A 56361-nucleotide genomic window follows, 5' to 3' on the forward strand; every position below is an offset into this window, starting at 1 on the left:
TATCCCCCTCCATCGGGCAGTTTCCCAGACATTACTCACCCGTCCGCCACTCGTCAGCGAATCAGCAAGCTGATCCCTGTTACCGTTCGACTTGCATGTGTTAGGCCTGCCGCCAGCGTTCAATCTGAGCCATGATCAAACTCTTCAATTTAAAAGTTTGATGCTCAAAGAATTAAACTTCGTAATGAATTACGTGTTCACTCTTGAGACTTGGTATTCATTTATCGTCCGAGGACGTTAAGAATCCGTATCTTCGAGTGCCCACACAGATTGTCTGATAAATTGTTAAAGAGCAGTTGCGACGCGGCTTTCAGCTCACTGTCGCGAGGTGGCGTATATTACGCTTTCCTCTTTCAGAGTCAAGCATTTATTTTTGCTTTTCTCTGCCAGGATTCTCAGGAGAATCCCGCTGACCCGGCGGCTTGTCTGCCGTTGTTCCGTGTCAGTGGTGGCGCATTATAGGGAGTTATTCCGGCCTGACAAGCGAAAAATATAAAAACTTTATCGTTCGCTCATTTTTCAGGCAAAACATCTTAAATATAGTCTTTTCCGTCTAACTTATAGACAAAAACGAGCCCCGAAGAGCTCGTTTTATCATTACTGGACGGCGACAATCCGGTCTTCATTAACTTCCAGGCGGATCACTTTACCCGGAACCAATTCACCAGACAGTATTTGCTGTGCCAGCGGGTTTTCGATTTGCTGCTGGATAGCACGTTTCAGAGGACGTGCACCATAGACCGGATCGTAACCGTTCTCGCTCAGCAGTTTCAGCGCCTCGTCAGAAATGTGGATTTCATAACCACGTTCTTCCAGACGTTTGTACAGACGTTTCAACTGAATCTGCGCAATCGACGCAATGTGCTGTTCACCCAGCGGATGGAAGACCACCACTTCATCGATACGGTTAATAAACTCCGGACGGAAGTTATGGCTTACCACACCGAGCACCAGCTCTTTCATGTGTGCATAATCCAGTTCACCAAAGCGTTCCTGAATCAGATCGGAACCGAGGTTAGAGGTCATAATGACCACCGTATTGCGGAAGTCGACCGTTCTTCCCTGCCCGTCAGTCAGACGCCCATCATCCAGTACCTGCAACAGAATGTTGAAGACATCCGGATGCGCTTTTTCCACTTCATCCAGCAGGATGACGGAATACGGACGACGACGCACCGCTTCGGTCAGGTAGCCACCTTCTTCATAACCGACATATCCCGGAGGCGCACCAACCAGACGAGACACCGAATGTTTCTCCATAAACTCGGACATATCGATACGAACCATCGCCTCGTCGCTATCGAACATAAAGTTCGCCAGCGCCTTACAAAGTTCAGTTTTACCCACACCAGTTGGGCCGAGGAACAGGAATGAACCAATCGGGCGATTTGGATCGGCAAGCCCCGCACGACTACGACGAATCGCGTTAGATACCGCATCAACCGCTTCATTCTGACCAATAACGCGATGGTGCAGTTCTTGCTCCATACGTAGCAGTTTTTCGCGCTCACTTTCCATCATGCGAGAAACCGGAATCCCCGTCCAACGCGCCAGCACTTCAGCAATTTCGGCATCGGTCACTTTATTACGCAACAGACGCATAGTTTTGCCTTCGAGCTGCGTTGCGGCTTCCAGTTGCTTTTCCAGTTCCGGGATTTTGCCGTATTGCAGTTCAGACATCCGCGCCAGGTCACCCACACGGCGAGCCTGTTCAATGGCGATTTTCGCCTGCTCCAGTTCCGCTTTAATAGTCTGCGTACCAGAGAGCGATGCTTTCTCTGCTTTCCACTCTTCTTCTAACTCGGAGTACTGACGTTCTTTGTCGCTCAGTTCTTCGTTGAGCATATCCAGGCGTTTTTTACTGGCTTCATCAGACTCTTTCATTAACGCCTGTTGTTCCAGTTTGAGCTGGATGATACGACGATCGAGTCGGTCTAGTTCTTCTGGTTTTGAGTCAATCTGCATACGAATGCTGGATGCCGCTTCATCGATCAGGTCGATGGCTTTATCCGGCAACTGACGATCAGCAATGTAGCGATGAGACAACGTCGCCGCAGCAACAATTGCCGGGTCAGTAATTTGTACATGGTGGTGCAGTTCGTAACGTTCTTTCAGGCCACGCAGAATAGCAATGGTGTCTTCCACCGTTGGCTCGGCGACAAATACTTTCTGGAAGCGACGTTCCAGCGCAGCATCTTTTTCGATGTACTGGCGATATTCGTCCAGCGTCGTGGCACCCACGCAGTGCAGTTCACCACGAGCCAACGCCGGTTTCAGCATGTTCCCGGCGTCCATTGCGCCATCGGCTTTACCCGCGCCGACCATAGTATGTAATTCGTCGATAAACAGGATGACGTTGCCTTCCTGTTTAGCGAGATCGTTCAGTACGCCTTTTAATCGTTCTTCAAACTCACCGCGATATTTCGCCCCGGCCACCAGCGCGCCCATATCCAGCGCCAGTACACGGCGGCCTTTCAGCCCTTCCGGCACTTCGCCATTGATAATACGCTGCGCCAGACCTTCAACGATGGCAGTCTTACCAACGCCAGGTTCACCAATCAGCACCGGGTTATTTTTAGTACGACGTTGCAGTACCTGAATGGTACGGCGAATTTCTTCATCACGACCAATCACCGGATCGAGTTTGCCCTGTTCGGCACGTTCGGTAAGGTCGATGGTGTATTTTTTCAAAGCCTGACGTTGGTCTTCGGCTCCTTGATCGTTCACGCTTTCACCTCCACGCATTTGTTCAATCGCTTGAGTAATGTTGGCGGTGGTCGCCCCTGCTGCTTTCAGGATGTCGGCCAGCGTGCCGCGAGACTCAAGTGCCGCCAGAACGAACAGTTCTGACGAAATAAAATTATCACCACGTTTTTGCGCCAGCTTGTCGCAAAGATTAAGAACGCGCACCAGATCCTGTGAAGGCTGGACATCGCCACCCGTACCTTCAACCTGCGGTAAACGATTTAATGCCTGATTGATATCTGTGCGCAACTGGCCAGCATTAATGCCAGCGGATGTTAATAAAGGGCTAACCGAACCCCCTTCCTGATTCAGCAGGGCGCTCATTAAATGAAGTGGTTCGATGAATTGGTTGTCGTGCCCGAGTGCAAGTGATTGGGCATCGGCAAGAGCAAGCTGGAATTTATTAGTAAGACGATCCAGACGCATAACTCCTCCCATAACGGATCAAAGTTGCTACTGGAGATTAAATGAGGTCATCCCTCAATTATTCAAGGTTATTGACCAGATTAATGTGAAAAGAAAATCACGCGTACCGGATCGTCTTGATTCTTTAGGTTATATCAGCCAAATGAAACTTGCCATACGACCCGTGGTCTTGTCGCGACGATAAGAGAAGAAAGTCTCATTTTCCGTGAATGTACAGCGGTCGCCGCCGAAAATTTGCTCAACACCAACGCTCGCCAGACGCTGGCGGGCAAGCTGATAAATATCCGCCAGATACTTATCACCATGCTGAATAAAAGCTGCACTCGCTTTGGCGTCTACTGCCATAAATGCCTCGCGAACTTCCGCCCCCACTTCAAACGCGCGAGGACCGATTGCTGGCCCTAACCAGGCGAGAATATTTTCTGGATTATCAGCAAAACAGGAAACCGTCTCTTCCAGCACCCCAGCACACAGCCCACGCCAACCAGCATGGGCTGCAGCCACTTCCGTTCCCGCACGATTACAAAACAGCACGGGCAGGCAGTCGGCAGTCATCACAGCACAAACCGTGCCGGGCGTATTGCTATAAGAGGCATCTGCTCGTTTTGAAGCATAGGGTTCGCCAGTAAGCTTAAGCACATCTTTGCCGTGTACCTGTTCAAGCCAGACCGGTTTTGAAGGCAAATTGCCCGCAGCAAAAAGCCGCTTGCGATTCTCCTCAACGTGATCCGGGTTATCGCCACAATGGGCGCCGAGGTTGAGCGAGTCGTAAGGCGGCAAGCTCACACCGCCGATACGGGTAGAGCTACAGGCCGCAACACCTTTTGGCAGCGGCCACTGCGGGACAATCAGATTACTCATAACCAGTCAACTTCATCCTTATGCTCTTCGAAATCGGCGCGCATCACCTCAATCAGCTCCACCATATCTTGTGGAATAGGCGCATGCCATTCCATTTCGATGCCGGAGATTGGGTGATAAAGACGCAGCATGGTTGCATGAAGCGCCTGGCGGTCAAACTTACGCAGCGTGGAGATAAATGCTTCCGAAGCCCCTTTTGGCGGACGCGGACGACCACCATAAACCGGATCGCCCACCAGCGGATGAGTGATATGGGCCATATGCACGCGGATCTGGTGCGTACGTCCAGTTTCCAGACGCAACCGCAGACGCGTGTGCACACGGAAGTGTTCCATGATGCGATAGTGAGTCACCGCCGGTTTGCCCATCGGATGCACCGCCATGTGAGTACGTTTGGTCGGGTGGCGGCTGATTGGTTCATCTACTGTCCCGCCAGCGGTCATATGACCAATTGCCACCGCTTCATACTCACGAGTAATTTCACGCCTTTGCAAAGATTCGACTAAACGCGTCTGAGCCGGAACGGTTTTTGCGACAACCATCAGACCAGTGGTGTCTTTATCCAGACGATGGACAATGCCCGCACGTGGAACATCAGCAATGGGCGGATAGTAATGAAGCAACGCATTCAGTACCGTGCCATCCGGGTTACCCGCGCCAGGATGTACCACCAGGTCGCGCGGTTTATTAATGACGATGATATCTTCATCTTCATAGACGATATCCAGCGGGATATCCTGCGGTTCAAAACGCGCTTCTTCTTCAATCTCAGCGTTGATGGCAACCTGCTCGCCACCCAATACTTTTTCTTTCGGCTTATCACAAACTTTGCCGTTTACCAGCACGCGCTGGTCGAGGATCCATTCTTTTATTCGCGAACGTGAATAATCCGGGAACATTTCGGCCAAAGCCTGATCTAAGCGTTGACCGAGTTGGTTTTCGGACACCGTTGCAGTGAGCTGTACTCGTTGTGCCATATATACTGCTTCTTCGTTTATCGTTGGGGTTTTACGGCTTTGCCGTTTAATATAGTGTGCTATTGTAGCTGGTCTTAACCGGGAGCAGGAACAGAGAATCTCCCGTATTACATTTTGAGGAAAGTCAAAACGTCATGACGCGCATGAAATATCTGGTGGCAGCCGCCACACTAAGCCTGTTTTTGGCGGGTTGCTCGGGGTCAAAGGAAGAAGTACCTGATAATCCGCCAAATGAAATTTACGCGACTGCGCAACAAAAGCTGCAGGACGGTAACTGGAGACAGGCAATAACGCAACTGGAAGCGTTAGATAATCGCTATCCGTTTGGTCCGTATTCGCAGCAGGTGCAGCTGGATCTCATCTACGCCTACTATAAAAACGCCGATTTGCCGTTAGCGCAGGCTGCCATCGATCGTTTTATTCGCCTTAACCCGACCCATCCGAATATCGATTATGTCATGTACATGCGTGGCCTGACCAATATGGCGCTGGATGACAGTGCGCTGCAAGGGTTCTTTGGCGTTGACCGTAGCGATCGCGATCCTCAACATGCACGAGCTGCGTTTAGTGACTTTTCCAAATTGGTGCGCGGCTATCCGAACAGTCAGTACACCACCGATGCCACCAAACGTCTGGTATTCCTGAAAGATCGCCTGGCGAAATATGAATACTCCGTTGCCGAGTACTATACAGAACGTGGCGCATGGGTTGCCGTCGTTAACCGCGTAGAAGGCATGTTGCGCGACTACCCGGATACCCAGGCTACGCGTGATGCGCTGCCGCTGATGGAAAATGCATACCGTCAGATGCAGATGAATGCACAAGCTGAAAAAGTAGCAAAAATCATCGCCGCAAATAGCAGCAATACATAACAGAATTCTGAGACGCAAAACGGCAGCCCTTAAGCTGCCGTTTTTTTATTCTATAACAACCGTGACTGAAGCTATTTAGTCGCGACCCATCTCATCAAATATGGCTCGGTTTGAGACATTCCTCAAGTAAAAAAACACCTCTTCCTGCGATTTCTCACAAAAAAGCTTCGTTGACAAAAAGTGACAAAATTATGAGATTTCCATCACATATTTTGACATCAGGAACGGTATGCTGAATTCACCAAGACGGGAAGACAAGAGGTAAAATTTATGACAATGAACATTACCAGCAAACAAATGGAAATTACTCCGGCCATCCGCCAACATGTCGCAGACCGTCTCGCCAAACTGGAAAAATGGCAAACACATCTGATTAATCCACATATCATTCTGTCCAAAGAGCCACAAGGGTTCGTTGCTGACGCCACAATCAATACACCTAACGGCGTTCTGGTTGCCAGTGGTAAACATGAAGATATGTACACCGCAATTAACGAATTGATCAACAAGCTGGAACGGCAGCTCAATAAACTGCAGCACAAAGGCGAAGCACGTCGTGCCGCAACGTCGGTGAAAGACGCCAACTTCGTCGAAGAAGTTGAAGAAGAGTAGTCCTTTATATTGAGTGTATCGCCAACGCGCCTTCGGGCGCGTTTTTTGTTGACAGCGTGAAAACAGTACAGGTACTGTACTGAAGTCGCTTAAGGAAACAAACATGAAACACACGCCGTTCTTCTTCGCATTCTTTTTTACCTTCCCCTGAATGGGAGGCGTTTCGTCGTGTGAAACAGAATGCGAAGACGAACAATAAGGCCTCCCAAACCGGGGGGCCTTTTTTATTGATAACAAAAAAGGCAACACTATGACATCGGAAAACCCATTACTGGCGCTGCGCGAGAAAATCAGCGCGCTGGATGAAAAATTACTGGCGTTACTGGCAGAGCGGCGCGAACTGGCCGTCGAGGTGGGAAAAGCCAAACTGCTCTCGCATCGCCCGGTACGTGATATTGATCGTGAACGCGATTTACTGGAAAGATTAATTACGCTCGGTAAAGCGCACCATCTGGACGCCCATTACATTACTCGCCTGTTCCAGCTCATCATTGAAGATTCCGTATTAACTCAGCAGGCACTGCTCCAGCAGCATCTCAATAAAATTAATCCACATTCAGCTCGTATTGCTTTTCTCGGCCCTAAAGGTTCCTATTCACACCTTGCCGCACGTCAGTACGCCGCCCGCCATTTCGAACAATTTATTGAAAGCGGTTGCGCAAAATTTGCCGATATTTTTAATCAGGTGGAAACGGGTCAGGCCGACTATGCCGTTGTACCTATTGAAAATACCAGCTCAGGTGCCATAAACGACGTTTACGATCTACTGCAACATACCAGCTTATCGATTGTCGGCGAGATGACGCTGACCATCGACCACTGCCTGCTGGTTTCTGGTACTACAGATTTATCAACCATCACTACAGTCTACAGCCATCCACAGCCGTTCCAGCAATGCAGTAAATTCCTTAATCGTTACCCGCACTGGAAAATTGAATATACCGAAAGTACATCTGCGGCGATGGAAAAGGTTGCACAGGCAAAATCACCGCATATTGCTGCACTGGGGAGCGAGGCCGGCGGCACCTTGTACGGTTTACAGGTACTGGAGCGTATTGAGGCAAACCAGCGGCAAAACTTCACCCGATTTGTGGTGCTGGCACGTAAAGCCATTAATGTGTCTGACCAGGTTCCGGCAAAAACCACGCTGTTAATAGCGACCGGACAACAAGCTGGTGCACTGGTTGAAGCATTGCTGGTACTGCGCAACCATAATCTGATTATGACCCGTCTGGAATCACGCCCGATTCACGGTAATCCGTGGGAAGAGATGTTTTATCTGGATATTCAGGCCAATCTTGAATCAGCGGAAATGCAAAAAGCATTGAAAGAATTAGGTGAAATCACCCGTTCGATGAAGGTATTGGGCTGTTACCCAAGTGAGAACGTAGTGCCTGTTGATCCGGCGTGATGAAATCGTGCCGGGTGATGTCTCCCCCGGCACAAGATGACTACTGGCGACTGTCGTTCGCCTGACGCAATAACACGCGGCTTTCACTCTGAAAACGTTGCGCATAATCGCCAAACCAGTTTTCCACCTTGCGGAAACTGTCGATAAACGCCTGCTTGTCCCCTTTCTCCAGCAGCTCAATTGCCTCGCCAAAACGCTTATAGTAACGCTTGATCAACGCCAGATTACGTTCCGACGACATAATAATATCAGCATATAGTTGCGGATCCTGAGCAAACAGTCGCCCGACCATCGCCAGCTCAAGGCGGTAAATGGGCGAAGAGAGCGCCAGAAGTTGCTCAAGCTGAACATTTTCTTCTGCCAGGTGCAGGCCATAAGCAAAAGTGGCAAAGTGGCGCAGTGCCTGAATAAACGCCATATTCTGATCGTGTTCGACGGCGCTAATCCGATGCAGCCTCGCACCCCAGACCTGAATTTGCTCCAGGAACCATTGATATGCTTCCGGCTGGCGTCCATCGCACCAGACCACCACCTGCTTCGCCAGACTGCCGCTGTCCGGGCCGAACATCGGGTGAAGCCCCAGCACCGGGCCATCATGCGCCGCCAGCATGGCCTGTAACGGTCCATTTTTCACCGATGCCAGATCGACCAGAATACAGTCTTGCGGTAAACGTGGTAATTTGGCGATGACCTGTTCGGTCACATGAATAGGCACACTGACAATCACCATTCCGGCATCGGCAACAATATCAGCCGCTCGTTCCCAGTCATGTTGCTCCAGAATCCGCACCTGATAACCCGAGAGGGTCAGCATCTTCTCGAACAAGCGCCCCATCTGACCGCCACCGCCGACGATAACCACCGGACGCAACGTAGGACAAAGCGTTTTAAACCCTTTGTCGTTCTCACTGGAGTAGGATTCACGCATAACCCGACGCAGGATATCTTCAATCAGATCCGGCGGCACGCCGAGGGCTTCCGCCTCAGCGCGCCGCGAGGCCAGCATTGATGCCTCGCGCTCCGGAACATAAATAGGCAGTCCAAAGCGACTTTTCACCTCGCCCACTTCAGCAACCAGTTCCAGACGCTTCGCTAATAAATTCAGCAGCTCTTTATCGACTTCATCAATTTGATCGCGTAACGCGGTCAACTCAGCAACCATAATAAACCTCTTAAGCCACGCGTGCCGTCAGCTGCCCGTTCAGATCCTGATGAATCTCACGCAGCAAGGCATCGGTCATTTCCCAGCTAATGCAGGCATCGGTTACGGATACACCGTATTTCATTTCGCTGCGCGGTTGCTCGGAAGACTGATTGCCCTCGTGGATGTTACTTTCGATCATCAGACCAATAATTGAACGATTGCCATCTTTAATCTGGGCAACCACGGACTCTGCCACCGCAGGCTGACGGCGATAATCTTTATTGGAATTACCGTGACTGCAATCTACCATCAGAGACGGACGCAGTCCCGCCTGTTCCATCTCTTTTTCACATTGCGCGACATCTGCAGGGCTGTAGTTCGGCGCTTTACCGCCACGCAGGATCACATGTCCGTCCGGATTCCCCTGAGTTTGTAGCAACGCAACCTGCCCTGCCTGGTTAATACCAACAAAACGGTGTGGCTGAGCGGCAGCGCGCATGGCGTTAATTGCCGTTGCCAGACTGCCGTCGGTGCCATTTTTAAAACCAACCGGCATAGACAGCCCGGATGCCATTTCACGGTGCGTTTGCGATTCCGTGGTACGAGCACCAATTGCCGACCAGCTAAACAGATCGCCCAGGTATTGCGGACTGTTTGGATCTAACGCTTCTGTCGCCAGCGGCAGCCCCATGCTCACCAGTTCAAGCAGCAATTTACGCGCGATTTGCAGGCCGGCTTCTACGTCAAAAGAGCCATCCATATGAGGATCGTTAATTAACCCTTTCCAGCCGACGGTAGTACGGGGTTTTTCAAAATAGACACGCATCACCAGATAGAGGCTATCGCTGACCTCTGCGGCAAGAGCTTTAAATCGACGAGCATATTCCAGAGCGGTTTCAGGATCATGAATAGAGCAAGGTCCACAAACTACCAACAGACGAGGATCGCGCCCGGCGATAATATCTGAAATAGTTTTACGCGAATCAGCAATCTGGGCTTCTTGATGCTGGCTTAATGGAAAAGCTGTCTTCAACTGTTCCGGGGTCATCAGAACCTGTTCGTCGGTAATGTGTACATTATTCAGCGCGTCTTTTTGCATGATGGCGATCCTGTTTATGCTCGTTTGCGATAGTCGATCCTCAGCGAGGATGACGTAACGATAACACAACAAGTAAAGATTTCAATCCATATTTCGTAAATATTACTTTACACATGCAACTTTAATAAGCTAAAAGCCTCAAAATTCGTATAAATAAATTTACACCCTCATTAAAAACAATCCGCTATGCTTTGAAAAAGGAGAGAAAATGATGAAAAAATTTATCGGTTCCTTGTTGGCTTTAGTGGTTTGTGGGTGCCAGATTGATCCTTATACTCACGCGCCAAACTTAACCAGCACCGACTGGTATGATGTTGGTATGGAAGATGCAATATCTGGTATTGCCATAAAAGATGGCGATACATTTAGCGATTCACAGGCTGATCGGAGGGTATACCTTAAAGGATATGCCGAAGGACAAAAGAAAACCTGCCAAATCGATTTTACTTATGCCAGAGGGCTTTCCGGTAAAAGTTTCCCTGCCAGCTGCAACAATGTTGAAAATGCCAACCAACTACATGAAGCATGGCAAAAAGGGGCAGAGGAAAATGCCAGCACGATGCGATTAAATTAACTGGAGCGTCATCAACAAATTAGTCATAAGATTTAACTCACTCAAACTTTAATTCTCATCGTGATGACGCCCGCATAAAAGAATGATATTTTAATGAGTATTCTGAAAAAATTATCGATGCATTTCGAGCGACGGTGGTGAGGATCCCTGAATGCGTTTTTCTCACCGGCTGTTTTTACTGCTAATTTCCCTCCTGCCGAGCGCACCATTACTTGCTCAGGAAACCACTGACGCTGCGAAAAATGTGCGCCAGATGGTTTCCGGTATTGTCAGCTACACTCGCTGGCCAGCGTTATCTGGCCCGCCAAAGCTATGTATTTTTTCATCTTCACGTTTTAGTACCACCCTGCAAGATAATGGCGCGACTTCTTTACCTTATCTGCCCGTCATCATTCACAGCAAACAAGAAGCACTGATTTCAGACTGCAATGGTTTTTATTTTGGCAACGAATCACCGACATTCCAGATGGAATTAATCAAACAATATCCGTCTAAGGCGTTATTATTAATTGCCGAACAAAATGCAGAGTGCATTATTGGCAGCGCCTTTTGTCTGATCATCAACAATAATGATGTCAGATTTGCCGTAAACCTGGATGCCTTATCGCGTAGTGGTGTGAAGGTCAACCCGGATGTCTTAATGCTCGCTCGGAAGAAAAAAGATGGATAACGATAATTCTCTTAATAAGCGACCAACGTTTAAAAGAGCATTACGCAACATCAGCATGACCAGCATCTTTATCACCATGACGCTGATCTGGCTGCTGCTTTCCGTGACGTCGGTACTGACACTGAAACAATATACGCAAAAAAATCTGGCGCTCACCGCAGCAACCATGACTTATAGTCTGGAAGCAGCGGTCGTTTTTGCCGATGGTTCGGCAGCGACAGAAACCCTGGCCGCGCTGGGGCAGCAAGGTCAATTTTCAACCGCTGAAGTACGTGATAATCAGCAAAATATCATTGCATCCTGGCACTACACAGCCAGAGAACCGGGAGATAGATTCAGTAATTTCATTAGCCACTGGCTCTTTCCCGCACCGGTAATTCAGCCCATTCGCCACAATGGAAAAATCATCGGCGAAGTCCAGTTAACCGCTCGCGACAGTTCAATCAGCCATTTCATCTGGTTTTCACTCGCTGTGCTTACCGGTTGTATTCTGCTGGCATCAGGCATTGCAATCACCCTCACCCGCCATTTGCATAACGGACTGGTGGAGGCGCTAAAAAACATTACTGATGTAGTTCATGATGTGCGATCTAACCGCAATTTTTCCCGACGAGTTTCGGAAGAGCGTATCGCAGAATTTCACCGCTTTGCCCTCGACTTCAATAGTCTGCTGGATGAAATGGAAGAGTGGCAGCTTCGTTTACAGGCAAAAAATGCGCAACTCTTACGTACAGCCCTGCATGATCCGTTAACCGGCCTGGCTAACCGCGCAGCATTCCGCAACTGCATCAATACGTTAATGAGTGATTCTGCCGTTCGGGAAACCTCAGCCTTACTTTTTCTTGATGGCGATAATTTTAAATATATCAATGACACATGGGGTCACGCGACGGGCGATCAGGTCTTGATCGAGATAGCAACACGGTTAATGGAATTTAGCGGGAAACGGCATCAAGCGTACCGTATAGGAGGCGATGAGTTCGCCATGATTCTGTATGGCGTACAGTCAGAATATGAAGTACAGCGTATCTGTACAGCTCTCACACAAACCTTTCATCGCCCATTCGATCTCCATAACGGTCACCAGACCAGTATGACCTTAAGTATTGGATACGCTCTGACTCGCGAACACGCTTCTGCGGAAAAATTACAAGAGCTTGCCGATCGTAATATGTATCAAGCCAAACATCAGCGCGCCGAAAAGCTGGTGAAATAACAAGGAAATATCTACATGATAAAGCAACTGGTAGCACCTCTGGTTTTCTCCACTCTGATACTGGCTGGTTGCCAGACTCCACAAGGCAAATTCACCCCAGAGCAAGTCGCTGCTATGCAGTCTTATGGTTTTACTGAATCTGCAGGTGACTGGTCGCTTGGCTTATCCGACACTATTTTGTTTGCTAAAAATGACTACAAACTGCTTCCGGAAAGTCAGCAACAAATCCAGACCATGGCGGCAAAACTGACCTCTACCGGGCTAACACACGCCCGTATGGATGGTCACACCGATAACTATGGTGAAGATAGCTACAACGAAGCCTTATCACTGAAGCGAGCGAATGTCGTGGCCGATGCCTGGGCTGAGGGCGGGCAAATTCCGCGTAGCAATCTCACCACTCAAGGTTTAGGGAAAAAATATCCTATAGCCAGCAACAAGACAGCACAGGGCCGGGCTGAAAACCGCCGCGTTGCGGTGGTGATTAGTGCGCCTTAAATACAATTTCAGTAGATAAAAAAAGGGCCAGCCAATTGGCCAGCCCTTCTTAACAGGATGTCGCTTAAGCGAAATCTTAGTTGAGGCGCTCTTTGATACGAGCAGCCTTACCAGTACGCTCACGCAGGTAGTACAGTTTAGCTTTACGAACAGCACCACGACGTTTGACAGAAATGCTGTCAACTACCGGAGAGTGAGTCTGGAAGACACGCTCAACGCCTTCGCCGTTGGAAATTTTACGAACAGTGAATGCAGAGTGCAGACCGCGGTTACGAATAGCGATAACCACGCCCTCGAATGCCTGCAGACGTTTTTTGGAACCTTCAACAACCCATACTTTCACTTCCACGGTATCACCCGGACGGAAGGAAGGTACGTCCTGCTTCATCTGCTCTTGTTCAAGTTGCTTAATAATGTTGCTCATAATTTAATCTCTTATCCTGGGTAAACTGATATTTCGGGGGCTTACGCCATCCCATCATGTTTATGTTGCTGTTGTGCGTGTTCCGTTTTGAACTCCGCCAGCAACCTTGCTTGCTCTTCAGTCAGAGCCAGGTTTTCCAGAAGTTCAGGTCTTCTAAGCCAGGTACGGCCCAGCGACTGTTTCAAACGCCAGCGACGTATCTCGGCATGGTTGCCCGACAGTAACACTGACGGAACTTCCATCCCTTCTAACACCTCAGGCCGCGTATAGTGCGGGCAATCCAGCAATCCTTCAGCAAAGGAATCTTCCGTTGCTGATGCTTCGTGACCCAGTACGCCCGGAATAAACCGGGAAACGGAGTCAATCAGCGTCATTGCTGGTAACTCACCACCGCTGAGAACGTAATCGCCGATTGACCATTCTTCGTCAATTTCGGTTTGAATCACGCGCTCATCTATACCTTCGTAGCGACCGCACACCAGAATCAATTTTTGATTCGTTGCCAGTTCGCTGACGCCCGCTTGATCAAGCTTGCGCCCCTGCGGTGACAGATAGATCACCTTAGCGCCTTCACCCGCCGCGCTTTTTGCTGCATGAATGGCGTCCCGTAAAGGTTGCACCATCATTAACATCCCCGGTCCGCCGCCGTAAGGACGATCGTCCACGGTACGGTGCCGGTCATGCGTGAAGTCACGTGGACTCCAGCTCTGGATGCTCAGCAGGCCATTTTTCACTGCCCGGCCAGTTACCCCGTAATCGGTAATTGCGCGGAACATTTCAGGAAACAGGCTAATTATGCCAATCCACATAGCGCCGTCTTTTACCGTTTATCCGGTGGTTTAAAAACCAGGATCCCAATCTACTTCGATTGAACGAGTAGTGAGATCGACTTTCTTGATAACCTGCCCATCGAGGAACGGTACGAGACGTTCCTTGATGCCAAACGCATCTTTCAGGTTTGCCTTAATGACGAGAACGTCATTAGATCCGGTTTCCATCATGTCGACGACTTTACCGAGATCGTAGCCTTCAGTGGTCACTACCTGGCAGCCCATCAGGTCTTTCCAGTAGTAGTCACCCTCTTCAAGCTGGGGCAGCTGCGATGAATCCACGACAATTTCACAATTCGTCAGCAGGTTCGCCGCATCACGATCGTCAACACCTTTCAGCTTGATGATCATGTCCTGATTGTGGTGCTTCCAGCTTTCCAGCTGGACTTGCTGCCACTGACCCGCCTTCTGGATAAACCAGGGCTGATAGTCAAAAATGCTTTCGGCGTCTTCGGTGGAAGAAAACACTCTGAGCCACCCACGAATACCGTAAGACGAACCCATTTTTCCCAAAACGATGGGATCAACAGGTGCTTGCGCGGTGAGTTGTTTGCTCATCATGACCACCGTGACAGATTAAGCTGCTTTGTTTACTTCTTTGATCAGCGCAGCAACGCGATCAGAAATAGTTGCGCCCTGGCCAACCCAGTGAGCGATGCGATCCAGATCCAGGCGAGTGCCTTCTTCTTTTTCGCTAGCGATTGGGTTGAAGAAACCAACGCGCTCGATGAAGCGACCGTTGCGTGCATTACGGCTGTCAGCGACAACAACCTGGTAGAACGGACGCTTTTTAGCGCCGTGACGTGCTAAACGAATAGTTACCATAACATCCTCTTGTGTGAATAAAACAACCGGACCCCATCGAGGAACGGAGTCCGGTGTCATATTAAAAGCCCGAAAATTTTACTGATTTCTGGAGAAAATGCAATCAGCAGTTAATAACTCTGTCGCATAAGGTCATTTAGCGACCAGGAAATCCCGGCGGCATCATCCCTTTCATGCTTCTCATCATCTTCGCCATTCCGCCCTTCTTCATTTTCTTCATCATGCGCTGCATGTCGTCGAACTGCTTCAGAAGACGGTTAACGTCCTGCACCTGCATACCGCAACCGGCAGCGATACGACGCTTACGCGAACCTTTGATGATTTCTGGCTTAGCGCGCTCTTTCATCGTCATCGAGTTGATGATGGCTTCCATACGCACCAGCACTTTATCGTCCATTTGCGATTTCACGTTATCCGGGATCTGCCCCATACCCGGCAGTTTGCCCATCAGGCTGGCCATGCCGCCCATATTTTTCATCTGGCGCAGCTGCTCAAGGAAATCGTTAAGATCGAAGCCGTCGCCTTTTTTCAGCTTGCTGGCTAATTTCTCTGCCTGCGCGCGGTCAACTTTGCTTTCGATATCTTCGATCAGCGAAAGAACATCGCCCATGCCGAGAATACGCGACGCGATGCGGTCCGGATGGAACGGCTCCAGCGCCTCTGTTTTCTCGCCAACACCGAGGAACTTGATAGGCTTGCCGGTAATATGGCGAATAGAAAGCGCCGCACCGCCACGCGCATCGCCGTCCACTTTGGTCAACACTACGCCGGTAAGCGGTAACGCTTCATTGAATGCTTTCGCCGTATTGGCGGCATCCTGACCGGTCATGGCATCAACCACAAACAGGGTTTCAACCGGGTTAATCGACGCGTGGACTTGTTTGATCTCGTCCATCATCGCTTCGTCAACGTGCAGACGACCGGCGGTATCCACCAGCAGCACGTCGTAGAATTTCAGCTTAGCTTCTTTCAGCGCCGCGTTAACGATATCAACCGGCTTCTGACCAACATCTGAAGGGAAGAAATCGACGCCTACCTGTTCAGCCAGCGTCTCAAGCTGTTTGATTGCCGCCGGGCGATAAACGTCGGCAGAAACCACCAGCACTTTCTTCTTGTGCTTCTCGCGCAGGAACTTACCGAGTTTACCCACGCTGGTTGTTTTACCGGCACCTTGCAGGCCCGCCATCAGCACCACCGCAGGCGGTTGCGCAGCCAGGTTCAGGGTCTGGTTCTCTTCGCCCATCGCCGCAACCAACTCGTTACGGACGATTTTGACGAACTCCTGCCCCGGCGTCAGGCTTTTATTAACTTCATGACCAACCGCTTTCTCTTTTACGCGATTGATAAACTCACGCACTACCGGCAGAGCGACGTCCGCCTCCAGCAGCGCCATGCGCACTTCGCGCAGCGTATCTTTAACGTTGTCTTCAGTAAGGCGTCCACGGCCACTGATATTGCGCAGCGTGCGCGACAAACGATCGGTTAAATTATCAAACATTGTCTCTCGCCTGGGGTGGAAACGGTTGGCCGCAATCGCGACACATCATCTGTATTTTGCCGCAGTATAACATGAAGGCGTCTTTGTTGTTATGCAACGGTTGGAGCAGCGTTCACCTGACGCTATACTGCTTTTCTTTCTCATTGCTCAAACTGTCGACATCACTATGCCCGTTTTTGCTCTGCTCGCGCTCGTCGCCTACTCCGTCAGTCTCGCGCTGATTGTTCCCGGTCTGCTGCAAAAAAACGGCGGCTGGCGGCGAATGGCTATTATTTCTGCGGTCATCGCGCTGGTCTGCCACGCTATCGCTCTTGAAGCCCGCATTTTGCCAGGCGGCGATAGCGGACAAAACCTTAGCCTGTTGAATGTCGGTTCGCTGGTCAGCCTGATGATTTGTACGGTAATGACCATCGTGGCCTCACGTAACCGTGGTTGGCTGCTGTTGCCGATTGTTTATGCCTTTGCGCTCATCAATCTGGCGCTGGCGACCTTCATGCCCAATGAATACATCACCCATCTGGAAGCGACGCCAGGAATGCTGGTGCACATTGGCTTATCGCTCTTTTCCTATGCCACGCTGATTATTGCGGCCCTGTACGCGTTGCAACTGGCATGGATTGATTACCAACTGAAGAACAAGAAGCTGGCGTTTAATCAGGAAATGCCTCCGCTGATGAGTATTGAGCGTAAAATGTTCCACATCACGCAAATTGGCGTGGTGCTGTTAACGCTCACTCTTTGTACTGGCCTGTTCTACATGCACAACTTATTTAGCATGGAAAATATCGACAAGGCCGTGCTCTCTATCGTGGCGTGGTTTGTCTATATTGTGCTGCTGTGGGGGCATTATCATGAAGGATGGCGTGGACGCCGCGTCGTCTGGTTTAACGTCGCGGGTGCGGTCATTCTGACACTGGCCTACTTTGGCAGCCGAATTGTCCAGCAGTTAATCAGCTAAACCAGAAAAGGAGTTTCCCCTGGAACATATCTCTACTACCACGTTGATCATAATTCTGATCATCATGGTGGTCATTTCAGCCTATTTTTCCGGCTCCGAAACCGGAATGATGACACTCAACCGCTATCGTCTGCGGCATATGGCGAAACAGGGTAATCGCTCGGCCAAACGCGTCGAAAAATTACTGCGCAAACCAGACCGCCTGATAAGCCTGGTGTTAATCGGCAATAACCTGGTCAATATTCTCGCTTCCGCACTGGGCACCATTGTCGGGATGCGTTTGTATGGCGATGCAGGTGTAGCAATTGCGACCGGCGTGCTGACCTTCGTGGTGCTGGTTTTTGCCGAAGTATTGCCGAAAACTATCGCCGCGCTGTACCCGGAAAAAGTCGCTTATCCGAGCAGTTTTCTGTTAGCACCGCTGCAAATTTTGATGATGCCGCTGGTATGGTTACTGAACGCTATCACCCGCATGTTAATGCGCATGATGGGCATCAAAACTGATATCGTGGTCAGCGGCTCTTTAAGCAAAGAAGAGTTGCGTACCATTGTGCACGAATCACGTTCACAAATTTCTCGCCGCAATCAGGATATGCTGCTGTCGGTACTCGATCTGGAAAAAATGACCGTCGATGACATCATGGTGCCGCGCAGTGAAATTATCGGCATCGATATCAACGATGACTGGAAATCGATTCTCCGCCAGCTCTCCCACTCTCCTCACGGGCGCATAGTGCTGTACCGCGACTCGCTGGACGACGCCATCAGCATGTTGCGTGTGCGTGAAGCCTGGCGGCTCATGTCGGAGAAAAAAGAGTTCACCAAAGAAACCATGCTACGCGCTGCGGACGAAATCTATTTTGTGCCGGAAGGCACGCCGCTCAGTACGCAATTAGTTAAATTTCAACGCAATAAAAAGAAAGTCGGCCTGGTCGTCAACGAATACGGCGATATTCAGGGACTGGTGACGGTTGAAGATATTCTGGAAGAGATTGTCGGTGATTTCACCACGTCGATGTCGCCAACGCTTGCTGAAGAAGTGACGCCGCAAAACGACGGTTCGGTGATTATTGATGGCACAGCCAACGTGCGAGAAATCAACAAAGCCTTTAACTGGCATCTGCCAGAAGATGATGCTCGCACGGTTAATGGCGTCATTCTTGAGGCACTGGAAGAGATTCCTGTCGCAGGCACTCGCGTGCGTATTGGCGAGTACGATATCGATATTCTCGACGTACAGGACAATATGATTAAGCAGGTAAAAGTTTTTCCTGTGAAACCGCTGCGCGAGAGTGTGGCGGAGTAACGAAAACGGCCCAGCATTCACATGCCGGGCCGTAATTTATTACGAAAACAGTAATTAAGCTTTTGCTTTCGCTACAGTAACCATCGCCGCGCGAATCGTACGACCGTTCAGCGTATAACCTTTCTGCATAATGCCCAGTACGTTACCCGGCGCAACGTCGTCAGATTCCACCATTGCGATAGCCTGATGCACGTTCGGATCCAGCGGTACATTCGTTTCGGCAATCACATCAACGCCAAACTTACGTACTACATCCAGCATCGACTTCAGCGTCAGCTCAATACCTTCAACCATCGCAGACATATCCGGGTTAGCTTTATCAGCCACTTCCAGCGCGCGATCCAGACTATCAATCACCGGCAGCAATTCGTTGATGAATTTTTCCAGCGCGAATTTATGCGCTTTTTCGATATCCAGTTCAGTACGACGACGCAGGTTTTCCATTTCCGCTTTTACGCGCAAAATGCCATCACGTTCACGGGTCTGGGCCTCAGCCAACTGAGCTTCGAGATTCGCAATTTTTTCATCGCGCGGATCCACCTGCTCAGCAGAAGCGTCTGGCTCAACTGCCTCAATCTCTTCGTGCTGATCCATGATAATTTCTTCCGGGGCTTGCCCCTCAGGCGTTTTCTGTTCTTTACTACTCATGAATTTCTCCGCGTTTTTTTCGCATTCATCTCGCTAACTTCGCTTATTATGGGGATCAGTTTCAGGGTTTCAAGGGAAGCACTCACATTGTCATCAATCTTCGCAACAAGGACCTCGGAAAAATGAATAATCATTTCAAGTGTATTGGCATTGTGGGACACCCACGGCACCCTACTGCATTGACAACACATGAAATGCTCTACCGCTGGCTGTGCACAAAAGGTTACGAGGTCATCGTCGAGCAGCAAATCGCTCACGAACTACAACTGAAGAATGTGAAAACTGGCACGCTCGCGGAGATTGGGCAACTGGCTGATCTCGCGGTAGTCGTTGGTGGCGACGGTAATATGCTGGGCGCAGCGCGCACACTCGCGCGCTACGACATTAAAGTCATCGGCATCAACCGTGGTAACCTGGGTTTCCTGACCGACCTTGACCCTGATAACGCCCAACAACAGTTAGCCGATGTGCTGGAAGGTCATTACATCAGCGAGAAACGTTTTTTGCTGGAAGCGCAGGTCTGCCAGCAAGATTGCCAGAAACGCATCAGCACCGCGATTAATGAAGTGGTACTACATCCTGGCAAAGTGGCGCATATGATTGAGTTCGAAGTGTACATCGACGAGATCTTTGCGTTTTCTCAGCGTTCCGATGGACTGATTATTTCGACGCCTACAGGCTCTACCGCCTATTCTCTGTCGGCGGGTGGCCCGATTCTGACCCCCTCTCTGGATGCGATTACCCTGGTGCCCATGTTTCCGCATACGCTGTCAGCGCGACCACTGGTCATAAACAGCAGCAGCACGATCCGCCTGCGTTTTTCGCATCGCCGTAACGACCTGGAAATCAGTTGCGACAGTCAAATAGCACTGCCGATTCAGGAAGGTGAAGATGTCCTGATTCGGCGCTGTGATTACCATCTGAATCTGATTCATCCGAAAGATTACAGCTATTTCAACACATTAAGTACCAAGCTCGGCTGGTCAAAAAAATTATTCTAATTTTACGCCAGCCTCTTTACTGTATATAAAACCAGTTTATACTGTACACAATAACAGTAATGGTTTTTCATACAGGAAAACAACTATGTTGGCACAACTGACCATCAGCAACTTTGCTATCGTTCGTGAGCTTGAGATTGATTTTCACAGCGGCATGACCGTAATAACCGGCGAGACCGGCGCGGGTAAATCTATTGCGATAGATGCTCTCGGTCTGTGTCTCGGTGGTCGTGCTGAAGCCGACATGGTGCGTACCGGCGCTGCCCGCACTGATTTGTGCGCCCGTTTTTCACTGAAAGATACGCCCGCAGCACTGCGCTGGCTGGAAGAAAACCAACTGGAAGATGGCCACGAATGCCTGCTTCGCCGCGTTATCAGTAGCGATGGCCGCTCTCGTGGGTTTATCAACGGTACGGCTGTTCCGCTGTCTCAGCTACGCGAACTGGGTCAGTTGCTGATTCAGATCCATGGTCAACACGCTCATCAGTTACTCACCAAACCTGAGCATCAGAAATTCCTGCTTGATGGCTACGCCAATGAAACGTCTCTGCTCCAGGAAATGACCGCGCGTTATCAGTTGTGGCATCAAAGCTGCCGTGACCTCGCGCATCATCAACAACTAAGTCAGGAACGCGCCGCCCGTGCTGAACTACTGCAATACCAATTAAAAGAACTGAACGAATTTAATCCGCAGCCCGGCGAGTTTGAACAAATCGACGAAGAGTACAAACGTCTGGCTAACAGCGGTCAATTGCTTACGACCAGCCAGAATGCACTGGCATTAATGGCCGACGGTGAAGATGCGAACCTACAAAGTCAGCTTTACACTGCAAAACAACTGGTCAGCGAATTGATTGGTATGGACAGCAAACTGTCCAGCGTACTTGATATGCTGGAAGAGGCCACTATTCAGATTGCCGAAGCCAGTGACGAATTACGCCACTACTGCGATCGTCTGGATCTCGACCCTAACCGCTTGTTTGAACTTGAACAGCGTATCTCAAAGCAGATTTCGCTGGCACGTAAACACCACGTCAGCCCGGAGGCATTGCCGCAATATTATCAGTCACTGCTGGAAGAACAGCAGCAACTTGACGATCAGGCCGACTCGCAAGAAACGCTCGCGTTGGCGGTAACGAAACATCATCAGCAGGCGTTGGAAACTGCGCGCGCATTACACCTGCAACGCCAGCACTATGCAACTGAGCTGGCACACCTGATCACCGACAGTATGCAGGCGCTGTCCATGCCGCATGGACAGTTTACGATTGATGTTAAATTTGACGAACATCACCTGGGCGCTGACGGTGCTGATCGTATTGAGTTTCGGGTAACCACCAACCCAGGTCAGCCGATGCAGCCCATTGCCAAAGTCGCCTCCGGTGGTGAATTGTCCCGTATCGCACTGGCAATTCAGGTCATCACCGCGCGTAAAATGGAAACCCCGGCGCTTATTTTCGATGAAGTGGATGTGGGGATTAGCGGTCCGACAGCGGCAGTTGTCGGCAAACTGCTACGTCAGCTTGGTGAATCAACCCAGGTGATGTGTGTTACCCACCTGCCACAAGTTGCAGGATGCGGTCATCAACACTATTTTGTCAGCAAAGACACCGATGGTGCTATGACCGAAACGCATATGCAATCCCTGGATAAAAAGGCGCGGTTACAAGAGCTGGCACGCCTGCTTGGCGGCAGTGAAGTCACACGCAACACGCTGGCAAACGCGAAAGAACTACTGGCAGCGTAAACTTTTTTACCGCTTCACGGTCAGAGTAGACAGCAAAACGCCGTAAGACCGGAAAGCAAAAGGTTTTAAAGTGATGAAAGGTCTATTATCATCGGCATATTACAGATGAGCCACGTACTGCTCGGGCCCGAAAAGGAATCAAATCATTATGCGCTGTAAAACGCTGACTGCTGCCGCAGCAGTACTATTGATGTTGACCGCAGGCTGTTCCACTCTGGAGCGAGTGGTTTACCGTCCTGACATCAACCAGGGGAACTATCTGACCGCTAACGACGTGTCCAAAATACGCGTTGGCATGACGCAACAACAAGTTGCGTACGCATTGGGTACACCGCTGATGTCCGATCCATTTGGTACAAATACCTGGTTTTATGTCTTCCGCCAGCAACCAGGCCATGAAGGTGTAACGCAGCAAACTCTGACGCTGACCTTTAACAGCAGCGGTGTGTTGACCAATATTGATAACAAACCTGCGCTGAGTGGCAACGAATAAAACTTGCTGTTTATAGCGATTAAAAAAGGTGCTCAGTGAGCACCTTTTTTCTGCCTGCTATTTATTCGCCGATTTCTCTGCGCGCTGTCTACGAAGCTCTTTCGGATCGGCAATCAGAGGTCGATAAATCTCTACACGATCGCCATCGCGCACGATATCGCTCAGTTTTGCCGGACGACTGTAAATGCCGACTTTATTTTTAGTTAAATCGATATCTGTACGCAATTCCAGCAAACCACTTGCGCGAATTGCCTCTTCAACCGTCGCGCCCTCCTGCAATGTTACACGCTGCAAATACTGCTTCTCTGGTAACGCGTAAGCTACCTCTACAGCAATTTTACCTGGCACTATAAACCTCTTTTGCTCGCACGGTGAAAGCCTGCACCATATTAGCCGCCAGCTCTTTAAACACGCGACCGAAGGCGAGTTCAATCAACTTATTAGTAAACTCAAAGTCGAGATGAAACTCGATACGGCACGCTTCCGGACTCAATGGTGTAAACTTCCAGCCACCGATCAATTTCTTGAACGGCCCATCAACCAGATTCATCAGAATACTTTGGTTACTGGTCAACTGATTGCGGGTAGTAAACGTTTTGCTGATCCCAGCCTTAGAGACATCTACCGCAGCGGTCATCTGTCCAGGAGTGGACTCCAGAATCCGACTTCCAGTACAACCTGGCAAAAACTGAGGATAAGACTGAACGTCATTCACTAACTGATACATTTGCTCCGCGCTGTAGGGAACGAGTGCGGTCCGGCTAATTTGAGGCATAACAAATTCCATCAACAAAAATCCAACAAATAATATCATTTATCCTGCTGTAAAAAAAACGCTATCCCGGCGCTGGGTAACATCGTGTTCATGCTAAGATAGAGCCTTGTCCCCCGCAGGATTGATATGGGGTATTTTCGATTTCAGATTACCGATGATTCACGACGCTTATGACGAAGAAAAAAGCACATAAACCTGGTTCAGCGACCATCGCGCTTAACAAGCGCGCCCGTCACGAATACTTTATTGAAGAAGAGTTCGAAGCGGGACTTGCCCTGCAAGGCTGGGAAGTTAAATCCCTGCGCGCAGGAAAAGCCAATATTAGTGACAGCTATGTCCTTCTGCGCGACGGTGAAGCGTTCCTGTTTGGCGCAAATATCACGCCGATGGCAGTGGCTTCCACACATGTGGTGTGCGATCCTACTCGTACCCGCAAGTTACTTCTCAACCAGCGCGAACTGGACTCATTATATGGTCGCGTCAATCGTGAAGGCTATACCGTAGTGGCGCTCTCTCTGTACTGGAAAAATGCCTGGTGCAAAGTGAAAATCGGCGTCGCGAAAGGTAAGAAACAGCACGATAAACGTTCCGACATCAAAGAACGTGAATGGCAGGTTGATAAAGCGCGTATCATGAAAAACGCTCACCGTTAAACCTGCATCACATATTCTGACCAGATCCTCCCCGCGCCTCCCCTCTCCGGTGGCGCGAATGCACATCTTATCGGCTATCATATTTGATACAGATGTCGTCATCCCTTTGCTTAATCGAATAAAAATCATGCCAGGCGGGCGCTAAATCCTGAACGATAACGCCATTGGGGCTGGTCATGACGCTCACAAATCTGGTATACTCGCTGTTACACATTGGGGCTGATTCTGGATTCGACGGGATTTGCGAAACCCAAGGTGCATGCCGAGGGGCGGTTGGCCTCGTAAAAAGCCGCAAAAAATAGTCGCAAACGACGAAAACTACGCTTTAGCAGCTTAATAACCTGCTTAGAGCCCTCTCTCCCTAGCCTCCGCTCTTAGGACGGGGATCAAGAGAGGTCAAACCCAAAAGAGATCGCGTGGAAGCCCTGCCTGGGGTTGAAGCGTTAAAACTTAATCAGGCTAGTTTGTTAGTGGCGTGTCCGTCCGCAGCTGGCAAGCGAATGTAAAGACAGACTAAGCATGTAGTGCCGAGGATGTAGGAATTTCGGACGCGGGTTCAACTCCCGCCAGCTCCACCACTTGCTCTTCCGGATACGTCCGGAGAAATCCTGAAAGCCCGCATGGCACAAGCTCTGCGGGCTTTTTTGTGTCTACCGTTGTCCGAGGATATCCAGCTAAATCCAGTGATTATTGGTATACGTTTAGGTATACGGTAGGATGTTTACCTAAACGCGTATACCAATTAATGAAGGAGCGGCCACAGTGGCAAGAACGACACGCCCCCTGACCAGCACAGAAGTTCTGCGCGCTAGAGCGTTAGAAAAGGATCTAACGTTACATGATGGCGATGGTCTTTTTCTGCTCGTTAAAACGAACGGTAAGAAGTTGTGGCGTTTCCGTTATCAACGTCCAGCAACAAAACAGCGGACAATGATGGGGCTTGGTGCTTTCCCCGCCCTTTCACTTGCTGATGCTCGACGGTTAAGAGCGGATTACCTTGCTTTGTTAGCCAACGGAATTGACCCGCAAATTCAGGCCGAAGTTGCAGAGGAACAGCAGCAAATCGCTCTGGACAGTATTTTTTCAACGGTCGCCGCTAACTGGTTCCAGCTCAAAAGCAAAAGCGTTACACCTGATTACGCTAAAGATATATGGCGGTCACTGGAAAAAGACGTATTCCCTGTCATCGGGGAGATCCCTGTCCAGCAAATCAAAGCCCGAACACTAGTTGAAACCCTTGAGCCAATCAAAGCACGTGGGGCGCTAGAGACTGTACGTCGACTGGTGCAGCGTATTAACGAAATCATGATCTACGCCGTCAACACTGGCCTGATTGATGCAAACCCGGCATCTGGTATTGGTATGGCATTTGAGAAACCCAAAAAGCAACACATGCCAACGCTACGACCTGAAGAATTACCAAAACTCATGCGCTCTTTGGTGATGTCGAACCTCTCTGTTTCGACTCGCTGTCTAATTGAGTGGCAGCTTCTGACCCTTGTGCGCCCTTCTGAAGCTTCCGGTGCTCGTTGGGCAGAGATCGATCTTGACGCAAAGCTCTGGACTATTCCAGCCGAACGGATGAAAGCTAAGCGGGAACACATTGTTCCTTTATCACCTCAGGCAATAGAGATTCTGGAGGTAATGAAACCAATCAGTGCTCATCGTGAACATGTTTTTCCCAGTAGAAATGACCCAAAACAGCCAATGAATAGCCAAACTGCTAATGCTGCTTTAAAACGTATTGGTTATGGCGGGAAGCTGGTTGCTCATGGTCTACGTTCAATAGCAAGTACAGCCATGAATGAAAGAGGTTTTAACCCAGATGTCATTGAAGCTGCTTTAGCGCACTCTGACAAAAACGAAGTTAGAAGAGCATATAACCGCTCAACATATTTACATGCCAGAATCGATTTAATGAACTGGTGGGGACTTAAGGTCAAAAATTTAAACGTAGAAAATAAGGTATAATTCATGCAACCAGTATCTCTTGATGTATTAGTCTCTGCATCTCTTCCATGGGCAAAGGAGGTTATTAAGAATAAAATATTACCTATCATAGAAAGTAGTGTTCGTAATTATTTAATAGATGTACATGCAGCACGCTTCTTGAATAAAAATCTTGAACGTTTCCTATCAAATGTGAAAGGGCAATGCTCCCTTGTGAATACCTTAGCTTTTCAAAATACTCCAGTAGAGCTTCTAGATATTTATGAGCCAATGAGCATTTATTACGATAATGAAAAAAAACCATACACATGCCTAATAAAAGACAATGCAGATTTATTAGATAATTTCAATCATATATTAATCACTGACTCAGCAGGAATGGGTAAGTCCACCCTAATGAAAAGAATTGCTTTAGATTGCATCGCTAATAAGGAATACATTCCAATATACATTGAATTACGACGTGCTAAAGATTATGATTTTGCGCTACAGGTGAAACATCAACTTGGTTTAGGAGAAGACATTTCAGACAACTGCCTCAAAAAAATCCCTTTTATTTATCTTTTCGATGGCATAGATGAAATCCCACAACAACTCAAATCCAAGATCGTAAATTTACTAAGTACCTTTGCTAATAATTTCTCAGAAAGCAAAATAATTATAACTTCTCGTCATGATAATTTCTTATCAGAACTACATGGTTTCTCAAGATTTAAAATCAACCCATTAGAAACGAATCAAGCGTATGATCTATTACGTCGATATGATGGACGTGGCCCTATTTCATCTCAATTAATTAAAGGATTACGACTGGAGAATGGTCATAATCTAAATGAATTTTTATCCACACCTCTTTATGTTTCATTATTATTTTGTGCATATAAATTCAAACCGATAATACCAAGAAAAAGAGAGTTATTTTATAGCCAAGTATTTGACGCTTTGTATGAGTCTCATGATTTAACTAAAGAACTTGGTTATGTTAGAGAAAAATTTTCTAAGCTAGACTCCACTGACTTCCATCAGGTCTTAAGGAGATTAGGTTTTTGGTGTTTGAAAGACGGAGGTAAAATTGAGTTTACGAAAGACGATCTGCAAATAACATTGCAAAATATCATTTCAAAAATTCCCGGAATATCAACTTCACCATCTCTTTTTATTCAGGACTTAATTGAAACCGTTCCATTATTTGTCAAAGAAGGCGCTATTATTCGTTGGTCACACAAATCATTAATGGAATATTTTGCAGCTATGTTTATCTGTCGTGACACAAAAGAACGCCAAAAAGAAATATTAACAAAGCTATATTACAGCCCTGAATCCATTCGTCACAGAAATTTATTTTCACTTTGTGCTGATATTGATTACTCATCTTTCAGATCAAGTATAATAAAATGCTTGCTTTTAGACTTAAAATCATCTTACGAAGAATTAAAAAATGAGACCGCGCAATTTAATTGCGATACTATAAAAACTAAGGCTGAAATATCATTAGCCGGCAATTCAATAATTTACCTTTTTGATAAAGATAAAGAAAATGAGTTGCTAAATGATTTTTTCAAGGGTGACTTAAGAGCCTTTAATGAACTAAGTGAAAATGGCTCCCACATCATTACCACCATCACAGGGGTTGCCAACCATTGGCTTGTGATAGCACGGGAAAGCACTATCAAGTCGGATATACTAAGTATTTTAAAATCAAGAAAACCTAGTTATTTCCATAAGACACATCGATTCTTCAATACTGATCCAGAGTTGGAGTCAAATATCATGATGGAAGTAGGAAAACAACCCGAAGTTAAATTCAATTTAACTTTAGACTCACTTAAAGACATAAATAAAGATAAAGAAATAAGACTAATCGAATCTTTATTGTCATTTGAAAACACTCCCCAAATAAAGTACGACAGTGCTTTATTTGAGTTAGAGCAAATAAATTGTGATGAGAGCAATGGTATCAATCAGCTACTTGATGGATTTTAAAATCCATACCTATTTAATTCTTATACTGCGCGCAGTGCTTTCCCCGCCTCGCCCGCCCGCTTTGCAGGGCGGTTTTAATGCAGTTGCACTGACACGCTCAGGCCGCGCCGGGAATGGCGTGTTTTGTTGATAATGGGGCGGGAAAACGCATGCAAAGTCATGCACCTTATCGATGCATGGCTTTTTTCAGTAAAAACAAGCGGGTTTTCGGGGAATTTTACACAGACTGACGTGATGCCAGTTGCGCACTTTTACGCGAAAAAATCATGTTCTGCGCAGGGGTGAATTTTTCACGGCTGTCATCCACCGAAGCCGCGTCAGGCCTGAATCCGATGGTCGTTAAAATGTCGCTATCCTGTGCGGAATAATTAATTTTTTCCCCCTTCGCAAGCCAGGACAGAAGGGCTTCACGCAGGGCATCTGTGGCACGCTGTATGGCACAGTTTCGGGCAATGGCCGTCAGTTCACTGTAGCCCATCAGCTCCGGTGCCAGTGCGGCCGCCAGTACTGTGCCGTGCTGCTGCATAAAATCATTCAGCCGGTCGCGGATGCTGATGTGCTGAACGGCTTCATGCGAACGAATATAACGACCGGCGGCCTGATTCACCTGCCATTTTCTGACTTCGATAATATTGCGTAATTCGTCCAGGCGACTGACGTTTCTGCCTTCTCCTGACAGAAGCCGCAGGTATTCCTGTTCGGCCGCTGCCAGCTCATTTTTGCGTTGCAGCCATGCTGCTTTGTTATTCTGACAGGTGTCAAAGGCCTGCTGTAAGGCTGTGCTTTCCATCGTTATCTCTTTCTCATCATGCTGAAGAATAAAAATACGGTGTGCGGCGACGGCCGGTGTTAACCGGCAGCCCTCATTCCAGACGCAGCGAATATGATTGTGTTTTTAACCGTACTGGCGGCAGTTCCTGTTTTTCATGCAGGCGTTCTGCCAGTTCGTCCGGTGTGACCGGGCGGACAATGAAGCGGTTGATGGTCTGAAGCGTTTTAAACACCAGACCACAGCCCGGATCCGTGCACACATAAAAACGCTCGGTGACTTCCTGAGACAGACGCCGCGATGTTCTTGACAGTGCAAGGCCTTTACATCTCCGACAACAATATCCGGTAACAAGCATTCTTTTCGGGCGTTTCATACTGCCGGAGGCTGACGTCAGTGAATCGCGGTATCTCTGTTTGCCTGAAATGTATTCCATTCCTGAATCTTTACTGTCAGAGAAAAAGCTTTCACTCGCTTCAAATGTCGCAGAGCAATAAATATTCCGGCACTGTGCAATCATTATCTTGGTGCCATCGTCCATGAAATGTGCGCGGCGGGTGTGAGCAACATGTCCACACGACGGGCAGTAAATCATGACAGCAGTCCTCTGGCCTTAAGCTCTGCTCCCTGCTGGTCTATTTTGTCCTGCCACACCTTGCGCTGTGCCGGTGTGCCTGCCACCTCATAATCCATGTGCGGAAGTGTTGCCGCTGACAGTCCGGTCAGCCGGAGAACCGGCTCGCCGCTGAGGCTGATTTGCATCTGTTTAATTTTCTGTTCCAGCGATGATTTCACCTGCTGCATGACAGCCTTATCGGGTGCGACGTAGCCCTGATGGCCGGTGGTGTTGGCGAGCGGATTTTCCTGTACCAGGATGCTCAGATGCATTGCCCGGACAAGCGCCTCACAGGTTTCATTCAGGGCGTGTTCCAGCTCATGCTCTGCATACAGACTCAGAAGGTGATGATGTGCCTTCCGGTAGGCGGTGGCCGTGCTGTCACACGCCCCTTTCAGGCGTTCACGTTCAAAATTCAGCACCACGGCCAGATTGTCATATTCCTGTACCAGCTCCCGGCGTGCCACGCGCTCAATGTGGCGCTGTTTCAGCTCGTCGCTCAGGACACCACCGGCTGCACGAAAGGCTGTGCGCCAGTCATCAGCGTCATTTCCGTCGGCCTGCGCCAGCGCATTTTTTTCCTGCTCTGCCCGTTCAATGGCCGTGACGGTCTCATCCATCAGTCGGGCGTTCTCAAGGTGGGCGGCTCTGGCCTTTTCCAGTTGTGCCAGTGCGGGTTGCAGATATTCAGGGATGGTGTTGTCAGACATTTTCCGGCTCCTCGTCACTTCAGGTTAAGAAAATTGTGACGTACACCGGACAACAACACGACGCATTGCAGATGTGCCAGCCCTGACACAGGAGACTCATCCTCAGACCGGCAAGCCAGGAAAAGGTCGCAGGAAAAACCGGCTTACTGTTTGTTTTTTTATATTTTACTATTCACCTCTGTTCACCATAAGAAAAAAGATAAGTAATACAGCAAGTTAAAGGGTGAACAATCGCAGTAATGACTGTTCACCGTCTGTTCACCACTGTTCACCCGTTGATGGGCTTTTTGTGCTGTTTATTACTGTTTGTTTTTATTAATTCGCCGGGAATGAATAAGAAAAAACGATTTGTATTTCACTATAAAAATTACGAATTGCTTTAAGTGGCTTTAAATGACTTTAAGTGGAGATGAACAAAAAATACACAAGCATTGTAAGGCTGCCGGAACAAATCCCCCCTGTTGCGTCTGCCAAAAATATTCACAAAATAAAGCGCTACCCGAAGCCGGACGGACTTATCCGGTGCTGTATGGACATTAACGAGGTAGCCCGATGCAAGCTGTTTTTTCTTCCCCGTCTCCCGCCCCTGTGACGCCACTGATGCCGCTGCCGGACATCACGCAGGAGCGTTTTTTACGTCTGCCGGAAGTGATGCACCTGTGCGGCCTGTCACGCTCGACCATCTATGAACTCATCCGTAAGGGGGAATTTCCGCCGCAGGTGAGTCTTGGCGGTAAAAATGTGGCCTGGCTGCACTCTGAAGTCACCGCATGGATGGCCGGCCGCATTGCCGGACGCAAACGGGGGTATGACGCATGATGATGCCCGCTCTGCAAAAACTCCCTTTTTCTGGCTTGCCTTTTTCCGGCATTTGCGGATATAGTCTTTCCGTTGCCGCAAAATCGGCAGCCGGGCGTGAGAACCCGTGTAACTCGAAGGCGACATATGACGCGCCATGCGTCTTTTTTTGTGTCGCAATCAACGCCACAGAGCGCCAGATTATGGTGTGGCGTGTGGTTTGCCGTGCAGGTATGATCCTGTTCGCAATCGCATGTTATGCCACTGAGTCAATGGTAGCTCAGGCGGGGCAGCCTCCGGGCTGGCCGGTATTCTTCGAGGCCGGTATTCTCACCCCCGTCTGGGCTATCGCCATCGAGCGTGAGAACTCCGGCGATAGCAGTTATTTGCTACTCGAAGGAGGCTGCCTTATGGCTACAACCCTTACCCCCTCACACCCTGAATTTGTCTTTGTGTTTGCGGCTGTCCGTCGCGCAGACCGTCATCCCCGTATCTGTATGCTTCGCACCGTCGCCGGTGATGAACGCAGTGCCCGCCGTTCCCTTGTCCGTGACTATGTGCTCTCCCTTGCTGCCCGTCTGCCGGTGGTGGAGGTGTCCCGTGCGTAATAAAAAAGCCCCTCAGACCGTCTCAGCGCGTCATGACGCCTGTGAACACCTCAGCATTGAGGCTTACCATAAGCTCAACCGCGCCAGCGCCGTATCCCAGTTTGTTGGGGGTGATTTGATTCACCGTGAACTCTCCGGCCTGCATCAGCTCTACATTCCGCATATTTTCAGCTACCTGAATGAAGATATTGATTTTGTGCTGAATGAGCTGAAAGCCAAAGGCCTGTGCCGCGATTTTCTCGCCCAGCAGAAAGACCGGGGAGACAGGACGCATGTTTGATTTTCCCCAGCCCGGTGAGATTTACCGTTCTGCCGGTTTTCCCGATGTGGCCGTGGTCGGCATTCTGGAAGACGGTATTCCGTGGGAAATGCCGTACCGCTGCCCGGAAATTGTCTGGAACCCGTACCGCCGTAAATTCAGTATCCTTGTGCGTATCCTCAATGACGGGCGCACCACAGACATCCCGCTGGGGCGTTTTCTGCGGGAATTTACCTGTGACCGTCCTGACCTGTTTAAACGCAGCCCCGTAAACCGGCATGCGGTACTGAAAGAAATGGCCGGAGACCCGGAATTACAGAAATGGCGGGAGAAATATCTGGATATTTACCCGCAGGACACTGTTCCGGCCAGCCGGGCGGCACCGGTGGCGCGGGAATGGCGGGAAATCCCCCGCACGGAGCCTGACCCGGAAATCACCCCGGATAACAGTTACCGCAATTATCTGTAATTAAAAAACGACACCCGAAAAATTAAATGTGCGTATTCGCGCAGGGATACGCACGTCTTCAGGAGACGCAGATATGCCTTATCAGTTAATGCAACCGGCACGGAATGCAGTCATCTGTCACAGGGAGGAAAACAAATGAAAACACCCTTACCGCCCGTCTTACGCGCTGCCCTTTACCGTCGCGCTGTCGCCTGTGCCTGGCTGACCGTGTGCGAACGTCAGCACCGCTACCCGCATCTCACCCTTGAGTCACTGGAGGCGGCCATCGCCGCTGAGCTGGAAGGCTTTTATCTGCGCCAGCACGGTGAGGAAAAAGGGCGTCAGATAGCCTGTGCCCTGCTGGAAGATTTAATGGAATCCGGCCCCCTGAAGGCCGCGCCGTCGCTGTCCTTTCTCGGGCTGGTTGTGATGGATGAACTCTGTGCCCGTCACATAAAAGCGCCGGTACTGCACTGAAGGAGAACAACACCATGAAAATGAACGTAACCGCCACCGTCAGCCATGCGCTCGGCCACTGGCCGCGTATTCTCCCGGCGCTGGGGATTCAGGTGCTGAAGAACCGTCATCAGCCCTGTCCGGTCTGTGGCGGGAGTGACCGTTTCCGTTTTGATGACAGGGAGGGGCGCGGCACCTGGTACTGCAATCAGTGTGGTGCCGGTGACGGCCTGAAACTGGTTGAAAAGGTGTTTGGTGTTTCCCCGTCCGACGCGGCAGCAAAGGTGGCTGCCGTGACCGGTAGCCTGCCCCCGGCTGACCCGGCAGTGACGGCTGCCGCCGTTGCTGAAACAGAAGCTACCCGGAAGAACGCTGCCGCACTGGCACAAACCCTGATGGCAAAAACCCGTCCCGGAACCGGTAACGCCTACCTGACCCGCAAGGGCTTTCCCGACCGGGAATGCCGGATGCTGACCGGCACACACAGAGCCGGTGGTGTGAGCTGGCGCGCCGGTGACCTTGTGGTGCCACTGTATGACGACAGCGGCGAACTGGTTAACCTTCAGTTAATCAGTGCTGACGGCCGTAAGCGCACCCTGAAAGGCGGACAGGTCAGGGGCACCTGTCACACCCTTGAAGGACAGAATCAGGCCGGAAAACGTCTGTGGATAGCGGAGGGATACGCGACCGCACTTACCGTGCATCACCTGACCGGTGAAACGGTGATGGTGGCGCTTTCTTCCGTGAACCTCCTTTCTCTGGCCAGCCTTGCCCGGCAGAAGCATCCGGCCTGTCAGATTGTCCTTGCCGCAGACCGTGACCTCAGCGGTGACGGCCAGAAAAAAGCCGCCGCAGCCGCAGATGCGTGTGAAGGTGTTGTTGCCCTGCCGCCGGTCTTCGGTGACTGGAATGATGCCTTCACGCAGTACGGCGGGGAAGCCACCCGTAAGGCCATTTATGATGCAATCCGGCCACCGGCTGAAAGCCCGTTCGACACCATGAGCGAAGCGGAGTTTTCCGCCATGAGTACCAGCGAAAAGGCCATGCGTATCTATGAGCATTACGGCGAGGCGCTCGCGGTTGATGCCAACGGCCAGCTTCTGTCCCGTTATGAAAATGGTGTCTGGAAGGTGCTGCCACCACAGGACTTTGCCCGGGATGTGGCCGGGCTGTTTCAGCGGCTGCGCGCGCCGTTCTCCTCCGGGAAGGTGGCCTCCGTGGTGGACACCCTGAAGCTGATTATTCCGCAGCAGGAAGCCCCCTCCCGCTGCCTGATTGGCTTTCGTAACGGCGTGCTCGACACGCAGAACGGCACGTTCCACCCGCACAGTCCGTCACACTGGATGCGTACCCTGTGCGATGTGGATTTCACCCCGCCGGTGGAAGGGGAAACGCTGGAAACCCACGCCCCCGCGTTCTGGCGCTGGCTTGACCGTGCCGCCGGTGGCCGTGCGGAAAAACGCGACGTGATTCTGGCCGCACTGTTTATGGTGCTGGCAAACCGCTACGACTGGCAGCTCTTTCTGGAGGTGACCGGTCCCGGCGGCAGCGGCAAAAGTATCATGGCCGAAATAGCCACCCTGCTGGCCGGGGAGGATAACGCCACGTCGGCCACCATTGAGACGCTGGAATCCCCGCGTGAACGTGCCGCGTTAACTGGCTTCTCACTGATACGCCTGCCGGACCAGGAAAAATGGAGCGGCGACGGTGCCGGACTCAAGGCCATCACCGGCGGCGATGCGGTGTCCGTGGACCCGAAATACCGGGATGCGTACTCCACGCATATCCCGGCGGTGATTCTGGCCGTGAACAATAACCCGATGCGCTTCACCGACCGCAGCGGCGGCGTGTCACGCCGGCGGGTGATTATTCACTTCCCGGAACAGATAGCCCCGCAGGAGCGCGACCCGCAGCTTAAGGACAAAATCACCCGCGAGCTGGCGGTCATCGTGCGTCACCTGATGCAGAAGTTCAGCGACCCGATGCTCGCCCGGTCACTGCTTCAGTCCCAGCAGAACTCAGACGAGGCGCTGAACATCAAACGGGATGCCGACCCGACGTTTGATTTTATCGGCTATCTGGAAACCCTGCCGCAGACCAGCGGCATGTATATGGGGAACGCCAGTATCATCCCGCGTAATTACCGTAAATACCTCTATCACGCCTATCTGGCCTACATGGAGGCAAACGGCTACCGGAATGTACTCAGTCTGAAAATGTTCGGGCTGGGGCTGCCGGTGATGCTGAAGGAATACGGGCTGAATTACGAGAAGCGCCATACCAAACAGGGGATACAGACCAACCTGACGCTGAAAGAGGAAAGCTACGGCGACTGGCTGCCAAAATGTGACGACCCTACAACAGCCTGACCCACCTGACCGGCATCTGCCGGTCTTTTTTTATCCCGACATCCCCCGAAGGTGAACAATCCACTGTTCACCCTTCACCGTATATTCACCCGTTATCACACTGAAATTAAAAGAGAAAAACGAAAGGTGAACAGTGTGAACAATCAAATCAAAAAAAACTTTTTTCTTCCTGAGTGATTTCAGTACGGGGGATTAATCACCGGTATGAGTCACACCGGCAGAATGCCGGAGGTGAAGAATCGAATGTTCACCCTTCACCCATTATTCACCACCTATCACTCTGAAATAAAAGGAGAAAAAAGAAAGGTGAACAGTGTGAACAGTTCTTTCGAAAAAAAATTTTTTTCCTGTACGATATAGCATCAATCCAAGTAAAAATGCGCTTTCATTTCACATTAACTTACAGCCATTGGTATACGATTAGGTATACGCACAAAAACTGAATTAAACAAAATCATTAAAAATCAAAGCAATACAATATTTATTCAAACTCCGCCAGCCCACCAAATAAATCAAGGGGTTACGTGAAAGCGTAGCCCCTTTTTCTTTGGTTGTAGCGGCAAAATGACGACGGATTTAACGACCCCGTATTACTCTTCTGTTTTACAATCACAGTCTTCCTTCTCCTTTTTCAATAGAGAGAAAACCATCGCCAATGTAACAAATATCTGGCTGTATTCTCTGTGCCCCGTACTGAATTGCATTAATACATTCCTGACTTAAATCCGAATTTTTTAGCCCATTGAAGGTACTCACCAAACCAAATGTTAACTATTTGTTGTTTTCGATCACAATAAGAAAACAATATGTCACTTTTGTGCGCATTTTTCAGAAATGTAGATATTTTTAGATTATGGCTACGAAATGAGCATCGCCATGTCACCCTACATCTCATAAGAGGATCGCTTCTGATGAATGCACTGACCGCCGTACACACAAACGCTGTCGATTCAGGCCAGGACTATAGCGGATTCACCCTCACCCCGTCGGCGCAATCCCCGCGTCTTCTGGAACTCACCTTCACCGAACAGACGACCAAACAGTTCCTCGAACAGGTTGCCGAATGGCCCGTGCAGGCGCTGGAGTACAAATCTTTCCTGCGTTTCCGTGTGGGCAAAATTCTTGACGACTTGTGTGCAAATCAGCTGCAACCACTGCTGTTGAAGACGCTACTAAACCGTGCTGAAGGTGCACTGCTAATCAACGCCGTGGGTGTCGATGATGTGAAGCAGGCGGACGAGATGGTGAAGCTGGCAACGGCGGTGGCGCATCTGATTGGCCGTTCCAATTTCGATGCCATGAGCGGTCAGTATTACGCGCGTTTTGTGGTGAAAAATGTCGATAACTCAGACAGCTATCTGCGTCAACCACACCGTGTGATGGAACTGCACAACGACGGCACCTACGTCGAAGAGATCACCGACTATGTGCTGATGATGAAAATCGACGAGCAGAACATGCAGGGCGGAAACTCGCTGCTGCTGCATCTCGATGACTGGGAACATCTGGACCACTATTTCCGCCATCCGCTGGCGCGTCGCCCGATGCGCTTTGCCGCACCGCCGAGTAAAAACGTCAGTAAAGATGTCTTCCATCCTGTGTTCGACGTCGATCAGCAGGGTCGCCCGGTGATGCGCTATATCGACCAGTTCGTCCAGCCAAAAGATTTTGAAGAAGGCGTGTGGTTGAGCGAGCTTTCGGACGCCATTGAAACCAGCAAAGGCATCCTGTCTGTGCCGGTTCCCGTTGGCAAATTCCTGTTGATTAACAATCTGTTCTGGCTGCACGGTCGCGACCGCTTTACCGCACATCCGGATCTGCGTCGTGAACTGATGCGCCAGCGCGGCTATTTCGCTTACGCCACTAACCACTACCAGACGCATCAGTAAACGCAAAGGAATTGAGCGGATGTATGATTTTGTGATTATTGGCGGCGGCATCATCGGCATGTCGACCGCCATGCAACTGATTGATGTCTATCCGGACGCTCGCATTGCGTTGCTGGAAAAAGAGCCCGGCCCGGCCTGTCACCAGACGGGCCACAATAGCGGCGTGATCCATGCCGGGGTCTATTACACGCCCGGCAGCCTGAAGGCGCAGTTTTGCCTGGCGGGGAACCGCGCCACCAAAGCCTTTTGCGATCAAAACGACATCCGCTACGACAACTGCGGCAAGATGCTGGTCGCCACATCCGCACTCGAAATGGAGCGGATGCGCGCGTTATGGGAACGCACAGCGGCGAACGGGATTGAACGCGAGTGGTTAAACGCCGACGAGCTGCGCGAGCGTGAACCGAATATCACCGGGCTCGGCGGTATTTTTGTGCCGTCCAGCGGCATTGTCAGCTACCGCGACGTCACGGCAGCGATGGCAAAAATCTTCCAGGCCAGAGGCGGCGAGATTATTTATAACGCCGAAGTTAGCGGCCTCAGTGAGCATAAAAACGGCGTGGTTGTCCGCACCCGTCAGGGCGGCGAGTATGAAGCGTCGACGCTGATTAGCTGTTCTGGCCTGATGGCTGACCGGCTGGTGAAAATGCTCGGGCTTGAACCCGGCTTTATCATCTGCCCGTTCCGTGGCGAGTATTTCCGCCTCGCGCCGGAGCATAACCAGATTGTTAACCACCTGATTTACCCCATTCCCGATCCAGCGATGCCCTTTTTAGGCGTTCATCTCACCCGGATGATCGACGGCAGCGTGACCGTCGGGCCAAACGCGGTGCTGGCTTTTAAACGCGAGGGTTATCGCAAGCGCGACTTCTCATTTAGCGACACGCTGGAGATTTTGGGCTCCCCGGGGATTCGCCGGGTACTGCAAAACCATCTACGCTCAGGACTGGGCGAGATGAAAAACTCGCTGTGCAAAAGCGGCTATCTGCGGCTGGTGCAAAAGTATTGTCCCCGGCTTTCGTTAAGCGATCTCCAGCCCTGGCCCGCCGGTGTGCGGGCGCAGGCGGTATCGCCGGACGGTAAGCTGATTGACGATTTTCTGTTTGTCACCACCCCGCGCACGATCCACACCTGCAATGCGCCCTCCCCGGCAGCGACATCAGCAATTCCTATTGGTGCGCATATTGTCAGCAAGGTACAAACGCTGTTGGCAAGCCAGAGTAACCCCGGACGCACGCTGCGAGCGGCCCGAAGTGTGGATGCCTTACACGCCGCATTTAATCAATAACCTTTGAAAACAGGATGTAGCGATGAAACTTAACGACAGTAACTTATTCCGCCAGCAGGCGTTGATTAACGGGGAATGGCTGGACGCCAACAATGGTGAAGTCATCGACGTCACCAATCCGGCGAACGGCGACAAGCTGGGTAGCGTGCCGAAAATGGACGCTGATGAAACCCGCGCGGCTATCAACGCCGCCAACCGCGCCCTGCCCGCCTGGCGCGCGCTCACCGCCAAAGAACGCGCCACCATTCTGCGCAACTGGTTCAATTTGATGATGGAGCATCAGGACGATTTAGCGCGCCTGATGACCCTCGAACAGGGTAAACCGCTGGCTGAAGCGAAAGGCGAAATCAGCTACGCCGCTTCCTTTATTGAATGGTTTGCCGAAGAAGGCAAACGTATTTATGGCGACACCATTCCCGGTCATCAGGCCGATAAACGGCTGATTGTTATCAAGCAGCCGATTGGCGTTACCGCCGCTATCACGCCGTGGAACTTCCCGGCGGCGATGATTACCCGTAAAGCCGGCCCGGCGCTGGCGGCAGGCTGCACCATGGTGCTGAAACCTGCGAGTCAAACACCGTTCTCTGCGCTGGCGCTGGCGGAGCTGGCGATCCGCGCGGGCGTTCCGGCTGGCGTATTTAACGTCGTCACTGGCTCGGCGGGGGCGGTCGGTAACGAACTGACCAGCAACCCGCTGGTGCGCAAACTGTCGTTTACCGGTTCGACCGAAATTGGCCGCCAGTTAATGGAACAGTGCGCGAAAGACATCAAAAAAGTGTCTCTGGAGCTGGGCGGCAACGCGCCGTTTATCGTCTTTGACGATGCCGACCTCGACAAAGCCGTGGAAGGCGCGCTGGCCTCGAAATTCCGCAACGCCGGGCAAACCTGCGTCTGCGCCAACCGTTTATACGTGCAGGACAGCGTGTATGACCGCTTTGCTGAAAAATTACAGCAGGCGGTGAGCAAACTGCATATCGGCGACGGGCTGGAGAAAGGCGTCACCATCGGGCCGCTGATCGATGAAAAAGCGGTAGCAAAAGTGGAAGAGCATATTGCCGATGCGCTGGAGAAAGGCGCGCGCGTGGTTTGCGGCGGTAAAGCGCACGAGCGCGGCGGCAACTTCTTCCAGCCGACCATTCTGGTGGACGTTCCGGCCAACGCCAAAGTGTCGAAAGAAGAGACGTTCGGCCCCCTCGCCCCGCTGTTCCGCTTTAAAGATGAAGCCGATGTGATTGCGCAGGCCAATGACACCGAGTTTGGTCTTGCCGCCTATTTCTACGCCCGTGATTTAAGCCGCGTCTTCCGCGTCGGCGAGGCGCTGGAGTACGGCATCGTCGGCATCAATACCGGCATTATTTCCAATGAAGTGGCCCCGTTCGGCGGTATCAAAGCCTCGGGACTGGGTCGTGAAGGATCGAAGTATGGCATCGAAGATTACTTAGAAATCAAATATATGTGTATCGGTCTTTAACTGGAGAACGCGAATGAGCAGCAATAAAGAGTTAATGCAGCGCCGCAGTCAGGCAGTTCCTCGTGGCGTTGGGCAAATTCACCCAATTTTCGCTGATCGTGCGGAAAACTGCCGGGTGTGGGACGTTGAAGGCCGTGAGTATCTTGATTTCGCGGGCGGGATTGCGGTGCTCAACACCGGGCACCTGCATCCGAAAGTGGTTGCGGCGGTAGAAGCGCAACTAAAAAAACTGTCACACACCTGCTTCCAGGTGCTGGCTTACGAGCCGTATCTGGAGCTGTGCGAAATAATGAATCAGAAGGTGCCGGGCGATTTCGCCAAAAAAACGTTGCTGGTGACGACTGGTTCCGAAGCGGTGGAGAACGCGGTGAAAATCGCCCGCGCCGCCACCAAACGCAGCGGCACCATCGCCTTTAGCGGCGCTTACCACGGGCGCACGCACTACACGCTGGCGCTGACCGGCAAGGTGAATCCGTACTCTGCGGGTATGGGGCTGATGCCGGGCCATGTTTATCGCGCGCTTTACCCTTGCCCGTTGCATGGCATCAGTGAAGACGATGCTATCGCCAGTATCCACCGAATTTTTAAAAATGACGCTGCGCCGGAAGATATCGCTGCCATCGTGATTGAGCCGGTTCAGGGCGAAGGCGGTTTCTACGCCGCGACGCCAGCCTTTATGCAACGTTTACGCGCACTGTGTGACGAGCACGGAATCATGCTGATTGCCGATGAAGTGCAGAGCGGCGCGGGGCGTACCGGCACGCTGTTTGCGATGGAGCAGATGGGCGTGGCACCGGATCTTACCACCTTTGCGAAATCGATCGCGGGCGGCTTCCCGCTGGCGGGCGTCACCGGGCGCGCTGAAGTGATGGATGCTGTCGCACCGGGCGGCCTGGGCGGCACCTATGCGGGTAACCCGATAGCCTGCATGGCGGCGCTGGAAGTGTTGAAGGTGTTTGAGCAGGAAAATCTACTGCAAAAAGCCAATGACCTGGGCCAGAAGCTGAAAGACGGATTGTTGGCAATCGCCGAAAAATACCCGGAGATCGGCGATGTTCGCGGTCTGGGAGCGATGATCGCCATCGAGCTGTTTGAAAATGGCGATCACAGCAAGCCGGACGCCAAACTCACCGCCGAGATCGTGGCGCGCGCCCGTGACAAAGGCCTGATTCTTCTCTCCTGCGGCCCGTATTACAACGTGCTGCGCATCCTTGTACCGCTCACCATTGAAGATGCTCAGATTCGTCAGGGTCTGGAGATCATCGCTCAGTGTTTTGATGAGGCGAAGCAATAGCACCGCACCCATGCCGGAGGCGACGCTGCGCGTCTTGTCCGGCCCACGGGAATCCAGGTCGGATAAGGCGTTTACGTCGCATCCGACAATCTGTACGTGAACAGGAATAAATCTATGTCGGCCGGATAAGGCGGAGCCGCTCTCCGGCAAAAAGAATTAATAACAATTAAACGCGTGACCCGACGCGGGAAATGTCGGGGCGCTCTCCCAAGTGACACACTTTCGAGAGGATTCAGGATGGGGCAATCATCGCAACCACATGAGCTAGGCGGCGGGCTGAAATCACGCCACGTCACCATGTTGTCTATTGCCGGTGTTATCGGCGCAAGTCTGTTTGTCGGTTCGAGCGTCGCTATCGCCGAAGCGGGTCCGGCGGTCTTACTGGCCTATCTGTTCGCCGGATTACTGGTGGTTATGATTATGCGGATGCTGGCGGAAATGGCGGTCGCCACGCCCGACACCGGTTCGTTTTCCACCTATGCCGACAAAGCCATTGGCCGCTGGGCGGGCTATACCATCGGCTGGCTGTACTGGTGGTTTTGGGTACTGGTCATTCCGCTGGAAGCCAACATCGCCGCCATGATCCTGCACTCGTGGGTTCCCGGCATTCCCATCTGGTTATTTTCTCTGGTCATCACCCTCGCCTTAACCGGCAGTAATTTATTAAGCGTTAAAAACTACGGTGAATTTGAATTCTGGCTGGCGATATGCAAAGTGATTGCCATTCTGGCGTTTATTTTCCTTGGAGCTGTAGCAATTAGCGGTTTTTACCCTTATGCCGAAGTGAGCGGTATTTCAAGATTGTGGGATAGCGGCGGCTTTATGCCGAACGGCTTTGGCGCCGTATTAAGCGCGATGCTGATCACCATGTTCTCGTTTATGGGCGCGGAAATTGTCACCATTGCCGCAGCAGAATCCGACACGCCGGATAAACATATTGTCCGCGCCACCAACTCGGTTATCTGGCGTATCTCCATTTTCTATTTGTGTTCTATTTTTGTCGTCGTGGCACTCATACCGTGGAATATGCCAGGACTGAAAACCGTGGGTTCCTACCGTTCCGTGCTGGAGCTGCTGAATATTCCACATGCAAAATTCATTATGGATTGCGTTATTTTGCTGTCGGTAACCAGCTGCCTGAACTCGGCGCTGTATACCGCGTCAAGGATGCTCTACTCCTTAAGCCGTCGCGGGGATGCGCCAGCGGTAATGGGCAAAATCAACCGTAGCAAAACCCCGTATGTGGCGGTATTACTCTCGACCGGCGCGGCGTTTTTAACGGTGGTAGTGAACTATTACGCGCCCGCCAAAGTGTTTAAATTTCTGATCGACAGCTCCGGTGCTATTGCCCTGCTGGTTTATTTAGTCATCGCCGTTTCGCAATTACGGATGCGTAAAATCCTGCTGGCGGAAGGCGGCGATATTCGCCTGCGCATGTGGCTTTATCCGTGGCTCACCTGGCTGGTGATTGGCTTTATTACCTTTGTATTGGTGGTGATGTTATTCCGCCCGGCGCAACAACTCGAGGTAATTTCCACCGGCTTATTAGCGATAGGGATTATCTGTACCGTGCCAATTATGGCACGCTGGAAAAAGCTGATATTGTGGCAAAAAACACCCGTTCATAATACGCGCTGATAATGTTCAGGAGTCACACCATGACCATTACGTCTCTGGATGGCTACCGCTGGTTGAAAAACGATATTATTCGCGGCAATTTTCAGCCGGATGAAAAATTACGGATGAGTTCGCTAACGTCGCGTTATGCACTCGGCGTCGGGCCGTTGCGGGAAGCCCTTTCGCAACTGGTGGCGGAACGGCTGGTCACGGTGGTAAATCAAAAAGGGTATCGGGTGGCGTCTATGTCAGAGCAAGAACTGCTCGATATTTTCGACGCCCGCGCCAATATGGAAGCGATGCTGGTGAGTCTGGCAATTGCCCGTGGCAGCGATGAGTGGGAGGCTGACGTTCTCGCGAAGGCACACTTGCTCGGTAAACTTGAAGCCTCTGACGCCAGCGAGAAAATGCTTGATGAGTGGGATCAGCGCCATCAGGCATTTCATACTGCGATTGTGGCGGGCTGCGGTTCCCACTATTTACTGCAAATGCGCGAGCGTTTGTTTGATCTGGCGGCGCGCTATCGGTTCATCTGGCTGCGGCAAACGGTGCTTTCTGTAGAAATGCTGGAAGATAAACACGATCAGCACCAGACCCTGACTGCGGCGGTGCTGGCGCGAGATACGGCGCGCGCCAGTGAGTTAATGCGCCAGCATTTACTGACGCCAATTCCGATTATCCAGCAGGCGATGGCTGGCAATTAACTACTCTTCAGGAATACGCAACACCTGCCCCGGATAAATTTTATCCGGGCTTTTCAGCATCGGTTTATTCGCTTCGAAGATTTTATTGTAGAGATTGGCGTTACCGTAGACCTGTTTGGAAATGGCACTCAGGGTGTCGCCAGACTTAACAGTATAAAACTGGCTGGCAGTGGCTGGCGTCGCCGTTTTTACCTGATCATCAACACTGGCAATACCGGAAATATTCCCCACTGCAACAAGGATTTTTTCCTTCGCTTCCTGACTTAAGCCGTCACCTGTAACCGTCGCTTTACCATCGACAATCTGAATATTCACTTTATCGGCATCAGGTATACCGGTTTTGTTCAGATGTTCCTGCACCTTCTTCGCCTGATCGTCTTTATCATGCTGACCAGTAACCGCGTCCCAGAGCTTTTCTCCGGCATCTTTCACAAAATTGAACAGACCCATAATTACCTCATTCGTTAACGGAAACACTCAGAAAGTGTAGCAGAGGAACGCGGCGCGTTAACGCCGCAGGATGAGCACAGGATCAATCGCGGGTTTGCACCCAGAAAGCGTGAATTAAACCAGGGATATAGCCAAGAAGTGTCAGCAAAATATTAATAATAAATGCCCAACCAAATCCTTTCCCCAGCAGCACGCCGAGCGGTGGCAAAATGATGGTGATGACGATTCTCCAGAACCCCATATTTCCTCCCTATAAGAAAATTAATCATTGTTTAAAAAGAGATTTTATCTCTTAAGCATAGTAATTTTAGCGGAGTCTGCCCGTTTCAGCCTATGCTTTTACCCTCATTTACGCTGCTGACGCTGGTATACGTTGCATTTTTAGTTTAGAGTTTACTTAATTTAGAAAACACTTAAATAAATATGACTGAACTAGCCCAACTACAGGCCAGCGCCGAACAGGCTGCGGCCTTACTGAAAGCAATGAGTCACCCCAAACGGTTGCTGATTCTGTGCATGATTTGCGGTTCCCCCGGCACCAGCGCCGGTGAACTGGCGCGTATTACCGGACTGAGTGCCTCTGCAACGTCACAGCATCTGGCACGGATGCGTGACGAAGGGCTTATCGACAGCCAACGGGATGCCCAACGCATTCTTTATTTCATTAAAAATGAGGCGGTAAATGCCATTATCGCCACCCTGAAAAACGTCTATTGTCCGTAAGGAGTAGCAATGGCTTTAACAACAATTTCACCGCATGATGCACAAGAATTAATCTCACGCGGTGCAAAGTTAATCGATATTCGCGATGCCGATGAATATCTTCGTGAACATATTCCTGAAGCGGATCTGGCACCATTATCCGTGCTGGAACAGGCTGGTCTTCCGGAAAAATTACGTAGAGAACAAATTATATTCCACTGTCAGGCTGGAAAACGCACCAGTAATAATGCACAAAAATTAGCAGCGATTGCCGCCCCCGCAGAGATATTTTTACTGGAAGGCGGAATTGATAGCTGGAAAAAAGCGGGATTGCCGGTAGCCGAAAATAAATCACAGCCTTTACCATTAATGCGTCAGGTACAGATCACAGCTGGTGGCTTAATATTAATCGGCGTCGTATTGGGTTATGCCGTGAATAGCGCGTTCTTTTTATTAAGCGGCTTTGTCGGTGCGGGATTAATATTTGCGGGTATCAGCGGTTTTTGCGGGATGGCAAGGTTGTTAGATAAGATGCCGTGGAATCAGCGAACGTAAGAAGCGACGCCGGACGCGCCATAGTGGCGGCATCCGGCAGCAGTCATTAGATCAGGAAATCGTCGAGAGATTTACCTTCAGCCAGTGCCTGAGCGATCGGTTTCGGTGTACGACCCTGACCGGTCCAGGTTTTGACTTCACCATTAAAATCGGTGAATTGATATTTCGCCGGACGCGGCTGGCGTTTTTTACCTGCACGCGGTGCAGCAGAATTATTACCGAATAACTCTTCCGGGTTAATTCCGTCAGCCTTCATCAGCTCCAGCCAGGTGCTAATTTTCTCCTGGCGCTCTGCCAGTTCACGCTGCTGCTGTTCTTCTTCTTCACGTCTTTCTTTAGTGACAACCCTGAATTTTTCGAGCATTTCTTCAAGAACGTCAATGGAGAATTCGCGAGCCATCGCACGGAGGGTGCGAATGTTATTTAAACTTTGTAACATTACGGACATAATAAAGAAAACCTTTTAACGCCAAAACAAAAAAAGTATTTCGTCGCGTAGTGTAAGCGATCACTTATTATATTTCCACAAAATTTAATCTATTTACAGTCGCGTGCGATATTATTTCAACCGTTATTTCCAGACAAATTAATAATTATTTTCAGTTTATATATTAGCCATTTGGCTTATCATTCCAGACATTTGCGAATAATCGGGTGCTCTCTGCGCCATCATCACCGAATGTAGATTAAAGACAAGTGAATAAAAATGCATAAACAAAGAATAAAACAAATTTTCAGCAACTGAAGTTTTATGCTGACATTAGTGGCTTCAGGTCATTAAAAATGCTAAATGAGCTCAACCCCCTACTTAAGCCGGATTGTCTACGCTTTATAGCGTTAACATCTCTTAACCTCCCCACCAGCACAGTTCAAAATAACCACGTAATGATATGATTTTAAATAAAATTATTCATGGAGGCATTTAAAAATCCATAATGTATAAAAAATACGCCATTGCGGAACATTTTATCTACAAAAACAAAATAAATAAAAATTTTTCACTAATTGATTACTGACAACCAGCAATATACGCTATGCAAAAATGAAACAGGCAGTCTAAAGCACTGCTTCCATTTCCATTCATATCCGATTTCGCTTTTATTAAGGAGCATTAACATGTTCTCACCGCAGTCACGCTTGCGTCATGCAGTTGCAGACACGTTCGCGATGGTTGTTTATTGTACTGTCGTGAACATGTGTATTGAAGTTTTCCTCTCCGGGATGAGCTTCGAACAGTCTTTTTATTCCAGGCTGGTGGCCGTTCCGGTGAATATCTTAATTGCATGGCCATATGGCATGTACCGCGATCTGTTTATGCGCGCGGCACGCAAAATTAGCCACTCTGGTTGGACAAAAAATCTGGCTGATATTCTGGCTTATGTGACGTTCCAGTCACCGGTGTATATGGCGATCTTATTAGTGGTAGGCGCAGACTGGCACCAGATTATGGCTGCGGTCAGTTCAAACATCGTTGTTTCGATGCTGATGGGGGCGGTCTATGGCTACTTCCTTGATTACTGTCGCCGCTTGTTCAAAGTGAGCAGCTACCAGCAGGTAAAAGCCTGACCCTTCTTTTCGCGACTGGCATCGCCAGTCGCGTCTTTAACTGGCTTCGCCAAATAAGCCATGCAAATAACGTTCAAGCGCAACACGCGAACTAAAGCCATGCGGGATACCGTAATGCTCATGACGTTCACCCGCTAAATAGAGCGGAAATTGCTGGTAATGATCGCAAGTTTTAATATCGGAAGCAGGTTCAGCCAGTGTGGAACTACGTTCTTTTAATGTTGGATGAATTATCAGTGCGGTACGTCCCATTCTCGCTTCGCGGTTAACATAGACATAATGTTCCCCACGGCGGTAACCGTATGCTTTCTGGGTTACTACATCGACAGTAAAACCGACTTTCTCAAGTACGCGCGCCACCTCGTCTGGTCGTAAATACATATTTTATCCTCGTTATTATCTACTGCGCGCCTACCTTACCTGATTGCGCATTCCCAACGCTTTCAGAAAAGTCCATAAAGCCGCGATGAATCTCTGTTAAGAAAATTATGGTCTACACTGAAAATTACATCGAATTCTAATGGGGGATCATATGTTTAACAGACCGAACCGCAACGACGTCGATGATGGCGTGCAGGATATTCAGAATGATGTCAATCAATTAGCCGACAGTCTCGAATCTGTATTGAGGTCCTGGGGCAGCGACGCAAAAGGTGAAGCCGAAGCCGCACGCAGTAAAGCTCAGGCTCTACTGAAAGAAACCAGAGCGCGGATGCATGGTCGTACTCGCGTCCAGCAAGCCGCGCGCGATGCAGTTGGCTGCGCAGATTCTTTTGTTCGTGAAAGACCCTGGTGTAGCGTGGGTACAGCAGCTGCGGTAGGTATTTTTATCGGCGCGCTGTTAAGCATACGCAAATCGTAATGCAACAATGATAATAAATACGCGTCTTTGACCCCGAAGCCTGACTTCGGGGTTTTTAACTTAAGGCACCGCGTAATTGTTGTGCCACCTGCTGCGCCATGCTTTCGCTAACGATATTGGTAAACGAGAGAAGCAATCCTCCTTCCCCACTTGAGCAGATACGCCAGTCGCTAAGTGCCTGTACCGCAAGGCCAGCAGCATTGGCTTTACGCGCGTGGACAATATCGTCGCCCACCATGCTGATAACCATCTGGATGCCCCCTTTTTGTGGCACAACCTGGAATCCTTGTTGCGTAAGCGCCTGCTCAATCCACTGCCTACGCTGAGCATAGTGCTGACGCATTTTCTTCAGATGCCGCCAGAAATGCCCCTCGCGAAGAAAGTCTGCCAGTGTGTTCTGCCATAGAACAGGCACTGCACATGGCTCCCGTGACGCCTGTTGGCGGAATTGTGCAATCTGCTCCACCGGCACCACCAGCCACGCACAGCGCAATGCAGGAAATAGCGATTTGCTGAATGTTCCGGCATAAATCACCCGCTGCGGCGCGTCGAGGCTTTTCAGTGCCGGTAATGGCTTACCGTGATAACGGAATTCACTGTCGTAATCGTCTTCAATAATCCACGCCTGCGCACGCTCTGCCCACGCCAACACCTGATGCCTGCGCGCCAGAGAGAGCGCAACACCGAGCGGGCTTTGATGCGCAGGAGTTATCAGAGCAAAACGTGCATCAGGATAATTTTGCATTCCGCTTGCGACATCCAGTCCGTTGTCATCAACAGGCACAGGTAAAATTTCCACACCGTGGCGATTAACAATCGGGCGAATCAGCGGAAAACCAGGATCTTCCATCCACATCCCGTCTCCCGGTTTCGCCAGCGCGTACAGAATTAAGGCCATTGAGGCTGCATAACCGTGAGTGATAAAGATCTGTTCTGGCTGGCATTCAATCCCGCGTGAGACGCGTAAATAATCAACAATTGCCTCGCGCAACACCACTTCACCACAGACATCGCCTAACGCCAAATCAAAGCGCGTCTGGGTACGAAGGCGACGCCCCATCACCCGCGCCCACAGCTCACGCGGAAAGAGATCGAGTGCGGGTAATCCCATCTGGAATGGCAGCGGTTGCTGGCTTTCACCGGCAAAGGCAAGCACATCCACAGCGGATTGTTGGGGATGTATCTGCTCACTGACAAAGGTGCCTGCCTGCCCTCGTCGAACCAGCCATCCCTGCGCCACCAGCTCAGCATAAGCATTTTCGACAGTGGATCGGGACACGCCCAGCTCCTGTGACCAGGTACGACTGGAAGGTAGCCTTGCGCCGGGTTTCAGTTCCCCTTGCTCAATAGCCGTTTTTAACTGACGTGCGATATCCTGATAGCGCGGCATATGGTCTGCTTTTTTAGGTAATTTATGGCTCTCTTTAGCAGTCCATTATAGTGCTACATTGCGGGCGTTAATAAGAGGAGAAACTGTATGACTACATTACGTCAGCCTTACTACGAACTTAGCCCGGCAGTGTATAGCGCGCTGGTGCAGGCCAAAACGGCGCTGGAAAATAGTGCGCTGGATACCACACTGATGGAGTTAGTTTATTTGCGCGTCTCGCAAATCAACGGCTGCGCATTTTGTCTGGAGATGCACAGTAAAGCATTACGTAAATCCGGTGTGCCACAGCACAAGCTGGACGCTCTTGCAGGCTGGCGGGTGAGCCATCATTTTGACGATCGCGAGCGGGCGGCGCTGGCATGGGCGGAATCGGTGACCGATATTGCCCGAAGCCATGCAGAAGACGACGTTTATCAACCTTTGCTTGAATATTTCAGCGCAGCAGAAATCAGCGACCTGACTTTTGCCATCGGACTGATGAATTGCTTTAACCGCCTGGCCGTTTCCATGCGGATGTAATTTCCTGATGCCGGGTAATCACCCGGCTATAGAACACAAAACCCCCTACCCCGTTGAGCCACTCAACGGTGGTGAGATTTATCGAAATTTCCCATATCTTGTATGGTTGAATCTTTTTTCAACTACATCTAGTATCCCTGTATCAACAGAGAGACAACCCGACGCGTATCATCGCGCCGTATCTTCATTTTAAGCGGAAATACGAATCATGCGCATTACTATTTACACTCGTAACGATTGCGTTCAGTGCCACGCCACCAAACGGGCGATGGAAAACCGGGGCTTTGATTTTGAAATGATTAATGTCGATCGCGTTCCTGAAGCGGCGGAAGCGTTGCGTGCTCAGGGCTTTCGTCAGTTGCCGGTTGTGATTGCAGGCGATCTTAGCTGGTCTGGTTTTCGCCCGGACATGATCAATCGTCTGCATCCAGCGCCACACGCGGCCAGTGCATGAGCCAGCTCGTCTACTTCTCCAGCAGCTCCGAAAATACGCAGCGTTTTATCGAACGTTTAGGGCTACCCGCCGTGCGCATTCCACTCAATGAGCGGGAACGGATCCAGGTAGACGAGCCTTACATTCTGATCGTGCCCTCTTACGGCGGTGGCGGTACGGCTGGCGCTGTGCCACGACAGGTGATTCGCTTTTTAAACGACGAGCATAACCGGGCGTTGCTTCGCGGCGTTATTGCTTCGGGTAATCGCAACTTTGGTGAGGCGTATGGTCGCGCCGGAGATGTAATAGCCCGAAAATGCGGTGTGCCGTGGCTGTACCGCTTTGAACTCATGGGTACGCAAAGCGATATCGAAAACGTTCGTAAAGGAGTAACCGAATTTTGGCAACGACAACCGCAGAATGCCTGACGCAGGAAACGATGGATTACCACGCTCTGAATGCGATGCTTAACCTTTACGATAGCGCAGGCCGCATTCAGTTCGATAAAGACAGCCAGGCCGTTGACGCCTTTATAGCGACGCATGTGCGTCCGAACAGTGTGACCTTCAGTAGCCAGCAGCAGCGCCTGAACTGGCTGATCAACGAAGGTTACTATGATGAAAGCGTTCTTAATCGCTACTCTCGCGACTTTATCATTACGCTGTTTGCCCACGCGCATGCCAGCGGTTTTCGTTTCCAGACATTCCTCGGAGCATGGAAGTTTTACACCAGCTATACGTTGAAGACATTCGATGGCAAGCGTTATCTGGAAGATTTTGCCGATCGAGTAACGATGGTGGCGCTGACACTGGCACAAGGCGATGAAACACTGGCGACGCAACTGACTGATGAGATGCTGTCTGGACGTTTTCAGCCTGCCACGCCAACATTCCTCAACTGCGGTAAACAGCAGCGCGGCGAACTGGTTTCCTGTTTTCTGCTGCGTATTGAAGACAATATGGAGTCGATTGGTCGGGCGGTAAATTCCGCACTGCAACTGTCAAAACGCGGCGGCGGTGTGGCTTTTTTGCTGTCGAATCTGCGGGAAGCGGGCGCGCCAATTAAACGTATTGAAAATCAATCTTCTGGCGTGATTCCGGTGATGAAAATGCTGGAAGACGCATTTTCCTATGCCAATCAGCTCGGCGCTCGTCAGGGAGCTGGGGCTGTATATCTGCACGCGCATCATCCCGATATTCTGCGTTTTCTCGACACGAAACGGGAAAATGCCGACGAGAAAATCCGCATTAAAACGCTGTCGCTGGGCGTGGTGATCCCGGATATCACCTTCCATCTGGCGAAAGAGAATGCGCAGATGGCACTGTTTTCGCCTTATGACGTTGAGCGGGTTTACGGCAAGCCGTTTGCCGATATTGCCATCAGCGAACACTATGACGAACTGGTTGCCGACGAACGCATCCGCAAAAAATATATCAATGCGCGTGATTTCTTCCTGCGGCTGGCGGAGATCCAGTTTGAATCCGGCTATCCCTACATCATGTATGAAGACACGGTTAACCGTGCTAACCCTATTGCCGGACGCATAAATATGAGCAATCTTTGCTCAGAGATTTTGCAGGTTAACAGCGCCTCAGAGTATGACGAGAATCTCGACTATGCGCGCACAGGCCATGATATTTCCTGCAATTTAGGTTCGTTGAATATTGCCCACACCATGGATTCCCCCGACTTTGCCCGCACGATAGAAACAGCCGTGCGCGGTTTAACAGCGGTGTCAGATATGAGTCATATCCGCAGCGTGCCGTCTATTGAGGCCGGAAATGCCGCCTCACACGCCATCGGGCTGGGGCAGATGAATTTACACGGTTATCTGGCGCGGGAAGGCATCGCCTATGGTTCACCGGAAGCTCTGGATTTCACCAATCTCTATTTCTACACCATCACCTGGCACGCCCTGCGTACTTCAATGTTGCTGGCGCGCGAACGCGGTGAAACCTTTGCCGGGTTCAAACAGTCGCGCTATGCCAGCGGTGAATATTTTAGCCAATATCTGCAAGGTAACTGGCAGCCGAAAACGGCGAAAGTTGGCGAACTGTTTGCCCGTAGCGGTATTACGTTACCTACCCGTGAGATGTGGGCGCAGCTGCGCGACGACGTGATGCGCTATGGCATATACAACCAGAATCTCCAGGCGGTGCCGCCAACCGGTTCTATCTCTTATATCAACCATGCCACGTCGAGTATTCATCCGATTGTGGCGAAAGTAGAGATCCGCAAAGAGGGCAAAACAGGACGCGTTTACTACCCTGCCCCGTTTATGACTAACGAGAATCTGGCGCTGTATCAGGACGCTTACGAAATCGGCGCGGAAAAGATTATCGACACCTACGCCGAAGCGACACGCCATGTCGATCAGGGGCTGTCGCTGACGCTGTTTTTCCCCGATACCGCCACAACCCGCGATATCAACAAAGCGCAGATTTACGCCTGGCGTAAGGGAATCAAAACGCTCTATTACATTCGCCTGCGTCAGATGGCGCTGGAAGGTACTGAAATTGAAGGCTGCGTCTCCTGCGCGCTCTAAGAGACTGAAAAACAATTGCAATATATTGAATTTGCAAGATTTTGTAGGCCGGATAAGGCGTTCACGCCGCATCCGGCAGGAACAAAGCGCACATTGCCAAAAATCGGAGTCTGATGAGTCCGGCTTTAAGGAATATCTATGAAACTCTCACGTATCAGCGCCATCAACTGGAACAAGATTACTGATGATAAAGATCTGGAGGTGTGGAATCGCCTGACCAGTAATTTCTGGCTACCGGAAAAAGTGCCGCTGTCGAACGATATCCCCGCCTGGCAGACATTAAGCGCCGTAGAGCAACAACTGACGATGCGTGTTTTTACTGGCCTGACGCTGCTCGACACGCTGCAAAATGTTATCGGCGCACCCTCGCTGATGCCCGATGCGCTCACGCCCCATGAAGAGGCGGTATTATCGAATATCAGCTTTATGGAAGCGGTTCATGCCCGCTCTTACAGCTCGATTTTCTCGACGTTGTGCCAGACAAAAGATGTCGATGCCGCCTACGCCTGGAGTGAAGAAAACGCGCCGTTGCAGCGAAAAGCACAGATTATTCAGCAACATTATCGCGGCGATAATCCGCTGAAAAAGAAAATCGCCAGTGTCTTTCTGGAATCATTTTTGTTCTACTCCGGCTTCTGGCTGCCGATGTATTTTTCCAGTCGCGGTAAGCTGACCAATACCGCAGACCTGATCCGTCTGATTATCCGCGATGAAGCAGTGCACGGTTATTACATCGGTTATAAATATCAGAAAAACCTGGAAAAAACCTCCCAGGCACAACGCGAAGAGTTAAAGAGTTTTGCCTTCGATTTGTTGCTGGAACTCTACGACAACGAACTGCAATACACCGATGAGCTGTACGCCGAAACCCCGTGGGCTGACGATGTAAAAGCGTTTCTCTGCTACAACGCTAATAAAGCATTAATGAATCTGGGGTACGAACCGCTTTTCCCGGCAGAAATGGCGGAAGTGAATCCGGCAATCCTCGCCGCGCTTTCGCCGAATGCCGATGAAAATCACGATTTCTTTTCCGGTTCTGGCTCCTCTTATGTGATGGGAAAAGCGGTCGAAACAGAAGACGAAGACTGGAATTTCTGACACGGTTATTTTAAAAAATATCATCAACCACAGCAGGGAAATAATTTCCATTAAGTAGCTTTTTATCACACAAATATTTTGTGGTGATCTACACTGATACTCTGTTGCATTATTCGCCTGAAACTACAATATTCAGGCGTTTTTTCGCTATCTATAACAAAAAATATCAACTTTTCTCGATTTGCTCTCAGCCCTTATATCACGGGAAATTCCGGCAATTTGCTCACGTCAATATTCATGCCACATTTGCCCTCAGGGGTTGCCTCAGATTCTCAGTATGTTAGGGTAGAAAAAAGTGACTATTTCCATCGGGTAATATATCGACATAAACAAATAACAGGAATCTTTCTATTGCATGGCAATTAAATTAGAAATTAAAAATCTTTATAAAATATTTGGGGAGCATCCACAGAGAGCTTTCAAATATATCGAACAAGGACTTTCAAAAGAACAAATTCTGGAAAAAACAGGGCTATCGCTTGGCGTAAAAGACGCCAGTCTGGCCATTGAAGAAGGCGAGATATTTGTCATCATGGGATTATCCGGTTCGGGTAAATCCACAATGGTACGCCTTCTCAATCGCCTGATTGAACCCACCCGTGGACAAGTACTGATTGACGGTGTGGATATTGCCAAAATATCCGACGCCGAACTCCGTGAGGTGCGCAGAAAAAAGATTGCGATGGTCTTCCAGTCCTTTGCCTTAATGCCACATATGACCGTGCTGGACAATACTGCGTTTGGTATGGAATTGGCCAGAATTAACGCCGAAGAACGCCGGGAAAAAGCTATTGATGCACTGCGTCAGGTAGGGCTGGAAAATTATGCCCACAGCTACCCGGACGAACTCTCGGGCGGGATGCGTCAACGTGTCGGATTAGCTCGCGCATTAGCCATCAATCCGGATATTTTATTAATGGACGAAGCCTTCTCGGCGCTCGATCCACTAATTCGCACCGAGATGCAGGATGAGCTGGTAAAATTACAGGCGAAACATCAGCGCACCATTGTATTTATTTCTCACGATCTCGACGAAGCTATGCGTATTGGCGACAGAATTGCCATTATGCAAAATGGTGAAGTCGTTCAGGTCGGTACACCGGATGAAATTCTCAATAATCCGGCGAATGATTATGTCCGTACCTTCTTCCGTGGTGTTGATATTAGCCAGGTGTTCAGCGCAAAAGATATTGCCCGCCGCAGCCCTAATGGCTTAATTCGTAAAACGCCCGGTTTCGGCCCGCGTTCGGCACTGAAATTATTGCAGGATGAAGACCGCGAATATGGTTACGTCATCGAACGCGGTAATAAGTTTGTCGGCGCAGTCTCTATCGATTCGTTAAAAGCAGCATTAACGCAGCAGCAAGGTCTTGATGCGGCGCTGATTGATGCGCCGTTAGCGGTCGATGCACAAACGCCTCTTAGCGAGTTGCTCTCTCATGTCGGACAGGCGCCCTGTGCGGTGCCCGTGGTCGACGAAGACCAACAGTATGTCGGCATCATTTCGAAAGGAATGTTGCTGCGCGCTTTAGATCGTGAGGGGGTAAACAATGGCTGATCAAAACAATCCGTGGGATACCACGCCAGCGGCGGACAGTGCCGCACAATCCGCAGACGCCTGGGGTACACCGGCTCCAGCACCGACTGATGGCGGTGGCGCTGACTGGCTGACCAGTACGCCTGCGCCAAACGTCGAGCATTTTAATATTCTCGATCCGTTCCATAAAACGCTGATCCCGCTCGACAGTTGGGTCACTGAAGGGATCGACTGGGTCGTTACCCATTTCCGTCCCGTCTTCCAGGGCGTGCGCGTTCCGGTTGATTATATCCTCAACGGTTTCCAGCAATTGCTACTGGGTATGCCTGCGCCAGTGGCGATTATCGTTTTCGCTCTCATCGCCTGGCAGATTTCCGGGGTCGGAATGGGCGTGGCGACGCTGGTTTCGCTGATTGCCATCGGCGCAATCGGTGCCTGGTCGCAGGCCATGGTCACCCTGGCGCTGGTATTAACTGCCCTGCTGTTCTGTATCGTCATTGGTCTGCCGCTGGGGATCTGGCTGGCGAGAAGTCCGCGAGCAGCGAAAATAATCCGTCCACTGCTTGATGCCATGCAGACTACGCCCGCGTTTGTTTATCTGGTGCCAATCGTCATGCTGTTTGGTATCGGTAACGTGCCGGGCGTGGTGGTGACGATCATCTTTGCTCTGCCGCCGATTATCCGTCTGACCATTCTGGGGATTAACCAGGTTCCGGCGGATCTGATTGAAGCCTCGCGCTCATTCGGTGCCAGCCCGCGCCAGATGCTGTTCAAAGTTCAGTTACCGCTGGCGATGCCGACCATTATGGCGGGCGTTAACCAGACGCTGATGCTGGCCCTTTCTATGGTGGTCATTGCCTCGATGATTGCCGTCGGCGGGCTGGGTCAGATGGTACTTCGCGGTATCGGTCGTCTGGATATGGGGCTTGCCACCGTTGGCGGCGTCGGGATTGTGATCCTCGCCATTATCCTCGATCGCCTGACGCAGGCCGTTGGGCGCGACTCACGCAGTCGCGGCAACCGTCGCTGGTACACCACTGGCCCTGTTGGTCTGCTGACCCGCCCATTCATTAAGTAACTCTGCACTTGCCCGGTGACGCCGGGCATTATCACCCTGCCAAAAAAAGGAATAACAATGCGACATAGCGTACTTTTTGCGACAGCGTTTGCCACGCTTATCTCTACACAAACTTTTGCTGCCGATCTGCCGGG

General features: G+C 50.4%; 61 protein-coding genes, 1 rRNA gene, 1 other RNA gene and 1 other annotated feature (1 of these 64 only partly in view). Of the genes, 41 read left to right on the plus strand and 22 right to left on the minus strand.

Features of this window, described 5'->3' with window-relative positions; genetic code table 11:
• The 4 genes from WC5_RS0121705 to rluD all read right to left on the minus strand — a co-directional run.
• Positions 1-151 (minus strand): 16S ribosomal RNA (locus WC5_RS0121705); the annotation flags it as partial.
• A 446-nt stretch (positions 152-597) separates the two neighbouring features.
• A complete protein-coding gene (gene clpB, locus WC5_RS20385; protein ID WP_002431841.1) occupies positions 598-3171 on the minus strand; it encodes an ATP-dependent chaperone ClpB in 2574 nt (857 codons plus the stop codon).
• Between the two features lie 129 nt (positions 3172-3300).
• Positions 3301-4032, minus strand: a complete 732-nt coding sequence (gene yfiH / locus WC5_RS20380; RefSeq protein ID WP_000067277.1) for a purine nucleoside phosphorylase YfiH — start codon at positions 4030-4032, stop codon at positions 3301-3303.
• Positions 4029-5009: a 23S rRNA pseudouridine(1911/1915/1917) synthase RluD gene (gene rluD, locus WC5_RS20375; protein ID WP_000079112.1), complete on the minus strand. Its 981-nt coding sequence runs from the start codon at positions 5007-5009 to the stop codon at positions 4029-4031. The genes yfiH and rluD overlap by 4 nt, the downstream gene beginning before the upstream one ends.
• A 134-nt stretch (positions 5010-5143) precedes the next feature.
• On the opposite strand from rluD, the gene bamD reads away from it, so the two are divergent.
• From bamD to pheA, 4 genes are all read left to right on the plus strand, one after another.
• Positions 5144-5881 (plus strand): outer membrane protein assembly factor BamD, encoded by a 738-nt coding sequence (gene bamD, locus WC5_RS20370; protein WP_000197686.1) that lies wholly within the window; start codon positions 5144-5146, stop codon positions 5879-5881.
• Between the two features lie 270 nt (positions 5882-6151).
• On the plus strand, positions 6152-6493 hold the full coding sequence (gene raiA, locus WC5_RS20365) for a ribosome-associated translation inhibitor RaiA (protein ID WP_000178456.1): 342 nt from the start codon (positions 6152-6154) through the stop codon (positions 6491-6493).
• 102 nt (positions 6494-6595) lie between these two features.
• Positions 6596-6721, plus strand: a sequence feature (Phe leader region).
• Positions 6597-6644: a pheA operon leader peptide PheL gene (pheL, locus tag WC5_RS25170; protein WP_001386991.1), complete on the plus strand. Its 48-nt coding sequence runs from the start codon at positions 6597-6599 to the stop codon at positions 6642-6644. (Overlaps the previous feature by 48 nt.)
• Before the next feature lie 22 nt (positions 6722-6743).
• Positions 6744-7904 carry a bifunctional chorismate mutase/prephenate dehydratase gene (pheA, locus tag WC5_RS20360; protein WP_000200130.1) on the plus strand — a complete coding sequence of 387 codons (1161 nt, stop codon included), beginning with the start codon at positions 6744-6746 and terminating at the stop codon, positions 7902-7904.
• 40 nt (positions 7905-7944) lie between these two features.
• Here pheA and tyrA read toward each other — a convergent pair whose 3' ends face one another.
• Together tyrA and aroF are read right to left on the minus strand one after the other, a co-directional pair.
• Positions 7945-9066, minus strand: a complete 1122-nt coding sequence (tyrA, locus tag WC5_RS20355) for a bifunctional chorismate mutase/prephenate dehydrogenase (RefSeq protein ID WP_000225242.1) — start codon at positions 9064-9066, stop codon at positions 7945-7947.
• Between the two features lie 10 nt (positions 9067-9076).
• Positions 9077-10147 (minus strand): 3-deoxy-7-phosphoheptulonate synthase AroF, encoded by a 1071-nt coding sequence (gene aroF, locus WC5_RS20350; RefSeq protein ID WP_001168058.1) that lies wholly within the window; start codon positions 10145-10147, stop codon positions 9077-9079.
• A 208-nt stretch (positions 10148-10355) separates the two neighbouring features.
• On the opposite strand from aroF, the gene WC5_RS20345 reads away from it, so the two are divergent.
• From WC5_RS20345 to WC5_RS20330, 4 genes are all read left to right on the plus strand, one after another.
• Complete coding sequence (locus tag WC5_RS20345; RefSeq protein WP_000976010.1) at positions 10356-10721, plus strand: DUF2799 domain-containing protein; 366 nt, start codon at positions 10356-10358, stop codon at positions 10719-10721.
• A 151-nt stretch (positions 10722-10872) separates the two neighbouring features.
• Positions 10873-11391 carry a regulatory sequestration protein YfiR gene (gene yfiR, locus WC5_RS20340; protein WP_001212409.1) on the plus strand — a complete coding sequence of 173 codons (519 nt, stop codon included), beginning with the start codon at positions 10873-10875 and terminating at the stop codon, positions 11389-11391.
• The gene (gene dgcN, locus WC5_RS20335) at positions 11384-12607 is read left to right on the plus strand and encodes a diguanylate cyclase DgcN/YfiN (RefSeq protein ID WP_000368160.1); all 1224 of its coding nucleotides are present in this window, start codon (positions 11384-11386) and stop codon (positions 12605-12607) included. The genes yfiR and dgcN overlap by 8 nt, the downstream gene beginning before the upstream one ends.
• A 15-nt stretch (positions 12608-12622) precedes the next feature.
• Positions 12623-13105, plus strand: coding sequence for an OmpA family protein (locus tag WC5_RS20330; protein ID WP_000595359.1), 483 nt, complete (start codon positions 12623-12625; stop codon positions 13103-13105).
• 76 nt (positions 13106-13181) lie between these two features.
• Here the strand turns inward: WC5_RS20330 and rplS are convergent, their stop codons facing one another.
• From rplS to ffh, 5 genes are all read right to left on the minus strand, one after another.
• Positions 13182-13529 (minus strand): 50S ribosomal protein L19, encoded by a 348-nt coding sequence (rplS, locus tag WC5_RS20325; RefSeq protein WP_000065253.1) that lies wholly within the window; start codon positions 13527-13529, stop codon positions 13182-13184.
• A 41-nt stretch (positions 13530-13570) separates the two neighbouring features.
• Complete coding sequence (gene trmD, locus WC5_RS20320) at positions 13571-14338, minus strand: tRNA (guanosine(37)-N1)-methyltransferase TrmD (RefSeq protein WP_000264785.1); 768 nt, start codon at positions 14336-14338, stop codon at positions 13571-13573.
• Between the two features lie 30 nt (positions 14339-14368).
• Positions 14369-14917, minus strand: coding sequence for a ribosome maturation factor RimM (gene rimM, locus WC5_RS20315; protein ID WP_000043335.1), 549 nt, complete (start codon positions 14915-14917; stop codon positions 14369-14371).
• Between the two features lie 18 nt (positions 14918-14935).
• A complete protein-coding gene (rpsP, locus tag WC5_RS20310) occupies positions 14936-15184 on the minus strand; it encodes a 30S ribosomal protein S16 (RefSeq protein WP_000256450.1) in 249 nt (82 codons plus the stop codon).
• 136 nt (positions 15185-15320) lie between these two features.
• Positions 15321-16682 carry a signal recognition particle protein gene (gene ffh / locus WC5_RS20305; RefSeq protein ID WP_000460035.1) on the minus strand — a complete coding sequence of 454 codons (1362 nt, stop codon included), beginning with the start codon at positions 16680-16682 and terminating at the stop codon, positions 15321-15323.
• A gap of 166 nt (positions 16683-16848) precedes the next feature.
• On the opposite strand from ffh, the gene WC5_RS20300 reads away from it, so the two are divergent.
• Both WC5_RS20300 and WC5_RS20295 read left to right on the plus strand, forming a co-directional pair.
• The gene (locus WC5_RS20300) at positions 16849-17640 is read left to right on the plus strand and encodes a cytochrome C assembly family protein (protein WP_024165125.1); all 792 of its coding nucleotides are present in this window, start codon (positions 16849-16851) and stop codon (positions 17638-17640) included.
• Positions 17641-17659: 19 nt separating this feature from the next.
• Complete coding sequence (locus WC5_RS20295) at positions 17660-18946, plus strand: HlyC/CorC family transporter (RefSeq protein WP_010723175.1); 1287 nt, start codon at positions 17660-17662, stop codon at positions 18944-18946.
• Between the two features lie 54 nt (positions 18947-19000).
• On the opposite strand, the gene grpE is transcribed toward WC5_RS20295, so the two are convergent.
• A complete protein-coding gene (gene grpE, locus WC5_RS20290) occupies positions 19001-19594 on the minus strand; it encodes a nucleotide exchange factor GrpE (RefSeq protein ID WP_010351929.1) in 594 nt (197 codons plus the stop codon).
• Between the two features lie 122 nt (positions 19595-19716).
• On the opposite strand from grpE, the gene nadK reads away from it, so the two are divergent.
• From nadK to bamE, 3 genes are all read left to right on the plus strand, one after another.
• Entirely contained in the window at positions 19717-20595 is an 879-nt protein-coding gene (gene nadK / locus WC5_RS20285) for an NAD(+) kinase (RefSeq protein WP_001059169.1), read from the plus strand.
• Between the two features lie 85 nt (positions 20596-20680).
• The gene (recN, locus tag WC5_RS20280; protein ID WP_000880954.1) at positions 20681-22342 is read left to right on the plus strand and encodes a DNA repair protein RecN; all 1662 of its coding nucleotides are present in this window, start codon (positions 20681-20683) and stop codon (positions 22340-22342) included.
• A 148-nt stretch (positions 22343-22490) separates the two neighbouring features.
• The gene (bamE, locus tag WC5_RS20275; protein WP_001203438.1) at positions 22491-22835 is read left to right on the plus strand and encodes an outer membrane protein assembly factor BamE; all 345 of its coding nucleotides are present in this window, start codon (positions 22491-22493) and stop codon (positions 22833-22835) included.
• Between the two features lie 57 nt (positions 22836-22892).
• On the opposite strand, the gene WC5_RS20270 is transcribed toward bamE, so the two are convergent.
• Positions 22893-23183, minus strand: a complete 291-nt coding sequence (locus WC5_RS20270) for an RnfH family protein (protein ID WP_001117835.1) — start codon at positions 23181-23183, stop codon at positions 22893-22895.
• Entirely contained in the window at positions 23173-23610 is a 438-nt protein-coding gene (ratA, locus tag WC5_RS20265; protein ID WP_024191158.1) for a type II toxin-antitoxin system toxin RatA, read from the minus strand. The genes WC5_RS20270 and ratA overlap by 11 nt, the downstream gene beginning before the upstream one ends.
• 170 nt (positions 23611-23780) lie before the next feature.
• Between ratA and smpB the strand changes: the two genes are divergently transcribed.
• From smpB to WC5_RS20250, 4 genes are all read left to right on the plus strand, one after another.
• Positions 23781-24263, plus strand: coding sequence for an SsrA-binding protein SmpB (gene smpB, locus WC5_RS20260; protein ID WP_000162574.1), 483 nt, complete (start codon positions 23781-23783; stop codon positions 24261-24263).
• A 215-nt stretch (positions 24264-24478) separates the two neighbouring features.
• Positions 24479-24841, plus strand: a transfer-messenger RNA (tmRNA) gene (gene ssrA, locus WC5_RS23330).
• Positions 24842-25025: 184 nt separating this feature from the next.
• Positions 25026-26234: an integrase domain-containing protein gene (locus WC5_RS20255; RefSeq protein WP_000124726.1), complete on the plus strand. Its 1209-nt coding sequence runs from the start codon at positions 25026-25028 to the stop codon at positions 26232-26234.
• A 3-nt stretch (positions 26235-26237) separates the two neighbouring features.
• Positions 26238-28196 (plus strand): NACHT domain-containing protein, encoded by a 1959-nt coding sequence (locus tag WC5_RS20250; protein WP_001183326.1) that lies wholly within the window; start codon positions 26238-26240, stop codon positions 28194-28196.
• A 217-nt stretch (positions 28197-28413) separates the two neighbouring features.
• Here the strand turns inward: WC5_RS20250 and WC5_RS20245 are convergent, their stop codons facing one another.
• The 3 genes from WC5_RS20245 to sid form a co-directional block, all read right to left on the minus strand.
• Complete coding sequence (locus WC5_RS20245) at positions 28414-28986, minus strand: phage polarity suppression protein (protein WP_000446146.1); 573 nt, start codon at positions 28984-28986, stop codon at positions 28414-28416.
• 73 nt (positions 28987-29059) lie between these two features.
• Complete coding sequence (locus tag WC5_RS20240) at positions 29060-29560, minus strand: ogr/Delta-like zinc finger family protein (protein ID WP_000638634.1); 501 nt, start codon at positions 29558-29560, stop codon at positions 29060-29062.
• Positions 29557-30291: a capsid size-determining scaffold Sid gene (sid, locus tag WC5_RS20235; protein WP_001283016.1), complete on the minus strand. Its 735-nt coding sequence runs from the start codon at positions 30289-30291 to the stop codon at positions 29557-29559. Before sid ends, WC5_RS20240 begins: the two co-directional genes overlap by 4 nt.
• A 552-nt stretch (positions 30292-30843) precedes the next feature.
• Here sid and WC5_RS20230 point away from each other — a divergent pair.
• The 12 genes from WC5_RS20230 (at position 30844) to csiR (ending at position 43492) form a co-directional block, all read left to right on the plus strand.
• Complete coding sequence (locus tag WC5_RS20230; protein ID WP_001149160.1) at positions 30844-31110, plus strand: helix-turn-helix transcriptional regulator; 267 nt, start codon at positions 30844-30846, stop codon at positions 31108-31110.
• Complete coding sequence (locus WC5_RS20225; RefSeq protein WP_000980240.1) at positions 31107-31697, plus strand: host cell division inhibitor Icd-like protein; 591 nt, start codon at positions 31107-31109, stop codon at positions 31695-31697. Before WC5_RS20230 ends, WC5_RS20225 begins: the two co-directional genes overlap by 4 nt.
• Positions 31690-31977, plus strand: coding sequence for a derepression protein (locus WC5_RS20220; RefSeq protein ID WP_001244659.1), 288 nt, complete (start codon positions 31690-31692; stop codon positions 31975-31977). Before WC5_RS20225 ends, WC5_RS20220 begins: the two co-directional genes overlap by 8 nt.
• Complete coding sequence (locus WC5_RS20215) at positions 31970-32425, plus strand: hypothetical protein (RefSeq protein WP_000459324.1); 456 nt, start codon at positions 31970-31972, stop codon at positions 32423-32425. The genes WC5_RS20220 and WC5_RS20215 overlap by 8 nt, the downstream gene beginning before the upstream one ends.
• A gap of 135 nt (positions 32426-32560) precedes the next feature.
• Positions 32561-32881 (plus strand): DUF5375 domain-containing protein, encoded by a 321-nt coding sequence (locus WC5_RS20210; protein WP_000856729.1) that lies wholly within the window; start codon positions 32561-32563, stop codon positions 32879-32881.
• Between the two features lie 14 nt (positions 32882-32895).
• Complete coding sequence (locus tag WC5_RS20205) at positions 32896-35229, plus strand: primase-helicase zinc-binding domain-containing protein (protein WP_016231398.1); 2334 nt, start codon at positions 32896-32898, stop codon at positions 35227-35229.
• A gap of 911 nt (positions 35230-36140) precedes the next feature.
• Entirely contained in the window at positions 36141-37118 is a 978-nt protein-coding gene (gene glaH / locus WC5_RS20200) for a glutarate dioxygenase GlaH (RefSeq protein ID WP_010352484.1), read from the plus strand.
• 19 nt (positions 37119-37137) lie between these two features.
• Positions 37138-38406 (plus strand): L-2-hydroxyglutarate dehydrogenase, encoded by a 1269-nt coding sequence (lhgD, locus tag WC5_RS20195; protein ID WP_000271901.1) that lies wholly within the window; start codon positions 37138-37140, stop codon positions 38404-38406.
• Positions 38407-38428: 22 nt separating this feature from the next.
• Positions 38429-39877 carry an NADP-dependent succinate-semialdehyde dehydrogenase gene (gene gabD / locus WC5_RS20190; protein ID WP_000772835.1) on the plus strand — a complete coding sequence of 483 codons (1449 nt, stop codon included), beginning with the start codon at positions 38429-38431 and terminating at the stop codon, positions 39875-39877.
• Between the two features lie 13 nt (positions 39878-39890).
• On the plus strand, positions 39891-41171 hold the full coding sequence (gabT, locus tag WC5_RS20185; RefSeq protein ID WP_000097673.1) for a 4-aminobutyrate--2-oxoglutarate transaminase: 1281 nt from the start codon (positions 39891-39893) through the stop codon (positions 41169-41171).
• 237 nt (positions 41172-41408) lie between these two features.
• Positions 41409-42809, plus strand: a complete 1401-nt coding sequence (gene gabP / locus WC5_RS20180) for a GABA permease (RefSeq protein ID WP_010352480.1) — start codon at positions 41409-41411, stop codon at positions 42807-42809.
• Positions 42810-42829: 20 nt separating this feature from the next.
• Positions 42830-43492 carry a DNA-binding transcriptional regulator CsiR gene (gene csiR, locus WC5_RS20175; RefSeq protein ID WP_000156830.1) on the plus strand — a complete coding sequence of 221 codons (663 nt, stop codon included), beginning with the start codon at positions 42830-42832 and terminating at the stop codon, positions 43490-43492.
• On the opposite strand, the gene kbp is transcribed toward csiR, so the two are convergent.
• Both kbp and WC5_RS20165 read right to left on the minus strand, forming a co-directional pair.
• Positions 43493-43942 (minus strand): potassium binding protein Kbp, encoded by a 450-nt coding sequence (gene kbp / locus WC5_RS20170; protein ID WP_000522418.1) that lies wholly within the window; start codon positions 43940-43942, stop codon positions 43493-43495.
• Positions 43943-44024: 82 nt separating this feature from the next.
• A complete protein-coding gene (locus WC5_RS20165; protein ID WP_000508177.1) occupies positions 44025-44183 on the minus strand; it encodes a YqaE/Pmp3 family membrane protein in 159 nt (52 codons plus the stop codon).
• A gap of 182 nt (positions 44184-44365) precedes the next feature.
• On the opposite strand from WC5_RS20165, the gene WC5_RS20160 reads away from it, so the two are divergent.
• Together WC5_RS20160 and WC5_RS20155 are read left to right on the plus strand one after the other, a co-directional pair.
• Entirely contained in the window at positions 44366-44665 is a 300-nt protein-coding gene (locus WC5_RS20160; protein ID WP_000137274.1) for an ArsR/SmtB family transcription factor, read from the plus strand.
• A gap of 9 nt (positions 44666-44674) precedes the next feature.
• Positions 44675-45199 (plus strand): rhodanese family protein, encoded by a 525-nt coding sequence (locus WC5_RS20155; RefSeq protein ID WP_001229481.1) that lies wholly within the window; start codon positions 44675-44677, stop codon positions 45197-45199.
• Positions 45200-45245: 46 nt separating this feature from the next.
• Here the strand turns inward: WC5_RS20155 and stpA are convergent, their stop codons facing one another.
• On the minus strand, positions 45246-45647 hold the full coding sequence (gene stpA / locus WC5_RS20150) for a DNA-binding protein StpA (RefSeq protein WP_000115375.1): 402 nt from the start codon (positions 45645-45647) through the stop codon (positions 45246-45248).
• Positions 45648-46315: 668 nt separating this feature from the next.
• On the opposite strand from stpA, the gene alaE reads away from it, so the two are divergent.
• Positions 46316-46765, plus strand: coding sequence for an L-alanine exporter AlaE (gene alaE, locus WC5_RS20145; RefSeq protein WP_000492675.1), 450 nt, complete (start codon positions 46316-46318; stop codon positions 46763-46765).
• 36 nt (positions 46766-46801) lie between these two features.
• Here the strand turns inward: alaE and WC5_RS20140 are convergent, their stop codons facing one another.
• Positions 46802-47146 carry a DUF2002 family protein gene (locus tag WC5_RS20140; RefSeq protein ID WP_000281310.1) on the minus strand — a complete coding sequence of 115 codons (345 nt, stop codon included), beginning with the start codon at positions 47144-47146 and terminating at the stop codon, positions 46802-46804.
• 151 nt (positions 47147-47297) lie between these two features.
• Here WC5_RS20140 and WC5_RS20135 point away from each other — a divergent pair, with 151 nt between their 5' ends.
• Complete coding sequence (locus WC5_RS20135; RefSeq protein WP_010352475.1) at positions 47298-47627, plus strand: ElaB/YgaM/YqjD family protein; 330 nt, start codon at positions 47298-47300, stop codon at positions 47625-47627.
• 55 nt (positions 47628-47682) lie between these two features.
• On the opposite strand, the gene pdxR is transcribed toward WC5_RS20135, so the two are convergent.
• Positions 47683-49017, minus strand: coding sequence for a MocR-like pyridoxine biosynthesis transcription factor PdxR (pdxR, locus tag WC5_RS20130; protein WP_001138443.1), 1335 nt, complete (start codon positions 49015-49017; stop codon positions 47683-47685).
• A gap of 87 nt (positions 49018-49104) precedes the next feature.
• Here pdxR and WC5_RS20125 point away from each other — a divergent pair, with 87 nt between their 5' ends.
• The 8 genes from WC5_RS20125 to proX form a co-directional block, all read left to right on the plus strand.
• A complete protein-coding gene (locus tag WC5_RS20125; protein WP_000209799.1) occupies positions 49105-49536 on the plus strand; it encodes a carboxymuconolactone decarboxylase family protein in 432 nt (143 codons plus the stop codon).
• 208 nt (positions 49537-49744) lie between these two features.
• A complete protein-coding gene (gene nrdH / locus WC5_RS20120) occupies positions 49745-49990 on the plus strand; it encodes a glutaredoxin-like protein NrdH (protein ID WP_001223227.1) in 246 nt (81 codons plus the stop codon).
• Positions 49987-50397, plus strand: a complete 411-nt coding sequence (gene nrdI / locus WC5_RS20115) for a class Ib ribonucleoside-diphosphate reductase assembly flavoprotein NrdI (RefSeq protein WP_000080947.1) — start codon at positions 49987-49989, stop codon at positions 50395-50397. Before nrdH ends, nrdI begins: the two co-directional genes overlap by 4 nt.
• Complete coding sequence (gene nrdE / locus WC5_RS20110) at positions 50370-52514, plus strand: class 1b ribonucleoside-diphosphate reductase subunit alpha (RefSeq protein ID WP_000246549.1); 2145 nt, start codon at positions 50370-50372, stop codon at positions 52512-52514. The genes nrdI and nrdE overlap by 28 nt, the downstream gene beginning before the upstream one ends.
• Before the next feature lie 138 nt (positions 52515-52652).
• Positions 52653-53612 (plus strand): class 1b ribonucleoside-diphosphate reductase subunit beta, encoded by a 960-nt coding sequence (gene nrdF / locus WC5_RS20105; protein ID WP_000777985.1) that lies wholly within the window; start codon positions 52653-52655, stop codon positions 53610-53612.
• A gap of 355 nt (positions 53613-53967) precedes the next feature.
• Positions 53968-55170 carry a glycine betaine/L-proline ABC transporter ATP-binding protein ProV gene (gene proV / locus WC5_RS20100; RefSeq protein ID WP_000985506.1) on the plus strand — a complete coding sequence of 401 codons (1203 nt, stop codon included), beginning with the start codon at positions 53968-53970 and terminating at the stop codon, positions 55168-55170.
• A complete protein-coding gene (gene proW, locus WC5_RS20095; protein ID WP_000774969.1) occupies positions 55163-56227 on the plus strand; it encodes a glycine betaine/L-proline ABC transporter permease ProW in 1065 nt (354 codons plus the stop codon). The genes proV and proW overlap by 8 nt, the downstream gene beginning before the upstream one ends.
• A gap of 57 nt (positions 56228-56284) precedes the next feature.
• Positions 56285-56361, plus strand: partial view of a glycine betaine/L-proline ABC transporter substrate-binding protein ProX gene (proX, locus tag WC5_RS20090; protein ID WP_001216525.1) — the start only. It continues 916 nt past the right edge of the window; the window shows 77 of its 993 coding nt (coding positions 1-77); it begins with the start codon at positions 56285-56287; its stop codon lies off the right edge, out of view.

The organism is Escherichia sp. KTE114, from assembly GCF_000407765.1.
Taxonomy (GTDB): Bacteria; Pseudomonadota; Gammaproteobacteria; order Enterobacterales; family Enterobacteriaceae; genus Escherichia; species Escherichia ruysiae.

Coding starts and splice junctions, on each gene's coding strand:
- clpB (WP_002431841.1), bottom strand. CDS start 3,171: ATGCGTCTGGATCGTCTTACTAATAAATTCCAGCTTGCTCTTGCCGAT.
- yfiH (WP_000067277.1), bottom strand. CDS start 4,032: ATGAGTAATCTGATTGTCCCGCAGTGGCCGCTGCCAAAAGGTGTTGCG.
- rluD (WP_000079112.1), bottom strand. CDS start 5,009: ATGGCACAACGAGTACAGCTCACTGCAACGGTGTCCGAAAACCAACTC.
- bamD (WP_000197686.1), top strand. CDS start 5,144: ATGACGCGCATGAAATATCTGGTGGCAGCCGCCACACTAAGCCTGTTT.
- raiA (WP_000178456.1), top strand. CDS start 6,152: ATGACAATGAACATTACCAGCAAACAAATGGAAATTACTCCGGCCATC.
- pheA (WP_000200130.1), top strand. CDS start 6,744: ATGACATCGGAAAACCCATTACTGGCGCTGCGCGAGAAAATCAGCGCG.
- tyrA (WP_000225242.1), bottom strand. CDS start 9,066: ATGGTTGCTGAGTTGACCGCGTTACGCGATCAAATTGATGAAGTCGAT.
- aroF (WP_001168058.1), bottom strand. CDS start 10,147: ATGCAAAAAGACGCGCTGAATAATGTACACATTACCGACGAACAGGTT.
- WC5_RS20345 (WP_000976010.1), top strand. CDS start 10,356: ATGATGAAAAAATTTATCGGTTCCTTGTTGGCTTTAGTGGTTTGTGGG.
- yfiR (WP_001212409.1), top strand. CDS start 10,873: ATGCGTTTTTCTCACCGGCTGTTTTTACTGCTAATTTCCCTCCTGCCG.
- dgcN (WP_000368160.1), top strand. CDS start 11,384: ATGGATAACGATAATTCTCTTAATAAGCGACCAACGTTTAAAAGAGCA.
- WC5_RS20330 (WP_000595359.1), top strand. CDS start 12,623: ATGATAAAGCAACTGGTAGCACCTCTGGTTTTCTCCACTCTGATACTG.
- rplS (WP_000065253.1), bottom strand. CDS start 13,529: ATGAGCAACATTATTAAGCAACTTGAACAAGAGCAGATGAAGCAGGAC.
- trmD (WP_000264785.1), bottom strand. CDS start 14,338: ATGTGGATTGGCATAATTAGCCTGTTTCCTGAAATGTTCCGCGCAATT.
- rimM (WP_000043335.1), bottom strand. CDS start 14,917: ATGAGCAAACAACTCACCGCGCAAGCACCTGTTGATCCCATCGTTTTG.
- rpsP (WP_000256450.1), bottom strand. CDS start 15,184: ATGGTAACTATTCGTTTAGCACGTCACGGCGCTAAAAAGCGTCCGTTC.
- ffh (WP_000460035.1), bottom strand. CDS start 16,682: ATGTTTGATAATTTAACCGATCGTTTGTCGCGCACGCTGCGCAATATC.
- WC5_RS20300 (WP_024165125.1), top strand. CDS start 16,849: ATGCCCGTTTTTGCTCTGCTCGCGCTCGTCGCCTACTCCGTCAGTCTC.
- grpE (WP_010351929.1), bottom strand. CDS start 19,594: ATGAGTAGTAAAGAACAGAAAACGCCTGAGGGGCAAGCCCCGGAAGAA.
- nadK (WP_001059169.1), top strand. CDS start 19,717: ATGAATAATCATTTCAAGTGTATTGGCATTGTGGGACACCCACGGCAC.
- recN (WP_000880954.1), top strand. CDS start 20,681: ATGTTGGCACAACTGACCATCAGCAACTTTGCTATCGTTCGTGAGCTT.
- bamE (WP_001203438.1), top strand. CDS start 22,491: ATGCGCTGTAAAACGCTGACTGCTGCCGCAGCAGTACTATTGATGTTG.
- ratA (WP_024191158.1), bottom strand. CDS start 23,610: ATGCCTCAAATTAGCCGGACCGCACTCGTTCCCTACAGCGCGGAGCAA.
- smpB (WP_000162574.1), top strand. CDS start 23,781: ATGACGAAGAAAAAAGCACATAAACCTGGTTCAGCGACCATCGCGCTT.
- WC5_RS20250 (WP_001183326.1), top strand. CDS start 26,238: ATGCAACCAGTATCTCTTGATGTATTAGTCTCTGCATCTCTTCCATGG.
- WC5_RS20245 (WP_000446146.1), bottom strand. CDS start 28,986: ATGGAAAGCACAGCCTTACAGCAGGCCTTTGACACCTGTCAGAATAAC.
- WC5_RS20240 (WP_000638634.1), bottom strand. CDS start 29,560: ATGATTTACTGCCCGTCGTGTGGACATGTTGCTCACACCCGCCGCGCA.
- sid (WP_001283016.1), bottom strand. CDS start 30,291: ATGTCTGACAACACCATCCCTGAATATCTGCAACCCGCACTGGCACAA.
- WC5_RS20230 (WP_001149160.1), top strand. CDS start 30,844: ATGCAAGCTGTTTTTTCTTCCCCGTCTCCCGCCCCTGTGACGCCACTG.
- WC5_RS20225 (WP_000980240.1), top strand. CDS start 31,107: ATGATGATGCCCGCTCTGCAAAAACTCCCTTTTTCTGGCTTGCCTTTT.
- WC5_RS20215 (WP_000459324.1), top strand. CDS start 31,970: ATGTTTGATTTTCCCCAGCCCGGTGAGATTTACCGTTCTGCCGGTTTT.
- WC5_RS20210 (WP_000856729.1), top strand. CDS start 32,561: ATGAAAACACCCTTACCGCCCGTCTTACGCGCTGCCCTTTACCGTCGC.
- WC5_RS20205 (WP_016231398.1), top strand. CDS start 32,896: ATGAAAATGAACGTAACCGCCACCGTCAGCCATGCGCTCGGCCACTGG.
- glaH (WP_010352484.1), top strand. CDS start 36,141: ATGAATGCACTGACCGCCGTACACACAAACGCTGTCGATTCAGGCCAG.
- lhgD (WP_000271901.1), top strand. CDS start 37,138: ATGTATGATTTTGTGATTATTGGCGGCGGCATCATCGGCATGTCGACC.
- gabD (WP_000772835.1), top strand. CDS start 38,429: ATGAAACTTAACGACAGTAACTTATTCCGCCAGCAGGCGTTGATTAAC.
- gabT (WP_000097673.1), top strand. CDS start 39,891: ATGAGCAGCAATAAAGAGTTAATGCAGCGCCGCAGTCAGGCAGTTCCT.
- gabP (WP_010352480.1), top strand. CDS start 41,409: ATGGGGCAATCATCGCAACCACATGAGCTAGGCGGCGGGCTGAAATCA.
- csiR (WP_000156830.1), top strand. CDS start 42,830: ATGACCATTACGTCTCTGGATGGCTACCGCTGGTTGAAAAACGATATT.
- kbp (WP_000522418.1), bottom strand. CDS start 43,942: ATGGGTCTGTTCAATTTTGTGAAAGATGCCGGAGAAAAGCTCTGGGAC.
- WC5_RS20165 (WP_000508177.1), bottom strand. CDS start 44,183: ATGGGGTTCTGGAGAATCGTCATCACCATCATTTTGCCACCGCTCGGC.
- WC5_RS20160 (WP_000137274.1), top strand. CDS start 44,366: ATGACTGAACTAGCCCAACTACAGGCCAGCGCCGAACAGGCTGCGGCC.
- WC5_RS20155 (WP_001229481.1), top strand. CDS start 44,675: ATGGCTTTAACAACAATTTCACCGCATGATGCACAAGAATTAATCTCA.
- stpA (WP_000115375.1), bottom strand. CDS start 45,647: ATGTCCGTAATGTTACAAAGTTTAAATAACATTCGCACCCTCCGTGCG.
- alaE (WP_000492675.1), top strand. CDS start 46,316: ATGTTCTCACCGCAGTCACGCTTGCGTCATGCAGTTGCAGACACGTTC.
- WC5_RS20140 (WP_000281310.1), bottom strand. CDS start 47,146: ATGTATTTACGACCAGACGAGGTGGCGCGCGTACTTGAGAAAGTCGGT.
- WC5_RS20135 (WP_010352475.1), top strand. CDS start 47,298: ATGTTTAACAGACCGAACCGCAACGACGTCGATGATGGCGTGCAGGAT.
- pdxR (WP_001138443.1), bottom strand. CDS start 49,017: ATGCCGCGCTATCAGGATATCGCACGTCAGTTAAAAACGGCTATTGAG.
- WC5_RS20125 (WP_000209799.1), top strand. CDS start 49,105: ATGACTACATTACGTCAGCCTTACTACGAACTTAGCCCGGCAGTGTAT.
- nrdH (WP_001223227.1), top strand. CDS start 49,745: ATGCGCATTACTATTTACACTCGTAACGATTGCGTTCAGTGCCACGCC.
- nrdI (WP_000080947.1), top strand. CDS start 49,987: ATGAGCCAGCTCGTCTACTTCTCCAGCAGCTCCGAAAATACGCAGCGT.
- nrdF (WP_000777985.1), top strand. CDS start 52,653: ATGAAACTCTCACGTATCAGCGCCATCAACTGGAACAAGATTACTGAT.
- proV (WP_000985506.1), top strand. CDS start 53,968: ATGGCAATTAAATTAGAAATTAAAAATCTTTATAAAATATTTGGGGAG.
- proW (WP_000774969.1), top strand. CDS start 55,163: ATGGCTGATCAAAACAATCCGTGGGATACCACGCCAGCGGCGGACAGT.